42 protein-coding genes (2 of these 42 only partly in view) are annotated in these 57,671 nt (G+C 45.9%); 14 read left to right on the forward strand and 28 right to left on the reverse strand.

What is annotated here, in order from left to right:
• From NQ510_RS17795 to NQ510_RS17805, 3 genes are all read left to right on the forward strand, one after another.
• Positions 1-2,754 carry the 3' portion of a beta-glucosidase gene (locus NQ510_RS17795; RefSeq protein WP_008665263.1) on the forward strand. 75 nt of this gene lie to the left of the window's left edge, so 2,754 of the gene's 2,829 nt are visible here — the last part of the coding sequence; its start codon lies off the left edge, out of view; the stop codon is at positions 2,752-2,754.
• A gap of 101 nt (positions 2,755-2,855) precedes the next feature.
• Positions 2,856-3,983 (forward strand): lactonase family protein, encoded by a 1,128-nt coding sequence (locus NQ510_RS17800; protein ID WP_005831925.1) that lies wholly within the window; start codon positions 2,856-2,858, stop codon positions 3,981-3,983.
• Positions 3,984-4,053: 70 nt separating this feature from the next.
• The gene (locus tag NQ510_RS17805; protein WP_016272886.1) at positions 4,054-5,103 is read left to right on the forward strand and encodes a DUF4831 family protein; all 1,050 of its coding nucleotides are present in this window, start codon (positions 4,054-4,056) and stop codon (positions 5,101-5,103) included.
• A gap of 7 nt (positions 5,104-5,110) precedes the next feature.
• On the opposite strand, the gene NQ510_RS17810 is transcribed toward NQ510_RS17805, so the two are convergent.
• The 15 genes from NQ510_RS17810 to NQ510_RS17880 all read right to left on the reverse strand — a co-directional run bounded on the left by NQ510_RS17810 (position 5,111) and on the right by NQ510_RS17880 (position 20,890).
• Positions 5,111-5,464: a PqqD family protein gene (locus NQ510_RS17810; RefSeq protein ID WP_005831929.1), complete on the reverse strand. Its 354-nt coding sequence runs from the start codon at positions 5,462-5,464 to the stop codon at positions 5,111-5,113.
• A 19-nt stretch (positions 5,465-5,483) separates the two neighbouring features.
• Positions 5,484-6,875 carry an MFS transporter gene (locus NQ510_RS17815; protein WP_005831932.1) on the reverse strand — a complete coding sequence of 464 codons (1,392 nt, stop codon included), beginning with the start codon at positions 6,873-6,875 and terminating at the stop codon, positions 5,484-5,486.
• A gap of 153 nt (positions 6,876-7,028) precedes the next feature.
• Positions 7,029-7,418 (reverse strand): preprotein translocase subunit SecG, encoded by a 390-nt coding sequence (gene secG, locus NQ510_RS17820; RefSeq protein WP_005831936.1) that lies wholly within the window; start codon positions 7,416-7,418, stop codon positions 7,029-7,031.
• A 4-nt stretch (positions 7,419-7,422) separates the two neighbouring features.
• Complete coding sequence (locus NQ510_RS17825; protein ID WP_005831938.1) at positions 7,423-8,196, reverse strand: hypothetical protein; 774 nt, start codon at positions 8,194-8,196, stop codon at positions 7,423-7,425.
• A 4-nt stretch (positions 8,197-8,200) separates the two neighbouring features.
• On the reverse strand, positions 8,201-8,725 hold the full coding sequence (locus NQ510_RS17830; protein ID WP_005831940.1) for an LptE family protein: 525 nt from the start codon (positions 8,723-8,725) through the stop codon (positions 8,201-8,203).
• Positions 8,712-9,962: a sigma-54 interaction domain-containing protein gene (locus tag NQ510_RS17835; protein WP_005831941.1), complete on the reverse strand. Its 1,251-nt coding sequence runs from the start codon at positions 9,960-9,962 to the stop codon at positions 8,712-8,714. The genes NQ510_RS17830 and NQ510_RS17835 overlap by 14 nt, the downstream gene beginning before the upstream one ends.
• A gap of 1 nt (position 9,963) precedes the next feature.
• Positions 9,964-11,061 (reverse strand): 4-hydroxythreonine-4-phosphate dehydrogenase PdxA, encoded by a 1,098-nt coding sequence (gene pdxA / locus NQ510_RS17840; RefSeq protein ID WP_005831943.1) that lies wholly within the window; start codon positions 11,059-11,061, stop codon positions 9,964-9,966.
• A 5-nt stretch (positions 11,062-11,066) separates the two neighbouring features.
• A complete protein-coding gene (locus NQ510_RS17845; protein WP_005831945.1) occupies positions 11,067-12,122 on the reverse strand; it encodes a DUF4837 family protein in 1,056 nt (351 codons plus the stop codon).
• 70 nt (positions 12,123-12,192) lie between these two features.
• Positions 12,193-13,233 carry a 23S rRNA (adenine(2503)-C(2))-methyltransferase RlmN gene (gene rlmN, locus NQ510_RS17850; protein WP_008665254.1) on the reverse strand — a complete coding sequence of 347 codons (1,041 nt, stop codon included), beginning with the start codon at positions 13,231-13,233 and terminating at the stop codon, positions 12,193-12,195.
• 152 nt (positions 13,234-13,385) lie between these two features.
• Complete coding sequence (locus NQ510_RS17855; protein ID WP_005831949.1) at positions 13,386-15,524, reverse strand: SurA N-terminal domain-containing protein; 2,139 nt, start codon at positions 15,522-15,524, stop codon at positions 13,386-13,388.
• Positions 15,525-15,646: 122 nt separating this feature from the next.
• A complete protein-coding gene (locus tag NQ510_RS17860; RefSeq protein WP_005831951.1) occupies positions 15,647-16,903 on the reverse strand; it encodes a hemolysin family protein in 1,257 nt (418 codons plus the stop codon).
• A gap of 4 nt (positions 16,904-16,907) precedes the next feature.
• Positions 16,908-17,534: an LPS export ABC transporter periplasmic protein LptC gene (gene lptC / locus NQ510_RS17865; protein ID WP_005831952.1), complete on the reverse strand. Its 627-nt coding sequence runs from the start codon at positions 17,532-17,534 to the stop codon at positions 16,908-16,910.
• A 4-nt stretch (positions 17,535-17,538) separates the two neighbouring features.
• Positions 17,539-18,864, reverse strand: coding sequence for a tetratricopeptide repeat protein (locus NQ510_RS17870; RefSeq protein ID WP_005831953.1), 1,326 nt, complete (start codon positions 18,862-18,864; stop codon positions 17,539-17,541).
• A gap of 45 nt (positions 18,865-18,909) precedes the next feature.
• Positions 18,910-20,172: a PorV/PorQ family protein gene (locus NQ510_RS17875; protein ID WP_005831954.1), complete on the reverse strand. Its 1,263-nt coding sequence runs from the start codon at positions 20,170-20,172 to the stop codon at positions 18,910-18,912.
• Positions 20,159-20,890, reverse strand: coding sequence for a type III pantothenate kinase (locus tag NQ510_RS17880; RefSeq protein WP_005831955.1), 732 nt, complete (start codon positions 20,888-20,890; stop codon positions 20,159-20,161). The genes NQ510_RS17875 and NQ510_RS17880 overlap by 14 nt, the downstream gene beginning before the upstream one ends.
• Before the next feature lie 505 nt (positions 20,891-21,395).
• Here NQ510_RS17880 and lnb point away from each other — a divergent pair.
• The 5 genes from lnb to NQ510_RS17905 all read left to right on the forward strand — a co-directional run bounded on the left by lnb (position 21,396) and on the right by NQ510_RS17905 (position 29,401).
• Positions 21,396-22,616: a lipoprotein N-acyltransferase Lnb gene (gene lnb, locus NQ510_RS17885; protein WP_005831959.1), complete on the forward strand. Its 1,221-nt coding sequence runs from the start codon at positions 21,396-21,398 to the stop codon at positions 22,614-22,616.
• Positions 22,616-24,184, forward strand: a complete 1,569-nt coding sequence (locus NQ510_RS17890) for an alkaline phosphatase family protein (protein ID WP_005831961.1) — start codon at positions 22,616-22,618, stop codon at positions 24,182-24,184. Before lnb ends, NQ510_RS17890 begins: the two co-directional genes overlap by 1 nt.
• 97 nt (positions 24,185-24,281) lie before the next feature.
• On the forward strand, positions 24,282-27,617 hold the full coding sequence (secA, locus tag NQ510_RS17895) for a preprotein translocase subunit SecA (RefSeq protein ID WP_005831963.1): 3,336 nt from the start codon (positions 24,282-24,284) through the stop codon (positions 27,615-27,617).
• 170 nt (positions 27,618-27,787) lie between these two features.
• A complete protein-coding gene (locus NQ510_RS17900) occupies positions 27,788-28,888 on the forward strand; it encodes a DUF6340 family protein (RefSeq protein WP_008665247.1) in 1,101 nt (366 codons plus the stop codon).
• Positions 28,889-28,954: 66 nt separating this feature from the next.
• On the forward strand, positions 28,955-29,401 hold the full coding sequence (locus NQ510_RS17905) for a hypothetical protein (RefSeq protein ID WP_005831967.1): 447 nt from the start codon (positions 28,955-28,957) through the stop codon (positions 29,399-29,401).
• A gap of 106 nt (positions 29,402-29,507) precedes the next feature.
• Here NQ510_RS17905 and NQ510_RS17910 read toward each other — a convergent pair whose 3' ends face one another.
• From NQ510_RS17910 to NQ510_RS17935, 6 genes are all read right to left on the reverse strand, one after another.
• Entirely contained in the window at positions 29,508-32,510 is a 3,003-nt protein-coding gene (locus NQ510_RS17910) for a glycoside hydrolase family 55 protein (RefSeq protein ID WP_005831968.1), read from the reverse strand.
• Positions 32,511-32,539: 29 nt separating this feature from the next.
• Complete coding sequence (locus NQ510_RS17915) at positions 32,540-35,554, reverse strand: glycosyl hydrolase family 28-related protein (protein WP_005831969.1); 3,015 nt, start codon at positions 35,552-35,554, stop codon at positions 32,540-32,542.
• A 71-nt stretch (positions 35,555-35,625) separates the two neighbouring features.
• Positions 35,626-36,342 (reverse strand): DUF3823 domain-containing protein, encoded by a 717-nt coding sequence (locus NQ510_RS17920; protein ID WP_005831972.1) that lies wholly within the window; start codon positions 36,340-36,342, stop codon positions 35,626-35,628.
• A 25-nt stretch (positions 36,343-36,367) separates the two neighbouring features.
• On the reverse strand, positions 36,368-38,359 hold the full coding sequence (locus NQ510_RS17925) for a RagB/SusD family nutrient uptake outer membrane protein (protein ID WP_005831973.1): 1,992 nt from the start codon (positions 38,357-38,359) through the stop codon (positions 36,368-36,370).
• Positions 38,360-38,371: 12 nt separating this feature from the next.
• Entirely contained in the window at positions 38,372-41,773 is a 3,402-nt protein-coding gene (locus NQ510_RS17930; protein WP_034526153.1) for a TonB-dependent receptor, read from the reverse strand.
• Between the two features lie 235 nt (positions 41,774-42,008).
• On the reverse strand, positions 42,009-43,022 hold the full coding sequence (locus NQ510_RS17935; RefSeq protein ID WP_005831976.1) for a FecR family protein: 1,014 nt from the start codon (positions 43,020-43,022) through the stop codon (positions 42,009-42,011).
• A 137-nt stretch (positions 43,023-43,159) separates the two neighbouring features.
• Here NQ510_RS17935 and NQ510_RS17940 point away from each other — a divergent pair, with 137 nt between their 5' ends.
• The 4 genes from NQ510_RS17940 to NQ510_RS17955 all read left to right on the forward strand — a co-directional run bounded on the left by NQ510_RS17940 (position 43,160) and on the right by NQ510_RS17955 (position 47,933).
• On the forward strand, positions 43,160-43,738 hold the full coding sequence (locus NQ510_RS17940; RefSeq protein WP_005831977.1) for an RNA polymerase sigma-70 factor: 579 nt from the start codon (positions 43,160-43,162) through the stop codon (positions 43,736-43,738).
• A gap of 354 nt (positions 43,739-44,092) precedes the next feature.
• Positions 44,093-44,587: a hypothetical protein gene (locus NQ510_RS17945; protein WP_005831978.1), complete on the forward strand. Its 495-nt coding sequence runs from the start codon at positions 44,093-44,095 to the stop codon at positions 44,585-44,587.
• Positions 44,584-45,513: a ThuA domain-containing protein gene (locus tag NQ510_RS17950; RefSeq protein ID WP_005831979.1), complete on the forward strand. Its 930-nt coding sequence runs from the start codon at positions 44,584-44,586 to the stop codon at positions 45,511-45,513. The genes NQ510_RS17945 and NQ510_RS17950 overlap by 4 nt, the downstream gene beginning before the upstream one ends.
• Before the next feature lie 5 nt (positions 45,514-45,518).
• On the forward strand, positions 45,519-47,933 hold the full coding sequence (locus NQ510_RS17955) for a glycoside hydrolase family 9 protein (RefSeq protein WP_034526115.1): 2,415 nt from the start codon (positions 45,519-45,521) through the stop codon (positions 47,931-47,933).
• A gap of 77 nt (positions 47,934-48,010) precedes the next feature.
• Here NQ510_RS17955 and NQ510_RS17960 read toward each other — a convergent pair whose 3' ends face one another.
• Positions 48,011-50,644 (reverse strand): valine--tRNA ligase, encoded by a 2,634-nt coding sequence (locus NQ510_RS17960; protein WP_005831983.1) that lies wholly within the window; start codon positions 50,642-50,644, stop codon positions 48,011-48,013.
• Between the two features lie 186 nt (positions 50,645-50,830).
• Between NQ510_RS17960 and NQ510_RS17965 the strand changes: the two genes are divergently transcribed.
• Together NQ510_RS17965 and mazG are read left to right on the forward strand one after the other, a co-directional pair.
• Positions 50,831-51,877, forward strand: a complete 1,047-nt coding sequence (locus NQ510_RS17965; RefSeq protein WP_005831985.1) for a DUF3810 domain-containing protein — start codon at positions 50,831-50,833, stop codon at positions 51,875-51,877.
• Positions 51,878-51,885: 8 nt separating this feature from the next.
• Positions 51,886-52,713, forward strand: coding sequence for a nucleoside triphosphate pyrophosphohydrolase (gene mazG, locus NQ510_RS17970; RefSeq protein WP_034526155.1), 828 nt, complete (start codon positions 51,886-51,888; stop codon positions 52,711-52,713).
• A gap of 58 nt (positions 52,714-52,771) precedes the next feature.
• On the opposite strand, the gene NQ510_RS17975 is transcribed toward mazG, so the two are convergent.
• From NQ510_RS17975 to rpsA, 6 genes are all read right to left on the reverse strand, one after another.
• Positions 52,772-53,245 (reverse strand): hypothetical protein, encoded by a 474-nt coding sequence (locus NQ510_RS17975; RefSeq protein WP_034526159.1) that lies wholly within the window; start codon positions 53,243-53,245, stop codon positions 52,772-52,774.
• A gap of 25 nt (positions 53,246-53,270) precedes the next feature.
• On the reverse strand, positions 53,271-53,636 hold the full coding sequence (locus NQ510_RS17980; protein WP_005831990.1) for a hypothetical protein: 366 nt from the start codon (positions 53,634-53,636) through the stop codon (positions 53,271-53,273).
• A 47-nt stretch (positions 53,637-53,683) separates the two neighbouring features.
• On the reverse strand, positions 53,684-54,238 hold the full coding sequence (locus NQ510_RS17985) for an RNA polymerase sigma factor (RefSeq protein ID WP_005831992.1): 555 nt from the start codon (positions 54,236-54,238) through the stop codon (positions 53,684-53,686).
• Between the two features lie 54 nt (positions 54,239-54,292).
• A complete protein-coding gene (locus NQ510_RS17990) occupies positions 54,293-55,207 on the reverse strand; it encodes a ribonuclease Z (protein WP_005831993.1) in 915 nt (304 codons plus the stop codon).
• 34 nt (positions 55,208-55,241) lie between these two features.
• Positions 55,242-56,033 (reverse strand): hypothetical protein, encoded by a 792-nt coding sequence (locus NQ510_RS17995; protein ID WP_005831995.1) that lies wholly within the window; start codon positions 56,031-56,033, stop codon positions 55,242-55,244.
• 175 nt (positions 56,034-56,208) lie between these two features.
• A protein-coding gene (gene rpsA, locus NQ510_RS18000) for a 30S ribosomal protein S1 (protein WP_005831997.1) crosses the window boundary here: on the reverse strand, positions 56,209-57,671 show its 3' portion. The gene runs 334 nt beyond the window's last position; 1,463 of the gene's 1,797 nt are visible here — the last part of the coding sequence; the start codon falls outside the window, past its right edge — the gene reads right to left on this strand; it ends in the stop codon at positions 56,209-56,211.

Below are 57,671 nucleotides of genomic sequence, written 5' to 3' on the forward strand. Positions count from 1 at the left end.
CCGGCAACCTACAAGCCGGTGAAAAGTGAAATGTACCGCAAAGGTTGGATAGACTTCAACAAAAACGGAGTGAAAGACGTGTACGAAGACCCCTCCGCCCCGCTCGAAGCACGCATCGAAAACCTGCTGCAACAGATGACGCTGGACGAAAAGACCTGCCAAATGGTCACCCTCTACGGCTACAAACGCGTACTGAAAGACGACCTCCCCACCCCCGAATGGAAAGAGCTGCTCTGGAAAGACGGTATCGGCGCCATCGACGAACACCTGAACGGCTTCCAGCAATGGGGGCTGCCTCCCTCGGACAATGCCTACGTCTGGCCCGCCTCGCGCCACGCCTGGGCACTGAACGAGGTGCAACGGTTCTTTGTGGAAGATACCCGTCTCGGCATCCCCGTAGACTTTACCAACGAAGGCATACGCGGCGTGGAAAGCTACCGCGCCACCAACTTCCCCACCCAACTGGGACTGGGACATACCTGGAACCGTGAACTGATTCGCCAAGTAGGACTCATCACCGGACGCGAAGCCCGCATGCTGGGCTACACCAACGTCTACGCCCCCATCCTCGACGTAGGACGCGACCAGCGCTGGGGACGCTACGAAGAAGTTTACGGCGAATCTCCCTACCTCGTAGCCGAACTGGGCATCGAAATGGTGCGCGGCTTGCAGCACAACCACCAAGTGGCCGCCACCGGCAAGCACTTTGCCGCTTACAGTAACAACAAAGGCGCCCGCGAAGGCATGGCACGCGTGGACCCGCAAATGTCGCCGCGCGAAGTGGAAAACATACACATCTACCCCTTCAAACGCGTCATCCGGGAAGCTGGCATGCTGGGCGTAATGAGTTCGTACAACGATTACGACGGCATCCCCGTGCAGGGCAGCTACTACTGGCTCACCACCCGCCTGCGTGGCGAAATGGGATTCCGTGGCTACGTCGTATCCGACAGTGACGCCGTAGAATACCTCTACACCAAGCACGGCACCGCCAAAGACATGAAAGAAGCCGTCCGCCAAAGCGTGGAAGCCGGACTGAACGTACGCTGCACCTTCCGCTCGCCCGACTCCTTCGTCCTTCCCCTCCGCGAACTGGTGAAGGAAGGCGGACTGAGCGAAGAAGTCATCAACGACCGCGTGCGCGACATCCTTCGGGTAAAGTTCCTCATCGGTCTGTTCGATGCCCCCTATCAGACAGACCTTGCCGATGCCGACCGTGAAGTGGAAAAAGAAGAGAACGAAGCCATTGCCTTGCAGGCATCCCGCGAGTCCATCGTTCTGCTGAAGAATGCCGGTGAACTATTGCCCTTAGACATCAACTCCACCAAGAAGATTGCCGTCTGTGGTCCCAATGCCAATGAAGAAGGCTACGCGCTGACCCATTACGGCCCACTTGCCGTAGAAGTGACCACTGTGCTGGAAGGCATTCAAGAAAAGACAAAAGGCAAGGCAGAGGTGCTCTACACCAAAGGCTGCGACCTGGTGGACGCCCACTGGCCCGAAAGTGAAATCATAGACTATCCGCTGACCGACGACGAACAAGCCGAGATAGACAAAGCCGTAGAAAATGCCCGTCAAGCTGATGTTGCCATCGTAGTATTGGGCGGCGGACAACGCACCTGCGGCGAAAACAAATCGCGCACCAGCCTCGACCTGCCCGGTCGGCAGTTGCAACTGCTTCAAGCCATACAAGCCACGGGCAAGCCCGTCGTACTGATACTCATCAACGGACGCCCGCTCTCCATCAACTGGGCAGACAAGTTCGTCCCCGCTATCCTCGAAGCCTGGTATCCCGGCTCCAAAGGCGGAACAGCCCTGGCCGACATCCTCTTCGGCGACTACAACCCCGGTGGAAAGCTGACGGTGACCTTCCCCAAGACCGTAGGGCAAATCCCCTTCAACTTCCCCTGCAAACCTTCTTCACAGATAGACGGCGGTAAGAATCCGGGACCTACGGGCAACATGTCACGCATCAACGGAGCACTCTACCCCTTCGGTTACGGCTTGAGCTACACCACCTTCGAGTACTCCGACCTCGACATCACCCCCCGAGTCATCACCCCGAACGAGTCTGCCACCGTCCGCCTGAAGGTGACCAACACCGGCAAACGTGCCGGAGATGAAGTAGTGCAGCTCTATATCCGCGACGTACTGAGCAGCATCACCACCTACGAAAAGAATCTTGCAGGCTTCCAGCGCATCCACCTCGAACCGGGCGAAGCCCAGGAGCTGTCCTTCACCATCGACCGCAAGCACCTGGAGCTTCTGGACGCTGACATGAAATGGGTGGTGGAACCCGGCGACTTCGTGCTCATGGCCGGCGCCTCTTCCGAAGACATCCGCCTGAACGGAACGCTGACCGTAGAAGACTACCAGACCCGTGCCAAAGCCATTGAAGCCCAAAAACCAGCAAAGCGTGTGAGTGCCAGCACCAACCCAGAGGATGCCGAAAACGTGCTCGACGAAAAAATCAATACCGCATGGCAAGGAAATAAGGGAGATTATATTACCTTTGCCTTAAAGAACGGAGCCAAGGTAGATAAAGTTGCCATTGCCTTTACACGTGACAACAACCTGCCGGCAACCTTCGAAATCCAGCTCTCGGGCGGTGGCGGACAGTTCCTCACCGTATATTCGGGCACCGTCAGCGAATACGGCAAACTGATTTCCTATCCGTTCAAAGGCACTACCGCCAGCGACCTCCGCATCGTGCTGAACGATGACCGCGTCAGTATTGCCGAAGTTAAATTTTAATGTGCTAATGTGCCAATATGCTAATGTACCAATGACCATGCAGCATATACAGCGCAGCCAATTAGCACATTAGCATATTGGCACATTAACACATTAAATTAATGAAAACACTTCTTTTCTGTATGCTCGGATTAGGTTTGACAGCATGTGGCTCTTCTCCAAAGGGCACTAACGGTGACCAGGACGAACTCGCCATGCTAATAGGTACTTACACGAATGGCTCAAGCAAGGGTATCTATACCTTCCGCTTTAATCAGGAGACGGGAACAGCCGTTCCGCTCAGTTCAGCGGCATTGCCCAATCCCTCCTACCTCGTCCCCTCGGAAGATGGCGAATTTGTCTATGCCGTCAGTGAAATGAACGACAGCACAGCAGCCCTCAGCTCCCTTGCCTTCGACCGGGAAACGGGAGAACTGCGCCTGCTGAACACCGTTCCCACCTTCGGCGCCGACCCCTGCTACGTGGCCACCAATGGCCGGGAAGTGTTGACTGCCAACTACAGCGGTGGAACCATGTCCGTCTTTCCTTTACAGAAAGACGGCACTTTGGCTCCTGCAGACACGCTCTTTCAAGGCTCTGCCACCGGTCCCGACGCCATACGGCAAGCCACTCCCCACATCCATTGCACGGTCTTTTCACCGGACGGAAAGTATATCTTCGCCACCGACTTCAGTGCCGACCGCATCCTGCGCTTTGTGATGCACCCCGACAACCCTATTCCTCATGCTTCTCTGGAAGCCGTTGGCATTGAGGCAGATTCCGGCCCGCGCCATCTGACATTCAGCCCTAACGGGAAGTTTGCCTATCTCATCACCGAACTGTCCGGTAAGGTCATTGCCTTCAGTTACGACGACGGCTGCCTGGAACAGATACAGACTATCACAGCCGACACCGTAGCCGCCCGTGGAAGTGCAGACATCCACCTCAGTCCGGATGGGAAATACCTCTACGCCAGCAACCGTCTGAAAGAAGACGGCATCGCCATCTTTGCCGTGAATCCCGAAAATGGGACCTTGGCAAAGGTAGGTTATCAGCCCACCGGCATCCATCCCCGCAACTTCAACATCACGCCCAACGGTAAATACTTGCTTGCCGCCTGCCGCGACAGCAATGTCATTCAGGTATACAAACGAAACGAAGTTACCGGACTCTTGGAAGATACTCATCAGGACATTGTAGTCGACATGCCGGTTTGCGTACAGTTCGTCAGCTCTGTTAATAATTTATAAAGCAATATTTAGCAAAGATAACTTCATTAACTTTGTCCCTTAGCTAAATCAGTCTAAACGAATGTACATTATGAAGAAGAATATATTGATGCTCTCAGCTCTGTTCTTGTCTATCACTGCCATGGCGCAAACAGACGTAACCACCGGTGTGATGCGTGGCAAAGACTACGGAGTGACTTATATGTTACCCAAAACAGAAATAGAAATCGTATTGCAAGCCACCAAGCATACCTACACTCCCGGAGAATTTTGCAGATATGCCGACCGCTATCTGCGTCTCAACAACGTGTCTGCCGAACCCGAGGAGTTCTGGACACTGGATAAGATAGAAACCCGCATAGCCGGTGTACCGGATAAGGACAACGTCTATTTCGTGAAGATGAAAGACAAGACCGTAGCACCCCTTATGGAGCTTACCGAAGACGGAATTGTCCGCTCCATCAACATTCCGTTCAGCGGTAAGCCTGCTGCCAAGACGCCCGAAGCCAAAGCCACCGAAAGCAGCATTGACCCACGCAGTTTTCTGACGGAAGAAATACTGATGTCCAACTCCAGTGCCAAGATGGCCGAGCTGGTGGCTAAGGAAATATACAGCATCCGCGAAAGCAAGAATGCCCTCCTGCGCGGCGAAGCAGACAATATGCCCAAGGACGGCGCCCAACTCAAGCTGATGCTTGACAATCTGAACCAGCAGGAAACGGCTATGACGGAAATGTTCTCGGGCAAAATAAAGAAAGAACCCAAGACATTCACCATCCGGCTGACGCCTAAAGAGATGAAAGATGAGGTGGCTTTCCGTTTTTCCCGAAAGCTGGGAGTGGTGGCCAATAATGACCTTGCCGGTGAACCGTATTATATCAGCGTCACCGACCTCAAAAGTCCCGATGTATCTGCCACCGAGGAAGGCAAAAAGAAAGTGGACGGTGTAGCCTATAACCTTCCGGGCAAGGCACAAGTGACATTGATGTATAACAATAAGAAATTGTTTGACGACCAACTTCCCATTACCCAATTCGGCACCGTAGAATACCTCGCACCGGTACTGTTCAACAAGAATTCTACCATCAAAGTGCTGTTTGATACGGCAACGGGAGGATTGATAAAAGTGGATAGGGAATAAAGGAATTCTAATTCCGGATTGTCAACTGGATAAATCCATCCTTACGCAACTGCATTACGTAGGCGGTGACCCGGGGAATATAATTCTCTTCCTCCCCAAAGTGCCTGGCAAGTAGAGAGATGATTTCGCGCACGGTACGATGTCCATCTATCAGATTCCAGACAGCTGTACCGTGTTCTTCCAGCCTCACATGGATGTCAGGAGACATCCCCTTCGGCAATAAAAAACGACGCATCCATTCGTATTTAAACCGTGGGTAGGCGAGTACGGCGCACTCACCTTCCCATTCGGTTGTTATATGTCCACAGCGGACCGGAACAGCGTCCAACAGACTTACTTTTCCTTCGGGTATTTCCATCATACGGTATCCGCTTTTCCTATTATTTCTGAATATTAGGCTCTTCCAGCTTATAACCATACTTCTTGTCTGCCTTCTTCAGCAGTAGAGCCACTATAAGGGACAAGCAGGCAATACCGGTAAAAATGCACATAGGCACCGTATAGTCATACATATTCGTTCCATCTGGTTTCTTGCCGGATATACAATAGGCATCAAGCACCCACCCTATCAATGTAGGAATACCCCAAAGACCGATATTCTGGATAAAGAAAATCAATGCGTATGCCGTACCCAACTGGCTTACCGGGAATATCTTGGCCACAGCCGGCCACATGGCAGAAGGTACCAGCGAGAAAGCGATACCCAAAATTATCATCAGCACAATAGCTACCAGCCAATAGTTTATATCGGGAATAGCATAAATGAAATGCACACATATCAGCATGGCCGAGCCCAGCAGCATGATAGATGCGGACTTGCCCCGCTTGTCAATGAAACCACCAAAGACCGGAGTCAGAATCAGCGCTCCCAATGCCGGAAGTCCGGCAAATGTACCGGCCACATTCTCATTGATACCGTATTTGATAATCATCAACTCGGAAGCAAACTTCTGGAATGGGAATACACAAGAGTAGAACAATACACACAGCAATGCTATCAGCCAGAAACCGGGATTGACCAGAATATTCTTCACATCCTTAAAAGAGAACTTCTCTTCCTCATCTTCCGTACCGGCAGCAATGGCAGCAGCTTCCATCTGTTTGTCCAGCTTCTTGTCCATCACTGCAAAGACGAAGAAAGCAATCATACCGCCCAACAACAGAACCAAACCCAACAACACCGGTGTGGAAATACCGAAAGCGCGGGCCAAAGGAATGGCTACGGCATAACCGGCTTGCGAACCGATACGTGCTAAAGCGACTTGTACCCCCATAGCCGTGGCAAGCTCTTTCCCCTTAAACCACTTGGCTATGATTTTGGAAACTGTAATACCGGCGACCTCCGCTCCTACTCCAAAAATGGAATAACCGGCAAAAGCAACAAACACACCCGTTTTATAGCCAAATATTTCATTGATTCCGAATAAAGTCGCGTCGGCACCGGCAAGTCCCGTCATTGCATAGTATTCAAGTGCTGTACCACCTACCATCAGGATAGTTGCCAGCTTTCCGGTGAAACGGATACCAAAGCGGTCGAGGATTAATCCTCCCCAAATCAACATCAGGAAAAAAACATTCAGAAAACTATAACCACCGGTAAAGAATCCGAAATCGGTACTCGACCAAGCCAAGTCCGTTTCCAACATTGTCTTCAACGGTGCTACCACGTCGTTTACATAATAAGCTGCCATCATCGTGAAGGCAACAATCACCAATGCCCCCCAACGGGTAGCCTTGGAATCATTCAATTTAAGTTTGAGTTGTTCTGTCATTGTACTATTTGGATTTCAATTTATTAATCAGATTGCATAAATTGCTGACAAAGGTAAATAAATACTTCATCAAAACGAAAAAAGGCTGACACCTTTTCAGTATCAACCTTTCTCTTATTTTTCCAAGCGGGAGTCATCCGCAATATCCTTATCTTATTCTGCTGCAGGGGCTTCTGCTGCAGGAGCAGGAGTTTCAGCCGGAGTTGTAGCTGCAGGGGCCTCCGATTGCGGAGCTTCTGTACCTACGGGCATGTTATAAGGATTAGTTTTTTCTTCTTGTTGCGCCTGTTCCAGAATCACATCACCGCCCTTGCCTGTGGAAGAAGGAATAGTGTAAGCAGAAACAATACTGAAGACTACCATGACAGCTGCCAGAGTCCAGGTTGCTTTTTCCAAAAAGTCCGTAGTCTTGCGCACACCCATAATTTGGTTGGATGATGAAAAGCCTGATGCCAGACCACCTCCTTTAGAATTTTGAATCAATACAATGAAGCACATCAGCACAGATGCAATCAGCATTAAGATAACTAATAATAAATACATTTTGTTATTTTGATTTAGCGTTAATAATCAATTTCTCCAAAAATCTGATTTGGTCTGCAAAGTAAGCATTTTTTTTTGGATAATTCAAACTTAATTTTTTAATAATTTCAAGCGCCTTGTCATATCGGTGCTGTTTTATATAGATTTTGGCTAAAGTTTCCGTAAAACAGCTATCGTCCAACTCTTCCGTTACCGGCGATACTGAGGGTTCTTCCTCTTCTTCAGTCTCTTCCTCCTTCTCTACAAGAAACTCCCTTCTCGTATCCGAGGCATCCGAAGACTCACTCTTTTGGATAAAGTCATCTATCAATTCATGCCCGCGCAGTTTAGGCACTTCCGACTCATCTTCTGCATCCACACCGGGTTCTTCCTGCATTAAATAGGCCGTATAATCCACCGCATAATCCAGCTCCGTATGCTGTGAATGCTCTTCGGGAACAGTAGCCAGAAATGCGTCAATCAAGGAAAGGGTACGGTCCACACTCGGCTCTTTCTCCAAATCGCCGGAAAACAGCGACGAGACCTTCCGGGATTTCAAAGTATAGCGGTCACCCTCTATAAAGTAAAACAGCACACGACGGTCTGCCACATACAACACAGCCTTGCGCAACTCCGCGCCAAAGTTGATGTCGTGCAGCAGATAGAGGTTTTTCAGATAGAGCAAACGGAGCGACTGGAAATAAGGATAGCGTGCCACCAATGTGCGAAGCTCGTACAAAGTATCCCTATTCAGCGTCTCGGGATGCTGAATCCATTGTTGCAAATGGGTAGGCGTCATGAGTTTACCAGTTAGCTACAGTTGCATTGAAAATCTGTTCGGCAATGTCTTTCACCATCAAGGTTATCAGCTGGTCCTGCACTTCGGTCAGCAATTTTGAGGAATCATAGGTCTGGAAAGCCGAGAACTGCTGTTCAAAGTCCTCCTCATGGTTCGTGTTATTGGTGTAGCGCACGTTGACAGTCAGCGTCACCTTCACCTTCGAAGAGTAGCCGCTGGCATCCACCGATTCATTATATTGATTGTAGCCGGTTATTTCTCCGTCTATTTCCAGGTCTCCTCCGGAATTCACCAGTTGCAGGCGAGTCTGCTGAATGAACATATCCTTCATTTTCTGGTTAAATTCTGTTGCCAGCGGTGCATATACATACTCTGCCCGGTTCTGGAAATCGGCAATGGAAATCGTTTTTACCTTTGTATAGTCGATAGAGCTTATCGGAGCAAGTCCCAACTTCATACTACATGAATTCACCAGAAATAACAAGCTTACCAACAAGGAAGCAAATGCCGCTTTTTTAATCCAATCCATATTCTTTTATCTTTCTGTATAACGTACGCTCAGAGATATTCAAATCCTGAGCCGCACTCTTACGCTTGCCGTGATGTTTTTCAAGCGCCTTACGTATCATTTCTTTCTCCACTTCATCCAGGGAGAGTGACTCCTCCACATATTCTTCCGTATCCTGGAAATCATCGTCCACCGGAGTAACCGGCTTTACCGAAGGATGTATAATGGTGGGGACACTGGATGTTACCGGAGGTACCACCGCCGGAGTAGCCGGCGTATAGTAGGCCGATGTGGCAACCGCCGGATTGGCTACCGTTCCCCTTTCAGCCATAATCTCATGCACCAGCTTTTTCAAGTCCGTTACATCCTGGCGCATATCAAACAGAACCTGGTAGAGAATTTCCCGTTCACTCCCGAAGCTCTTGTCCTCCTTCACTCCAAACAAGGCAGGCAGGCGCTGCATATTGTTCTGCTCAGGCAGATAGCCCTTCAGTATGGATGCATTGATTTCACGATTGGTCTCAATGATGGATATCTGCTCGGTGATATTCTTCAACTGGCGCACATTACCCGGCCATGAGTAGCCCAGCAACACTTGCTTGCCGTCTTCCGTCAGCTGAATGGCAGGCATACGGTACTTTTCTGCAAAGTCCGAAGCAAACTTTCGGAACAGCAGCACCACGTCTTCACCGCGTTCGCGCAATGGAGGGACCTGAATAGGAACTGTGTTCAAACGGTAATACAAGTCTTCACGAAAACGTCCGTCAGCAATGGCTTGTGTCAAGTTTACATTGGTAGCGGCAACAATACGCACATCGGTCTTTTCCACCTTAGAAGAACCTACTTTGATGAATTCACCGCTCTCGAGCACACGCAACAAGCGTGCCTGGGTAGGCAAAGGCAATTCGCCGACTTCATCAAGGAAGATTGTTCCGCCGTTGGCCTCACCGAAATACCCCTTCCGTTCGCCGATAGCCCCGGTAAATGCGCCCTTCTCATGACCGAACAGTTCCGAGTCAATCGTCCCTTCGGGAATGGCTCCACAGTTCACGGCAATGTACTGTCCATGCTTGCGCCGGCTGTACTGGTGTATTATCTGCGGAAAGCTCTCCTTTCCCACACCACTCTCTCCGGTAATCAGTACAGACAAGTCGGTGGGCGCTACCTGGATAGCGATATCAATGGCACGCATCAGCGCTTCATTGTTGCCGATAATGCCGAAACGTAATTTTACTTGTTGTATTTCCGCTTTTGTCATTCTACAAATCTTCTTCTACACTATCGAGTTTCAGTTTGTCGCTATCGTCACGTTTCTCGTAATATTGCTTGCGCAGCGGATTTGCATGTGCCTCTTTCTCACGCTGGCGGTTACGGAACACATCTATTGCCACATAGATAGCCTGCCGGAATGAATCTTCAGAGGCGATTCCTTTCCCGGCAATATCGTAGGCCGTGCCATGAGCAGGCGAAGTGCGTATCACCGGCAAGCCGGCAGTATAGTTCACGCCCTCGTCCATAGCCAATGCCTTGAACGGTGCCAGCCCCTGGTCGTGATACATGGCCAGGATACCATCAAAATGGGTAAAGTTATCTGAGCCCATAAACCCGTCTGCCGGATAAGGACCATAGCAAAGCATACCCTTAGCAGCCATTTCGTTGATGGCCGGAATGATAATCTCCTGCTCTTCAGTTCCCAGCAATCCGCCGTCTCCTGCATGCGGATTCAGCGAAAGCACTGCAATACGCGGTGCGCTGATAGCAAAATCCTGCTTCAAGGAGCGGTTGAATATCTTCAGTTTTTCTTGTATCAGTTCTTTGGTGATGCTTCCGGCTATCTCTTTAACGGGAATATGTCCGGTCACCAATGCTACCCGGAAGTCATCTTTCATCAGAATCATAAGGGCCTTCTCGCCATCTCCCAATTTTTGCTCTATATACTCCGTATGTCCGGGGAAGGCAAACTCCTCCGACTGGATGGTATGCTTGTTGATGGGAGCTGTGACAATCACGTCTATCATTCCCTCCTTATATTCCTCAATGGCTTTTTCCAGTGCACCAAGTGCAGCTTTACCAGCTTCAACGTCAGGTTTAGAGAACTCAACCTTTACTTCATCATCCGTACAGTTCACTACACTCAAGCGATTGGGAACCGCTTCGGAGGCGGAGTTGACGATACTGAAGTTGGTAGGCAAGTCCAATGATTTACGATGATAAGCTGCCACTTTAGGCGAACCGTAGATAATCGGCGTGCACAATTCCAGCATCACCGGGTCTGCAAACGTCTTTAAAATCACTTCATACCCTACACCATTAATGTCGCCTTGTGTAATGCCGACTCTTATTTTGTTGTCTTCCATTTTTATTACTTATTATTAGTAGTATCTTTTGAGGTTACGCCTACCGGAATTTCCGCACCTTCCTGCTTGCTGCCGGGCAGTTTCAAGGTATAGAGCGAAGCCTCCATCTGACGTACCAGATTACGTTTCATTTTATCAGGTGAATAAATAAATATTTCAGATACGATAATACGCTGATTGGCCTTGTCCAAACGTACATGCGATACGAACGGACCGCCCATGAAGTCACCCTTTATGCGCCACAAGCCGCGGGCCTCCAGTGCATAGTCTCCCTGCACACTGATGGGGCGTACATCGGTCATCAGAGAATCCGTCGACATATACATGCCTTCACGGGCACCAGGGATATTAATCTTCATCACGGAATCGCGTTTATGAACAAAATATTCTTTAGTAAACGTATCCTTATCCGTATAAGGATAAGAGTAGATTACAAAGTTCTGGTCGCCGGTAGCTGCATTCGTACCTGCCCAGAAGAAGTTCTCACCCTCCTTGGTAGATGTCAGTTCGCCCGGCACCCATACATCGCAATCGAACTGGCTTTTCACCTTCGTTGCTATATAGTCGCTATGCTTGTCCTTCAATACTGAAATCTGACGATTCATTTCCGCATGGGTAAAGAAATCGATGATTACCTGCCTATTCTCCTCCACAAATTTCTCGAACGAAGCCTCGTCCGGTGCCTGAATAGTGAGAATAGACTGAGGAGCAGCATATACATTCCTTGCATACTTGAATTTAGGCTGGGTATAGAGGTCCTTGTTCACATCGACAATAATGATATTGCGAATCAGTTTTAAAGTGGCATCATAATTGGAAGGGGCAGTATACATGATTCGGAATGAACGTTCTGACTGGGGAAGCCCCGGAACATCAGAATCAAGCACATCGAAAAGCGCCCTACCGGCAGGACGTTCCCACAAGCCGGGCTCCACCACTACCAGAACTTCATACGCACGACCGCTGGAGGTCGGAGTAAACACACCCTTTTTACCACCACCGCAAGCGGAAAAAAGCGTCAGTACGAGAACCATACTCAAATAAAACAAGTGCTTTCTCATATCTCTATCATTTTAGTTTTTCACAAAGCTACGAAGAATGCGTAATATCCTCCCTACCTAAGTTAATAATTTATATTAATTCTTCTTTATTCTCCTCCTGCTTGGCAGTGGACAACATGCCACAAGCAGCAAATATATCCTCTCCACGCGATGACCGTATAGTGGTAAACAGACCGTGCGAAGTCAGATAATCACGGAACGCAGTCATGGTTTCCATATCAGCCCCTTCAAGATTCACTCCAGGTATGGCATGAAAACGAATCAGGTTAATCCGGCAGTCCAGCCCACGTAGCAACTTCAGAAGTTCCTTTGCATACGGTAACGAGTCATTCACTCCTTTGAAAACAATATATTCAAAAGATAGTCTGCGCTGTTTGCTAAAATCATAGTTTCTTAACAATTCAACAATCTCCGTGATGGAGAAGGCCTTCTCTGCCGGCATCAGCTCGCGACGTTGCAAAGGTATCGGCGAATGAAGGCTGATAGCCAGATGGCAGTCCGATTCCCCAATAAAACGCTGCAAGCCCTTCTTCAATCCCACTGAAGAAAGGGTGACACGCTTGGGACTCCACGCATATCCATAAGAGGCGGTCATTATTTCCAGCGCTTTCAATACCTCGTCCAGATTATCAAGTGGTTCGCCCATGCCCATCATTACCACATTGGTCAGCTTGTCCCTTTCGGGCAACGAACTGATTTGGTTGATAATCTGGTTGGATGTCAGATTGGCGGTAAAGCCCTGCTTGCCGGTCATACAGAATTTGCAGTTCATCTTACAGCCCACCTGAGAGGAGACACAAAGCGTAGCCCGGTCTTCGTCGGGTATATAGACAGCTTCCACGAAATGTCCCTCGCCTGCCCGGTATAAGTATTTCACCGTACCGTCTACAGAGCGCATGGCATCTACCGGCGCTTCGGCACCTACCTCATAGATTTCTTTCAGCAATTCCCGATGCTTCAACGAAAGATTGCTCATTTCGTCTATAGAAGCCACCTTCTTGTCATACAGCCAGGAAGCTATCTGCTTGGCAGAGAAACCGGGCATTCCCAAATTCTTCACCACATTCTGCAATTCAGCGAGCGTCAAGCCCAATAGAGGTCGTTTCTGCATATCGTTTTTCATTAAAACAAAACTCTTTCAAAAATGCAAAGGTAGGAATAAAGTTGCACAAAGACAACGGAGAGTGTAGAAAATGAAATGTACAGACAATGAAAAAGCCGCCCGGAAGTACCGGACGGCTTTTCAATATGGGTTTTCTATTCTTAGAAGAATAAATAACGTTGGTCTTTTACGTTGGCTTTCATATACAAGTCACTGATGAACTGGCTTGCCATACGTGCATGCATGTTAGCCAAGTTAGCCTCTTCAGTTTCCTTGTTGAATGTTTCGTTCAGCTTCTCTTTTGCATATGGTTGCAGAACGAATACACCACCGTTACCCTTGATAGGAGCACTCAGCTTGTTCACTTCAGCAATAGAAGCGTACGCGCCTACCAGAGGTTCGCTACTACGCAATGCCGGGATATAGGCAGGAGCAGAGAAAGTAACGTGCTTTACAGAATCACTGACAGCATTTGCCATATTCTTGTACTGCTCGAACGAAGTTGCATTGGCAGCCTTCATATCAGCCATAATCTTCTCTGCTTTCTTGTCACGGAGAATTTCAGCTCTCAACTGGTCCTTTACCAAAGCCAGTGGGCGATAACCTTCAGGAACAATACTTGCAACACCTACTACCAGCATACGGTCGCTCTCGCCACATTCGTACAAACCAGAAACTTCACCGGCTTTTGCCTCAAACGCCCATTTCAAAGCATCTTTGGTTCCTCTGATACCACCGATACCATGTTCAGAGCTGTACAAATCGGCTCTATCCAGCAACTTGTAACCAGCATCTTCCGCATTGGCAATCATTTTCTCTAAAGTATTGTTTGCAGCGATGAACTGGCTGAACTCATTGTATGCCTTGCTGTAAGTTTCCTTGCTGAATTCTACCGGACGCTTGATAACGGCTACCTTATATTTATCCTTGACAGCCTTCTTGTTGGTTACTTGCAAAATGACATTTGCTTGTCCCAACGCCAGATTGGTCAGTTCGTTCTGTCCCAAAGTTGTGACAGCGGTAATGTATTTCAAGTTGTCACCGTCAATCTGTGCGCCTTCGTAGTTAGCAGAAGAAATCCAGGTAGGCTCACCGGTCTGACCGTACTTCTTCGCAACTTCAGCAAAGCTGGCACCACCCTTAATAGCATTGTAGATGCTGTCGGCCAAAGTCTTCGTCTTTTCAGCATCTTCGGCAACTACCTGAATCTGACGGAACTCGATAGAGTCCGGCATGGCAGCAGTAGCCAATTTCTTGAAAGAGTTGAGGGTATTGTCAGATACGTTATAATAAGGCCCGAACACACCACCCACCGCAACAGAGTCCAAACGGGCTGTCACATCAGCAGGCAGAGACTTAGTAGTGTAGAACAAGTCTGTATAAGGAGCTTCGGAACCGGTAGAACGGATGAAGGTAGTATAGTCAGAAGGATTGGCAGTAAGTTGTTCGGTGTATTCTTCCATTTCCTTCTGGAGAGCAGCTCTGTCTTCTGCACTTGCAGTAACTTGCACATCAATGAACTTGATATTGCGAGTTTCCACATATTGCTTGAACTGTTCTTTCTTCTTGTCGTATGCAGCTTTCAAATCGGAATCCTTGATAACGATGGTAGAGTCAACGATAGAAGAATAGGGAACTGCAGCAAGCAGCAGGTCTGACTGCTCTACTCTTGCATCAAAAGCGTCCTGAGCTTCTACCGGGTTGGAGAAAAGAGATTTTGTAATCAAAGCCTGATACTTCTCCTGAAGACGTGCCTGGATAAGGGACTTTTCGAGGAAAGACCAGAACTTGTACATGGATTCATAGTATTCTGCATATTGTGAAGGCATCTGTGCCTTATTCATTTTTGAATAGTCCACCAAGAACTTCTTCAACATATCCTTATCAAACGCACCGGTCTGAGGATTACGGAACGGAGTCTGTTGCAGCATCGGATGCACACCGGCATTAATGATAGCCTGAATCTCAGCCTTCGATACAACCAGACCGAGTTTCTTTGCTTCCTTTTCAATCAGCTTATTATTGACGTATGTTCTCCATACTTCATCTTTGATTTGGTTTGTCTGCTCATCGCTCAATGCACTGTTGCCACTGGAGAACTTGATGACTTCTGTATATTCTTCTACCAATGCTTGAAAATCCTGAGCGGAAATTGATTCCCCGTTCACTTCACCTACGTCTTGTGACTGGTGTGGCTGAAGCACTTTCCACGCGTCACCTGCGATGAAAGCAAACAGCGCCAAACCAATAACAATCACCAATAAAGGTCCTTTAGACCGAATGTTTTGTAATGTTGCCATTTTAGTTAATATGATTTATTTGTTTATTATTATTTTCCTAACATGTTCATTTTAGCGCACGAAGATACAAAAAATGCTAATACGCATCCATTTATTCTTTAAAAAATTACGCCTAAATGAAATTATTCAATGACTTTCAGTCTTACCAACTCAATTTTAGTGGCTGTTACCTTGATTATTTTAAACTGATAATTATCCACTTCAATCACTTCATGCAGTTTCGGGAAACTTTGATAACGGTTCAAAATCAGACCGCCCACTGTCAGATAATCATCCGATTCCGGCAGGTCGAGCCCGAAAGTCTCATTTACCTTTTCTATTTCCAGACGGGCCGAAAGCACATATTCACGTTCACCCAACTGCTTACACACATAGGATGTGTTATCATGCTCATCCTCAATATCGCCAAAAATTTCTTCCACCAAATCCTCTAAAGAGACGATACCCGCCGTACCACCGAATTCGTCCACCACTACAGCAATCGTTTTTTTCTGTTGCATGAACAGTTTCATCAGTTTGTGGGCCGACATCGTTTCGGGTACAATAGGCACTTCCTTCACGTTATTCCTCCAGTCCACCGGATTCCTGAACATCTCCGACGAGTGAATATATCCCACCACATTATCTATATTTCCATCATATACTATGATTTTGGAAATACCCGACTCCACAAAAAGACATTTCAATTCTTCCAATGTAGTGGTCAGATCTACAGCTACCACCTCTGTACGCGGTACAATACAGTCGCGTATCTTTATATTCGAAAAGTCAAGCGCATTTTGGAATATCTTTACCTCTGCATCCAGTTCTTCTTCACTTTCCGCATTCTCTATGCTCGACTGGATGAAGTAATCCAAATCCACTTTGCCAAAAGCCTTGGCCGACGCCTCCTTGTTTACTTTCATCCCAAATATCCGAAGGAACAGATACGACAATCCCGATGCAAACTTTGAAACAGGAAACAGAATGACATAACATATGAATAAAGGAATGGCACATACCCTCAGCATCAGATTGGGATTGATTTTAAACAAAGTCTTCGGCAAGAACTCACCGGTTACCAAAATAATAAGAGTGGAAATTACAGTCTGCACCAACACCATTACAAAATGATTGGAAATAATTCCGGCAAGAAGATTCACCTCTATGATTTGTGCCATCAAGATACCATAAATGACAAGCGCGATGTTATTACCCACCAGCATGGTCGAGATGAAGTTATTCGGGTTGCGAAGGAAATAGGAAATGATACCGGAAGTGACGCCTGACTTCCTTTCCATCTCAAAGCGCAGTTTATCTACGGAAACAAAGGCAATCTCCATTCCTGAAAAGAAAGCAGAGAAAGCCATGGTTATCAATAAAAAAATAACGGTATCCATTTTATCAATTTATGGTATCAGTCTGCAAGCTGTCTGCTGCGGCAGTCTCCTCGTCAACATAGAAGATACCCTCCGGCTTGCGAATCGTGTAAACAGTCATCTGCTGATTGGATTCAAAGCCATGTCCCGTAATGATACGGTCAGGCTGCTCGATACGGATAAACTCATCCGAATAAATTCTTTGTGCCCGCTGGTCCCAATACAGCAGCTCTGTATCAAACTGCTCACCTTTCAAATTCTGTATATGCACATTCCCCATCAGTTTCCACAACTCCTCCTTATTAAAGAAGTAGGCTGTATCAGCCTTGATACTTGCCTCCACTTGGAAGATAGAGTCGAACTTCTCCAAATAGACCCCCTTTTCAAAAGCCCAGTAAGGAGGATTCTTCCGGTCAAAGACCAGCCACTCTTCCGTATTGATGCGGTAACGCGTTACACCGGAATCAGAAACCAGTGTAGTCACCCCGCGGGTATCCATCACTGCCATAGAGTCACGCTCGGTAATGGCATCTCCCAGCTCCTTCTTCTTCCCGGAACACGAAGAAAATAAAAGAAGCATAACCATTGCCCCAAGGACAATGGTTATGCTCGCATTTTTATGATAAACAATGTTGATGGGTTGTAGCAACATGATTTTATCTGATAGTTGTAGATTCACCTATCCATCCACCGATAGTGATACGGTCACCAGCTTTGTAACCCAACATAAAGAGGTCTTTAGCCTGGGGAGTGTGGCGGGAATAAGTACTAATCAATTCGTTAGCACGTTCTGTAACTGAAGGATCTACAGCTTTAGCTCTCTGCAGCTTGTCAATTACTACAAAGTAAGTACACTTATTCAGAGCAGGCTCATCGGTCCAGTTAGGATTGGAGCCGTAAAGCTGTGCCAGTAAAATATAAGGCTCTCCATAGTTCTCCTTAAAGCTCATAGCCTTTTGGCAGTAGCTTCTTGCCTGAGAGAGTTTCTTGGCCTGCATCAAGGCTGCGGCAGTAGCGTATGCCATTTCAGCCTTCTTGTCATTATCAGTTTCTTTAGCCAATGCTTCATCAAAATACTTCACGGCATTGTCATAGTCACCTTTCTTATAGTACATGTATGCTACACCTACAGCTGCATCGGCAGTCGGGTCAATCTGATACATGTACTCAGATGCCTTGAAGTAAACTTCGCTTTCGTTGCACTTCATCAATTTCAGGATGTTCAATGCCTTCTTCAAGAAAGCGGAGTCAGTCTTGCTTGCTTCCACCTTAGGACCATAGATATTCTGCAAAGATTCACAATCAGCTACACCACTCTGAATGAACATGGCCACGAGGTTATCCTTGATAGCTTGCAAGTTAGCCTTCTTAGCTTCCTTGGTTTCAGCAGCAAGTGCGTCATCTGCATACTTGGAAGCATCAATATAATCCTGGAAAAACTGGTCGGTATGATTATCATCAGCCTTTACCTTCTGCATGGAAGTATCCAGGAAATAGTGCAACACCGCACCTTTGGAACCACCCTTTTCAGCATGAACAGATTCTTTCAGCCAATTATAAGCCGTATTAAGGTCCGGAGCAGGAGCGAACTGAAGATAATCCACAGCTTTGGCACCCAAGGCATCAGCCACACTCGGCACACCCTTCATTCCCTTACCAATGAATTCAGGAATGTACTTCATTCTCAAATCATATACATCCATCAACTCATCAAAATACTTCTTGTAATCAGCAGAATTTCTATCCTTAATCTGACTCAAGAAACCCACTAAAATCTTCTGAGCATCTGTAAATGTGTAATACCGCAGTGTAGGACAATCCTTCAATACAGCCATACAAGGAGCGTATGCATCCTTAAAGTTACCAGCTCTCACTGCTTCATGAGAGATACTACTGTTCGAATTACAATTTTCAGTCTGTGCGAAAGTGCTGGTCACTCCACCCGAAAGGAGCAAGACAGCCACAAGCGTCTTAATTTTCATTGTATTTAAATTTTAGTTGTTATATTTTTGTCTATTCAATTTCCATTAATCCACTTTACGCTTGAAGAACCAACGTTCGTTAAAGGTTACTCCGATACAAATGCGCAATGTATTTTCGTTCAAGAACGCTGCTTGGGTTCCTTTGGTTCGCACGTATTGTGCAGAAAGACTCAATACGGAACGGGTTCTCGGTATGGGCAATCCAAAACCGGCAGTAACGCCATATTCATCAGCGGCACGTACACCGTCTATCTTATAATAAGGTTTGGAATAATAAGCTCCCAAACGATACTTCACATGAGACAAATAACTTCGTCCCATAGGATTCGGCAGATACTCTGCACCAACGGATATTCTTCCACGGTCGCAAAACGCCTCGTCATTGTTCATATAACTCACTTTACTCCAATTCTGGAACATTACATCCGCGCCTACAGTCAGTCGGTTGTCGTACACGTAGGTCACACCTGCGCCAAATGTTGTCGGAATGCCACAAGTAACGACAGTATCCCTTGTTACCGAAGTAGCTCCCGTATTGCTATTACCAGTCTGCGTAACTTCGTACGCATCGTTACTCAGATCATGCCCCGGAGAAAAGACAACTCCCAACGTTGCAACATGTTTTTTCCCAAACTGGTGAGTGTACTGCGCTCCAAAATCCAACTTATAACTCTTTACAGCCACATTAGACTGTATTGTAATAGGAAATACACTTGAACTGGACGGAAAGGTCTCCGCAGCGGTTCTTGTTATATCTCCCCAAAGATACGAAAAATTCGCACCGACAGAAAGATTTTTAATTATTTTAAAACCGGCACCTAAATAAAGCTGGTGCAAGCCTCCTTCTCCCGAATAGCTTACCGTAGTAGATTTGTCTGGAAATTCCGTATCTTCCCGATATTCTCCCATACTGTATCCAACGTTTGAATAAGGCAGCAACCCCAAGCTTATGGCAGCCCATTTACTTGCACGAAACTGCATCGTGATATAGTCAAAACTGGAATTCTTGGCATTTCGTTTCAGAGTACCGTTACTGAGATTTGTATTCTGTAGAGAGACTGCTCCATCGAAGATAAAAGTCAGCGAATCTACCGCCGTATAGGATGCAGGATTAGCAAAGTTAGTCTGATACTTGTCCCGTAAACCATAGGCAATACCACCCATCGCCCTACTGTTGCTCGAGCCTTGTTCAGATAACTGTCCATATCCATATCGTGTATAGGGAGAATTTGTATTATTTTGAGCGACTGCCGCTCCTGATAATATCGTGAGCAAGAGCACTAACAGTGTTTGTCTATAGCCTGTCATTATTATAGTTTAAAATTCTATTTAATCCTTTCAACACTAAAAATCTGTCTGCAAAGATGATACTTTTTAAGTTTGTATCAAAAGAAAAATCATCCCCGCCCGTTAAAAAAACCAAAAGTTCAGGATATTTATGCTTCATAACCGTAATGTAACCTGAAATTTCATATTCAATACCCTTCAGTACTCCGGCACGGATAGCCGTATCGGTATCCTTCCCCATGGGCACCATCCGCCCCTCAAGAGCCACCATTGGAAGCCGTCCGGTAAACTGATGAAGCGCCTTGAAACGCATCTGCAGGCCGGGAGAGATATTCCCGCCATGATAGCGGGCAGCAGCATCGACAAACTCATAAGTGATACAGGTACCGGCATCAATCACCAGTATATCCCTGCCAGGAAATTGCTCATTGGCTCCTACCACCGCCGCCATACGATCATACCCCAGCGTCCGGGGAGTTTCATAGAGGTTTTCTACCGGAAGAGAAGTCTTTTCATTGAGCCACAGAATGGGGACAGCCATATCTTCCAGTTGCGACAACACCTCTCTACTCAAATCAATGACAGTAGCCACTATCGCTTTTTCAATCGTATATGTACGGCATACTTCAGGCAACCGTTCCAACGTCAGATTGGAGTCATACACCACCTCCACGATACGTCCACCATCAAACACCGCCATCTTGGCGATTGTATTTCCTATATCAATAATGAGATTCACCGTATTGCATAAATTTAGCGGCGCAAAGATATAACATTAATATTGAAATTCAGCAGAAACCATCTCTTTATTAGAAGAACAACTGCACAAGAATTCTTATTCACATCCACACCAAACAACCACAATGCCACTTCTACATTCTGTTGAGATTTATTAAAGCCGCAACATCATACCACAACCACCTGATTATCAATACAGCTAAATGCGCTACATTCAGTATACGACTGAGCCCTATTCAGTATACGATTGAATGGCATTCAGTATACGACTGAATCAGGTTCAATATACCACTATTTCTTGCACCCGTATCGTTTGTAAATAGAAAATACCTACCACTCGTACTCGACAGTTGATTCAAAACAACCAATAATGCGAATTAAGAATTGTATCAAGTTCATAATTAAAAAAGATTCTTCGGACACAGATGACCGGGATAACGCGAATAACCGCTTTAGTTCCTAATCACAAATTGGGATAATATTAGTTTTTTCCGTAAGTTTGCAGCATGAAACGAAGCCTACTTATACATATATATATAGCAATCTTTTTCTTCTGTTTGCCTTCAGCAAATGCCCAGGTGACACAACAGCAAAAGACTGCTGCAACAGACTCCGTACGCGTCAGCCTACTGACTTGCGCTGCAGGAGGAGAGATTTATTCCCTATTCGGACACACTGCCATACGGTACGAGAACTATACACGTGGCATTGACGCCGTCTTCAATTACGGCATGTTCAACTTCAACGCCCCTAACTTCATCTTCCGTTTTGCCTTGGGAGAAACGGATTATCAACTTGGAGTAACCGATTATGAGCATTTCGCCGCCGAATACAACTATCTGGGACGCGATGTCTGGCAACAAACGTTAAACCTAACAGAAGAGGAAAAAGAACGCCTGATAGCACTATTGACAGAGAACTACCGCCCTGAAAACCGAGTATACCGCTACAATTTTTTCTACGACAATTGTGCCACCCGCCCGCGGGACCAGATAGAGCGTGCCATCAACGGCACTCTGCAATACGCTGACAATATGACTGCTAACAGTACGGGAATCTCTTTCAGGGATTTGCTGCATAAATACAGTGAAGGCCATTTGTGGTCACGTTTCGGCATGGACCTATGCATGGGCAGCAAAGCAGACGAACCCATCAACCGGCGGCTGGTAATGTTCGTCCCCTTCTACATGCAGGAGTATTTCAATAAAGCGCAGATTGTGGACAAAGAAGGACAAACACGGCCACTGGTTGCTAAAGAAGAAAAAATCGTAATAACGGGTAAAACACCAGCCGACTTCGTCAGCAGAGGCATCACACCGATGCAGTCGGCTTCGCTATTACTGATACTTGTAGCAGGCATCAGCATTTACGGCATACGAAGAGGGAAGACTCTTTGGGGCATAGACCTCATACTCTTCTTGGTTGCCGGAATGGCTGGATGTATACTGGCATTTTTAGCACTATTCTCACAGCATCCGGCAGTAAGTCCCAATTATATATTATTTGTATTCCATCCATTTCACCTTTTCTGCCTTCCATTCATGCTATCCAGGGTACGAAAAAGGGAAATAAGCCGCTATATGCTGGTTAATTTTGCAGTTTTAACACTTTTTATAGGGCTTTGGACAATAATTCCGCAGAGAATTCCGCCAGCAGTATTACCTTTGGCACTGTGTTTGCTGATACGTTCTGCAAGCAACCTCATTCTAACATACAAACGAAAGTAATGAAAAAAGGACTGATAACTTCCATACTCGCACTTACATTCAGTGGTCTGCAAGCCCAACCGCTGCCTGCCTCCCCAAAGCTGGTGGTAACATTGACCATTGACCAGTTGCGTACAGACTATATGGAAGCATTTTCGTCCTTATACGGAGAAAAGGGGTTTAAGCGCTTACTGCGTGAAGGTAAAGTATTCCGTCAAGCAGAATTTCCTTTTTGCGGAACGGACCGAGCCTCGGCCATTGCCGCCATCTATACCGGGACAACACCGTCCATGAACGGCATCATTGCAGAGCAGTGGCTGGATGCAGGTACACTACGCCCCATAAACTGTGTAGAAGACCCCAACTTCATGGGCAACTATACCGACGAAAGCACTTCCCCCTCCCAATTACTGACCTCTACTATTGCCGACGAGCTGAAAATAGCTACCCGCAACAAAGGTCTGGTCTATGCCATCGCGCCTTTCCGCGATGCCGCCATATTGGGTGCCGGGCACGCGGGGAACGGTGCTTTCTGGCTTAATAACAATACCGGAAAATGGTGCAGTACGACTTATTATAATGAATTTCCGTGGTGGCTGAGCCAATACAACGACCGGAAATCTCCTGACTACCGTATCAAGGATATGGTATGGACACCTGCACTTCCTTTTACCAACTATACATTTCTGCCCGAATGGCGCAACGAGCCATTCAAATACAAGCTGGATGGTGAACGGACAAACAAGTTCCGCCGCTTGATAACCAGCCCTTTCATCAATGAGGAAGTCAACCTGCTGACCGAAGAGCTGCTAAATAAGAGCACTATCGGACAAGATGACGTGCCCGACCTATTATCGCTGACTTACTACGCAGGAAATTATAACCACCGAAGTACGCAGGAATGTGCCATGGAAATGCAAGACACCTACGTGCGACTGGACCGTAGTATAGCTTCCTTATTAGAGCTCATAGAACGTAAAGTTGGGCTCCACAACGTACTTTTCTGCATCACCTCCACCGGCTATGCCGACCCGGAAGCAGCCGACCCGGGCGTATACCGGATACCGGGTGGTGAATTCTACCTGAACCGCTGTGCCGCCCTGCTAAACATGTACCTCATGGCATCCTATGGCGAGGGACAATATGTGGAAGCTTATTATGACCAACAAATCTATCTCAACCATAAACTTATTGAGAACAAGCAGTTGAGCCTGACTGAAATTCAAGAAAAATCTGCCGAATTTCTGGTTCAGTTTAGTGGCGTGAGCGAAGTATATTCAGCTCATCGCCTGCTTTTGGGCCCCTGGTCACCGCAAATAGAACGTATACGCAATAGTTTTCATCGCAAGCGCTCTGGCGATTTGCTCATTGAAATACTCCCGGGCTGGACTATCATGCAGGAAAATAGTACTGATAACCGTGTAGTACGTACGGCCGATATTCCTGCTCCCCTCATTTTATTGGGAGGAGGAATGAAGGCTGAAACCATCCGTACCCCCATCAGTATTGACCGCATTGCCCCTACCTTGGCAAGTGTAATGCGCATCCGCGCCCCTAATGCAAGTACAGCATCTCCCCTTGACTTTTGATTCTAAAATAATCTGTGCAAATCTGGATAATCTGTATAGAAATCAGTAACTTTGCACGCTCAACTAACTCAGCAATAATAATAAAAACAAATATATAATGGGATTTAATGAATTTTTAAGCTCGATTTTCGGCAACAAATCCACACGCGACATGAAAGAAATACAACCGTGGGTGGAGAAAATCAAAGCCGCTTACCCGGAAGTAGCCAAACTCGACAACGACGCCCTACGCGCCAAGACAGAAGAACTGAAAGCCTACATCCACGATTCGGCAGCCGAACAACGCGCCAAAGTGGAAGAACTGAAAGCCAGCGTTGAAGATACCGAACTGGAAAAACGCGAAGACCTCTTCAACCAAATCGACAAAATCGAGAAAGAGATATTGGAGATTTATGAAAAAGCGCTGGACGAAGTATTACCCACCGCTTTCTCTATTGTAAAGGAAACAGCCAAACGATTCTCTGAAAATGAAGAAATAGTGGTTACAGCTACCGATTTTGACCGCCAACTGGCTGCCACTAAAGACTTTGTACGCATCGAAGGCGATAAAGCCATCTACCAGAACCATTGGATAGCAGGTGGTAACGATACTGTATGGAACATGGTACATTATGATGTACAGCTATTCGGTGGTGTGGTTCTACATAAAGGTAAGATTGCCGAAATGGCAACCGGTGAAGGTAAGACATTGGTAGCTACCCTACCGGTATTCCTCAATGCCCTGACTGGTAACGGCGTGCACGTGGTAACAGTGAACGACTATCTGGCAAAACGTGACTCCGAATGGATGGGTCCTCTTTACATGTTCCACGGTTTGAGTGTAGATTGCATCGACAAGCACCAGCCCAACTCTGATGCCCGTCGCAAAGCTTATCTGGCAGATATCACGTTCGGTACAAACAATGAATTCGGTTTCGACTACCTGCGTGACAACATGGCTATCAGCCCCAAAGACCTGGTACAACGCCAACATAATTATGCCATTGTCGATGAGGTGGACTCAGTATTGATTGATGATGCCCGTACTCCGCTGATTATCTCCGGACCGGTTCCCAAAGGCGATGACCAACTCTTCGAACAGCTCCGCCCGCAAGTGGAACGTCTGGTAGAAGCTCAGAAAAAACTGGCTACCCAATACCTGGCCGATGCCAAGCGCCTGATTGCATCAAACGATAAGAAAGACCAGGAAGAAGGCTTCCTCGCTTTGTACCGCAGTCACAAGTGCCTGCCCAAGAACAAGGCACTCATCAAGTTCCTCAGCGAACAAGGCATCAAGGCCGGTATGCTGAAGACCGAAGAAATCTACATGGAGCAGAACAACAAGCGCATGCACGAGGTGACTGACCCGCTGTACTTCGTTATCGAAGAGAAAATGAACAGCGTGGATTTGACGGACAAGGGCGTAGACTTGATTAGTAGCAATGTAGAGGACCCCACTTTCTTCGTACTCCCCGATATCACAGCGCAACTCTCTGCCTTGGAAAACGAAACAGAGCTGACAGACGAACAGCGCCTTGAAAAGAAGGATGCCCTGATGACCAACTATGCCATCAAAAGCGAACGTGTGCATACCATCAACCAACTGTTGAAGGCATACACCATGTTCGAGAAAGATGACGAATATGTGGTAATTGACGGCCAAGTGAAGATTGTGGATGAGCAGACGGGACGTATCATGGAAGGACGTCGTTATTCTGACGGTTTGCACCAAGCCATCGAAGCCAAAGAAGGCGTGAAAGTAGAAGCTGCCACCCAGACTTTTGCCACCATTACATTACAGAACTATTTCCGTATGTACCACAAACTATCCGGTATGACCGGTACGGCAGAAACAGAAGCCGGCGAGTTGTGGGACATCTACAAACTGGATGTAGTGGTTATTCCGACTAACCGCCCCATTGCCCGTAATGACATGAATGACCGCGTTTACAAGACAAAACGTGAAAAATATAAAGCAGTCATCGAAGAGATAGAAAAAATGGTGGCAGCAGGACGCCCCGTACTGGTGGGTACCACTTCTGTTGAAATCTCTGAAATGTTGAGCAAAATGCTTACCATGCGTAAGATTGAACATAGTGTATTGAATGCCAAACTGCATCAGAAGGAAGCGGATATTGTGGCTACTGCCGGTTTGAAATGTGCTGTAACCATCGCTACCAATATGGCCGGCCGTGGTACCGACATCAAGCTGAGTCCGGAAGTGAAAGCTGCAGGCGGTCTTGCCATCATCGGTACAGAACGCCACGAATCACGCCGTGTGGACCGTCAGTTACGTGGTCGTGCAGGACGTCAAGGCGACCCGGGTTCTTCTGTATTCTTCGTATCTTTGGAAGATGACCTGATGCGTTTGTTCTCCAGTGACCGCATTGCCAGTGTAATGGACAAACTGGGTTTCAAAGAAGGTGAAATGATTGAACACGGCATGATTTCCAAGTCCATTGAACGTGCACAAAAGAAAGTTGAGGAAAACAACTTCGGCATCCGTAAGCGTCTGTTGGAATATGACGACGTGATGAACAAGCAACGTACAGTAGTCTACACCAAACGCCGCCACGCTTTGATGGGCGAACGTATCGGCATGGATATCGTGAACATGATTTGGGACCGTTGTGCCAATGCCATTGAAGCGCCCGACTACGAAAACTGCAAGATGGATGTGCTCCAGACACTTGCCATGGAAGTACCTTTCACCGAAGAGGAATTCCGTAATGAGAAGAAAGAAAAACTGGCAGACAGAACTTTTGACGCTGCCATGGAACTCTTCAAACGCAAGACAGAACGTATGGCACAGATAGCCTATCCGGTCATCAAACAAGTATACGAAACGCAGGGACACATGTACGAAAACATACTTATCCCCATCACAGACGGAAAACGTATGTATAACATCTCCTGCAACCTGAAGAGAGCTTATGAGACAGAATGTAAGGAGGTGGTGAAGTCATTCGAGAAATCCATCTTGCTGCACGTCATCGACGAAGCATGGAAAGAAAACCTGCGCGAGCTGGACGAGCTGAAACACTCCGTGCAGAATGCAAGTTACGAGCAGAAAGACCCGCTGCTGATTTACAAGCTGGAATCTGTGAACTTGTTTGATGCCATGGTGAATAAGATTAATAATCAGACTATCTCTATCTTAATGCGTGGACAAATCCCGGTACAAGAGGCTCCGGCTGAAGCCCCTGAGGCTCCCCAGGCTCCCCGCCAAGTAGAGGTGCGCCAGGCTGCTCCGGAACAACGCCAGGATATGAGCAAGTATCGCGAACAGAAGGTTGATTTGAATGACCCGAACCAGCAGGCCGCTGCGGCACAAGATACACGTGAACAACCAAGACGCGAACCTATCCGTGCCGAGAAGACCGTAGGACGCAATGATCCTTGTCCTTGCGGAAGCGGTAAGAAATACAAAAACTGCCACGGACGGAATGCATAAAGCAAAGCTATAAAATGATAAGGCGATAGGGTGATAAGATGATACCGTCAGGTATCTTTTATCACCCTATCACTTTTTCTCCTACCACATTATCACATTTTTTATTCGTTCCAGCTTTTGAATATTCAGCTAAAAGAGTACTTTTGCTCCAAAGAACAAAACCAAAGACTATGACCAAATATCACTATTGTCTGTTATTGATGGGGTCTCTGCTGTTAGGCAGCTGCCAGAGTGTAGAACAACTGTCCATTGATTATATGCTTCCGGCAGAAGTCAGTTTCCCGGCAACACTGAAACGTGTGGCTGTTGTCAACAACATGCCAAACGTACCGGACAACAAACTCATCATCACTGAGGAAGAACAGAAAAAAAGCGAGAATGAGGTGGCACGCCTCACCAACTACTACAATGGAGACGCCGCAATAACAACCGAATCCCTTGCAGAGGCCCTTGCCAACGAAAACTACTTTGAAGAGGTTGTGATATGCGACTCTGCCCTCCGGAGTAAAGACATCAATCCCCGCGAAAGCACATTATCGAGAGATGAAGTACTGGAACTTACACAGAATTTGGACGTAGATTTCCTGATAGCCCTGGAAAACATACAAATGCGTTCCAATCGCAAGATAAGTTATATGCCCGACTGGGGTGTGTTCCTCGGCACAGTGGATGTAAAGGTATATACTACCGTCAGAATATATTTACCTAACCGCAAAGGTCCTATGGTGACCGTCAACAGCAATGACAGTATTTTCTGGGAAGAGGCAGGAAATGGTGAAGCGTCAGTACGTTCCCGCCTCATCAGCGAAGAAGACATGGTGAAGCAAGCATCTGAATTTGCAGGAACGGTTCCGGTAAGACATCTACTCCCCTATTGGAAAACCAGTAACCGCTATCTCTTCAGTGGTGGTTCTGTAAATATGCGTGACGCAGCCGTATATGCCAAAGAAGAAAATTGGAGTAAAGCAGTAGAGCTCTGGAAGCAGACCTACGAAACAAAAAAAGGAAAACAGAAAATGTATGCAGCCTATAACACCGCTTTGGGCTACGAAATGCAAGACAGCATAGATACTGCCTTGGAATGGGCATTAAAAGCGCAAACCCTTGCCCGTGAGAAAAGCAAGACAGACAAAAAAGAGACAGGCGAAATACATGATGGAACCATCTCCTATTATATCTTTATCAGCATGTATGTAGACGAATTGGAGAAACGAAAAGAGGGAATGGCACGCCTGAACATGCAAATGAACAGATTTGATGATGATTTTTAGTCAAATGATGCAGAGATAACCGTTTTTTTTATACCTTTGAACAACCATTAAGAAAAGAAAGTTATTATGAAGCTCAGTCAATCGTCATTAGCACTCTTGGAGGACACTCTTAAAAAAGCAATCGGCAAATACACCTGCGGTTGCGAACAGACTATCGTTACAGACATTCATCTGCAACCGAATCAGAATTCGGGCGAACTGTCTATCTTTGATGATGAAGATGAAGAGCTTGCCAATACTTCCATTGAAGAATGGATGACATACGAGGGGGATGATTTCTACGAAAATGTAGAGCGTATCTTGTCCTCACTGCTCTGCAACATGAAAAATGAAGGAAAGTTCGACAAGCTGACTATTCTGAAACCATTCTCTTTTGTACTGGTGGATGATGATAGAGAAACAATAGCAGAACTGTTGCTGATGGATGATGATACTCTATTGGTCAATGAAGAGCTACTGAAAGGATTGGATGAGGAACTGGATTCTTTTCTGAAAGAGCTGCTGGAAAAATAATATTCCAAACAATCAGCCTATAAGGAAAAGAGACCTTCTTATAATAAATTAGCCCCTGCGATATAAAACGACCGCAGGGGCTAATTCTTTTTTACCTATACAATACCTAACGTATCTTAATTCCATAGAAAGAACTTGAGGTGGTAACAAAAAGCATATCCTTCTGCCTTCCACCAATTGCCAAGGAAATCGGGCGTTCTTCTATCTGAATACGTCTCTGCTCTTTACCAGATTTGTCATAGACAAATATTTCACCATCAGCAACATAAACATTCCCGTCAGCATCAGTCACATTACTGTATTGGCCATAAGGACATATTATTCCTTGTTCTGTCAAACGGCCATCCACACCAACAGAAAGTTGTACTGTCGTTTTATTCATCTCATTTACAATATAAACCGGTTCTGACTGACCGGGCACTGTAACAGTCAAAGCACAAGAACGCCCCAAATCATAGGTATCCGGAATAATTGTCACGCCATCCGGAGCGACAAAACTATACTCAGGCATACTGGCAACCACCTTGTCAAAGTCACCTCTCCAACGACTGGAAGGGTGAATGACTTTCTGTATATTCTTCATACTGGCTGTAACGACACGTGGCATAGGCTTCATCGTAGCATCCACGTTATCCGGATTAAAAGAATACCCCCAAGCACTCCAGCCACTGTTACCCCAACCACTGTACATCGGATTATCATCCGGCAAGCGCACTACCGTTTCCTGCTTGCCGTTCACCAGATAACCCGGCTGAGGGTCATAGCGGAAAATAACCAGTAGATTGTCTTGCGTATCAGTAGCCAATGTAAAAGGCTTCCAGGGATAATCGGCTATCAAAGTAATCTGCTCCGTGTCTGCCGACCATTTATAGATTTTCTTCAGACGGTTTTCACAGAAGTAGATATTTCCTTTACTGTCGGTAGTAGCTCCGGAGGCTAGTTCAAAACCGGTAGCCAGCTTCACTGGCTTGTCCATGACCGTGCAGGAAGGGCGAAGGCTCTTCTCGCTACCCGAAACAGTGAGACGGGCAAAGTCCCACGAATAAACGGGCAACTTCTTATTCATATCATATATAGGAAACTCTATGACTGGTAATATCTGCGTATAATTGTGCATATTACGGAAAGTGATATTCTTGCAATCCCATATGCGGAAACCTATCCTCTTCGGCATAAAGGCACGGATAACGCGATACATCCACACATTTACCATTTCGATATTTTGACAATTGGACATTTCTGCCATATAACAATCAGGCCCTTCACGACCTTCTTCCTCAAACTGGAAAGCATAAATTTTCCAGTTGGCCACATTATGGAAACGGGCTTCAGTACGGACATGATGCTCCAAAGACATGGCATAAATACGTCCCGGAGTCTTCGTTTCGCTAATATAAAGCCCACTGGCAGCATACGTACTGGCTGTCCAAACATCCTTAATTGTCCCGCCGCCATTGTTTGTAATCCACAAACTCCAATACTGGTTGTCCCAAGCCATATCCTTACCGGTTTCCATGACCGGAGAAGACGGGGAACTAATCCGACGCTCGTCCCTGCGGTAAGACGACTGTCCGGAAGCATTCGGAGCAGGTTTGCGCAAGGTACCGTGCCCGCCTACAAACTTCACATCATTCAAGTACGAGCGCTCACCCGCCATCCATTTACAGCCGACAGCACGGTAATTATACGCACCGGTATTAATACCTATGCCATTCAGCATGTCGTCGCCACCTTCGGAAGATTCAACCAAAGGCACAGGCACGCCGAAACCACTGAATGCAGGCTCGCTTTCCTTCAACAGAAATTGAGTCCCAAAAGGATGCAGCCCAATCAGCTTAGTACCGGGAGACAGCTTCAACGTTCTCGTCAGGCGATACCAACCCTGGGGCACATAGATGTTTTTATGCAAAGAGACAGCTTTCTCAAAAACTTCCGTATCATCAGTCTCGCCATCACCTTTTGCCCCTAAGTCTCGGATATTGACCCATGTCTCCATTGCCGGAAGAACCGGAAGGTCCTTGCCAAGTGTAACCGGCAGTTTTGCCACCGGCTCTATTTCACATATTTCCCTGAAAGAAGAAGCATCATTCAAATCCTGATACACCAGACCGTAAGTAAACTCCTTGACTCTGTACATTTTTGCTTTTCCGGCAACTTTCTTTCCACTTTGAGCATAGCCCACCAGTACGGGAACATTCCTGCAATCCACATTCACCAGATTCAATTGCGAAAAAGTATTTCCCTCTACGCTCACCCTGACACCGGCTTCCGAAATATTCTCCCACAACGAATTCTCCACATGAAGACGGTCTGCCAGATTCTCTGCCATTTCAAAGGCAACGGGCGTATTCTTCACATGCATATTGACGATGGCAAACCCCACCTCTTTTGAATAGACAGCCGCCTTTCTCTGCCCCTCAAAGTAAGTATCGACCATCATCATAGGCCATCCCGGAGAAGTCCTGGAGGAAATTATCCCATATTCACCGCCATAAAACCTGACGTCTTCCAGTTCATTGCCAACATCATACATGCCGGCTTTCCCCGAACCAATCCGAATGTCGCAATGATTGATAAATCCATGCTGGGCAAAATGCGCACGAATGGCGACGGCTTGAGGATTACCTTTGTCTATACGGAAATCCACATTGGACACCGCACTATAGAAAGTACCTGCACCGGCATCCGAAGGCTTCCTGCCCTCTTGTGCCAGCCCTCCCGTAAACCATATCATATAATTTTGAGTAGTCTGGAAACCGGGTGTATCGGCTCCCAAATAAATCACCGGCCGTTTCTTCCCATAACCAATCAGCCGAATGGATGAGGGAATTTGAATCGTCTTGCTAATACGATAATTTCCTTCCGGCAGAAACAGTATCCCAAAGTTCTTTTCGCGCTTCACCTGATTGATTGCCTCTTGAAGTGCATCGGTCACGTCGGACTTTCCATCAGCCTTGAAGCCGTAATTCTCCGGGGTAAAGTAGAATGCTTCCGGATCGTCCGGTCTTTGCGTATAGGTGGAACCACCCTCTGCCGCCCACCCGGACGGCATATTACCGATAATCCAACAGACTATCAGCAGGTATCTCATTATTTGATAATTTCTCATTACACAGATTGTTTTAATATGGATTTTCCTTATTTAATACGTACACCAAAGAACTTGGAACGGCCTGTGACAAACAATGTATTGCCATCCTTACCGCCAAACTGTAATGTGGACGGACGTTCGGGAACACGAATCATCCCTTTCTTCTTGCCATCCTTATCAAATACATATATTTCTCCGTCAGCCACATACAAGTTCCCTTCCTTATCTACAGCAGAACCAAATTCGCCCTGCTCCACAAAATAGCTCAAGTTGGAGAGCGTGCCGTCATTGGCCACATCCATCTTCACCATTCTGCGGTCATATTCATCAGATGTATAGAAAGGCTTTCCCGGATAGGCTTCCAGCAGGGAAGAACTACGTGACAAGTCGAAATAATGAGGAATGATAGTTTTTCCATCCGGTGCCAGGAAGCACATTTCAGGAACATAGACCGACACCGCATTGAAATCGTGGAAGTCTCTCCAACGGTTAGAAGGATAAAGAGCCTTATACACGTTCTTCACTTGACCCATCGGAACACGCGGCAACAGTTTGATGGTCTCTTCCGGATTTTCCGGGTCAATGGAGTAGACTCTCATTGTATATGCGGAATTACCATATCCGCTGAAAGAAGTACCTTTTGTATCAGGCATTACCGGCATTTCCTCCGGCTTACCATTAATCAGATATCCCGGCTGCGCATCATATCTGAACAATACCAATAGATTATCTTCTGAATCAAAAGCCAGGTTGGAGGGTTTCCACGGGAAATCTGCCAGCAGCGACAAGCTGTTTGTCTCTACCGACCACTTAAAGATACGACGCATCCGATGGTCGCAGAAGTAAATGTTACCTTTACTGTCGCGCGCAATGCCTTCGGCAAATTCCAAATCGGAAGCCAATTGGTTCACCTTACCTATTTCATTGCCTAACGATTGCTGATGAGGTTCTTTTCCGGTTACAATCAAGCGAGAAAGTTCCCACGGGCGGATGTCAATGTCTTTGTTGACATCGAACACTGCAATGTTATTCGTATATTTAATCTGAGAATAGTTATGCAGGTTCAGAAATGCGATGTTCTCGCAATTGCGGATACGTACAGAACTGTGATACGGTTCATTGACACGGATAACGCGGAACATATACAAGTTTGCAAAGGTCACATCTTTGCAGTCGTCCATCTCTATCGGTTGGCAATCGGTACTTTCGCGGCTCTCTTCCTCGGTTTGCATGCAATACACCTTCCAGTTGGACACCTTGCTGAAACGTACTTCATTTCTTACATGATGCTCGATGGACATGGCATAGATACGCCCCGGAGTAGAAGTATTGTTGGCATAGAAACCATTGGTGGCATATGTGCTTGCTGTCCAGATATCTTTAAAGGTGCCACCACCGTTGTTGGTCACCCACAGACTCCAATACTGGTTGTCCCAAGCAAGATCCATGCCCGAAGCCGCTACCGGATTATCGGGAGAACTGATACGAGCCGGTCTGTTCCACCGGCCACGTGGTTCCTCAACACCCGGTTTAGGTTTCCATAAACCGCCATGCCCGCCTACAAACTTCACGTCATTCATATAAGAATCTGCATTTGCCATCCACTTCACACCTACAGCACGATAGTTATAACCGCCGGTATTGATACCAATGCCCATCAGCATATTTGCACCGCCTTCCGAAGATTCCACCATCGCTTTCGGACCGCCAAAACCACTGAATGCAGCAGTACTTTCGTCCAGCCGGAACTGAGTGCCAAAAGGATGCAGGCCTATCAACTTGGTATCGGGCTTCATCTTCAAAGTTTCGGTAATGCGATACCAGCCCTGGGGCACATAGATATTATCGTACTTGTCAATAGCCTCCTGGATGGCCTTCGTATCATCCGTTTCCCCATCTCCCTTTGCACCGAATTCGCGCAGATTTACCCATGTTGCCATTGCAGGCAGTGCAGGGATGTCCATCAGTTGGGCAACCGGCATCTTCTGTATCGGTTCAATATCAACCAACGTTTCATATTCCGGCATATCCACCATGTCATCCATCTGCAAGCCGTGGTCGTATGACTTTACCTTATAGATTTTATGAGAAACATGGGTGGCCGTATTGCTACGGGTATATTTCGCCAAGGTCGGTACATTCTTACAATATACATTGCGAAAGGTTATCTGATTGTTGCTGTTGTTCTCGTTGGTAATCACCACTGCCGGACCACTTACATTTTCAAAATAGCTGTTTTCCAAAAATAACTTGTCGCAATAATTAGGGTCAATATCAAATACAGCCGGAACATTCTTGGCATACAGATTCACCATTGCCAAACCGGACTCCTGACAACGAAGAGCAGCTACACGTTGTCCCTCAAAATAAGAGTCGACCATCATTACCGGCCATCCGGGAGAAGCTTTTGTCGTATAAATGCCATAATCTCCCCCGTAAAAAGCAACGTTTTCCAACTCATTGCCCACATCGAACAGACCAGCCTTGCCTTTACCTATGTATACGGCCACATAACTGATAAAACTGTGTTGGGCAAAGTGTGTGCGTAGCGCCACTGCATGCGGATTACCATCTTCTATGCGCAAGTTGATATTCGACATGGCACTGTAGAACGTACTGGCACCGGCATCACGGGGTTTCTCACCTTCCTTGACAACGGCTCCCGTAAACCAGAACATGTATTTAGCTTTTCCTTTATCATCAGCTACTTCCTCCTGAAAACCCGGAGAATTCTTAGCCAGAATAAATTCCGGGCGATTCTTTCCATAGCCAATCAAACGAATAGCCGTAGGAATATAAATGGTCTTGCTGATTTTATATTTACCTTCAGGGATAAAAAGGATTCCGAAATTCTTTTCTTTCTTCACTTGATTAATCGCTGCCTGCAAAGCATCCGATACATCCATCTTTCCATCCGCCTTTATAGGATAGTTCTCGGGAGTGAAATAAAAAGCTTCGGAGTCATTGGGTTTTAGAGGATAAATCGAATTCAATTGTACAGCATACAACTGAGTACATATCATCCCCAGCAAAATTAAAATAATCGTGTTCAATTTCTTCATGGTCTTATTTTTAATGTATGGATAAAAAAAGACGTTCTGCCGTCAAGCAGAACGTCTCCCTCTGCTATAAATTACAATTTTATAACTACTACCGGCGCATAATTATGCCGTACAGTGCCCACACCCGAAACATCAGCCAGAGCGCCAATACGGAAATAATAATTCTTGCTGTATTTCAAGACATCAGCATTTTGTCCCAGATCGATGGACAATGTATAAATATCAGCGCTATTTATAGCAGTACTCGGACTAAACACTTGCTTATCAGTCCCTCCATTCAACGTCAATTTCACATTGTTACCTACCCACATATCTGAAAAAGCAAACAACTGAATCTCTTTCAATTTCACTTCTTGTTTACCAGCTTCCAACGAGAATGTAGCAGTAATTACATTGCCATTCTTTTCTACTTTTGGACTTTTGACGCGAATATAAGGAATAACCTTGAAATCATACACATTATCCCCTGACTTAACAACAAAATCCTTCACTTCAAATGGATAAAAATTCCCATTTTCAAAACGAACATCATAAGTGGCAGCAAAAACCATATTGTTACGATATTCTCCGGTATTTGTGATATACCAGGTTTGATCCGTAGCATTAGTAAATCCATGCTCCCTCACTTTAATTGCATTACCGTTTTCCATATCGGAACCTACAAGTTCACCTGTCTGTTCGTCAAGGATAGAACCATGTATGGAAGCATCCGGTCCCTCATAATTATCAATTTCACAAGATGTCAATGCAAATAAGAAGCATGACACAAATAACAATATCTTTTTCATAACTTTCTACTTAATATTATTCAAATTAATGACCTGGATTCTGAACTAAACCATTCGTGGCAATATTAGGTATGCCCCTATAGTAGTTGATGTTCTGGAAAGTACGCCCTCCTCTTGTTTCGTCACCAAAGTAGTTCACCCTTGCAAAGACATATTTAGGCTCTGCACCACGCAAGTCAAGCATCGGCACCAAAGCTTTACGAATTCTATTATTGCTGAACTCAGTATGGAATTCCCTACGACGATTCATATCCCAAAAACGCTTTCCTTCAAACGCCATCTCCACACGACGTTCCTTCAAAACACTCTCTAATGTCAAAGATATCCGGTCGGTATGTCCGGCTCTACGTCGCAAAGCATTCAAATAGTTCTCAGCCAATTCCTTATCGCCAAATCCACTACCATTTTCCACAACAGCCTCAGCATAATTCAGGTAGACTTCTGCCAAACGCATATCAATATAAGAGGTAGTGGACGAAAGACGGTCGGGAGACATGCTCTCGCCCTCGGGCATATACTTACGAACTCCAAAACCTGTAGCAGTCCAATTAGCATCCTCACCACTGTTCACATTATTAAATCCAGAGAACATGGTTTCACCTTCGGCTCCTAAAGCATAATATGTTGTTCCATTTTTCTGAGTAGACTCGTTTGAATAAGCCACATAGCTATTATTGTCCTTAATAAATCCGCCCTGGATAATAATCTCAGTGCCGGCATAAGATGAACCCGGCACAACCACACTTGCCAACAGACGTGCATCCTTGTTGGCAAACGGTTCATACAAATCGTTATATTTAACAAAAGGTACCGACATCAAGGTGTTCACTACAGAAGCATTATTCATATTATGGAAATTAGGGATATAAGCATCTTCATTCCCATCCGTACGAGTTACAATCTTTGCACTTTTTCCCGTGCCGTCATCCGTATAATCTTCAAACAAATCAACGATTTCCAACATCGGATTGAAACGTCCATATTTCAGAGCGCCCGGATTGACTTGAGGAAGGATATTAAACTGAGCATAGCTATGTCCCTGATTAGTATTGGTTGTTCCATTAAGATACGCTTTACTGAAAATGACCTCTTCATTCTGGTCATTCAGGAACAAGGCCTGGAAGTTTGATGCAGCCTCCTTAACAGTAGCCGGAGCAGGCTTATAAAGAGATTTACCGGAATTCTCTATAAGGGACTTAGATGCTTCAATACATTCTTTATAGAATGCATCGGCATCGGCAGAAGTCATTCCACCCACCAGTTTCTGAGTGACAGCTTCACCAGCCAAAGGTGCCAGATTCCAATACTTGGCTACAGAAGCTGCATGAAGTGCAACTCTTGACTTCAACGCATAAGCTGCCCACTTGGTTACGCGATACAAATCCGAACCAGAAGTCGCATCGGGCAAAGTAGCAGCAGCAAGGGTGCACTCATTCAATACAAATTTCCAAGTATCCAACTCTGTACTGCGGGGAACTGCCACAGCGCCCGGTCCACCATCGGCATAATCATCGTCCTGCACTTTGTCAATCAGAGGAACGCCTCCATATCTTTTTACAAGCCCATAATACATATAAGCACGTGCAAAATGGGCTTCACCAGTCATACGATCCGCATCTGCAACAGAAATTGTTCCTGCTTCTTTGGCTTTTTCTACATTTTGCATAAAAATATTCACTTGACGAATATCTCCATAGGGCCAATAATTGAATCCTTCATAACCTATATCCACTCCTCCGTCACTACGGGTAGCTTCGTCGGTAAGAAATGCTAAATTAGTAGTTTCATTCACACCATCATAACCGCGTTGATTAAAACCAGCATTCGGACGATAATTAAAATCTTCCATAGGAATCATGGTATATATGTTTGCCAATAGTGCCTTTACACCACCTTCTGTCTCCAATAACTGATCGGGAGACACTTTATCCAGCGGTTCAAGTTCCAAGAAGGCATTACAACCGGACAATCCCATCAATGCACATAACGAGAATATCGATAAAATATTTTTTTTCATGGTATTTCAGAATTAAAAGTTTATGTTTAACCCAAAGTTATAAGTTCTCATCAACGGATATGCCAGGTTGGCTCCCCAATCCCTTTCCTCACGTTCGGGGTCAGCATCCTTCAAAGCCTTGTTACAGAACGTAAGCAGATTTGAACCATTGACAAAGATACGGGCACTGTTCAACCCGATTCTTTTCATAAATGATTTTGGCAGATTGTAACCGATCTCCATACTCTTCAAACGGAGATAAGTAGCTTGCGGAAGCCAAACGGAAATACCATAATTCCATCTACTACCATTATCCGAAGTATTAGAGAAATTGTGGCGTAATGCCGGATAATAGCCGGCTACCCATTGTGTGGCAGGATTATACGGATCATCTGTTATATTTGCAGGATGCCAACGATCTACATATTTCGCAATTAAATAAGATTTATTTGTCTTGCCACCATATCCCCAAACATCATCATTGGCATATCCGATGGAATAACCGGAAGCTCCTTGAAACAGCATATTGAGATCAAAATTCTTATAAGAAGCCGCCAAAGTCAACCCATACTGGATAGGAGGATTTGCACCGGTTGCCCAAAACTCCGGAACACGGTCACTGCTGTTAATTCTACCATCACCATTCAGGTCAAGCAATCTGTAACTACCCGGAAGCATCTTAGAGTTACCCAAGTTCCCACCAATCAAAGGAGCCGTTTCATACTGTTCCAAAGAAGTATATTGGCCATCGTATTTATACAACCACATCACATTACTGTTACGGTTTTCCTTTCCATTCAGCCATCTATCCATAGAACTGGTATATTCTGCATGTTCCACATGCAGACTTCTTTCACGGGCATACGTAAAATTAGCACTTACTGAATATGAGAAGTCCTTACCGATTTGTCCTCTGTGTCCCAATTCAATCTCAAAACCCCGGTTCCGGTTAGAATTCAGATTTTCCTTCGGGAAACTTGCACCAAATGTATCAGGAGCAGATTGTGCACGGTCGGCCAAAATGCCTTCATTCTTACGATTGAACCACTCGATAGTACCACTCAACTTACCGTTCCATAAGTCAAAATCCAGACCTACATTGGAAATAGAAGATGTAACCCAAGAAAGCCGGTCAGTCACTACACCAGGAGCTACCATACCCATAATCTGGCTGGCACCATCAAAAACATAACCATTAGAAGCCGAATTATAAGCAGATACATATTGGAAAGGATCACCGGCATCATATCCACTTTGTCCAAAAGAACCCCTGATTTTCAAATTAGTAATAAACGGCAAATTGTCCTTGATGAAACTTTCTTCCGAAAGTCGCCATCCGGCACTTACCGACGGGAAGAACGTCCAACGCTTAGAAGGAGCATAACGATAAGAACCATCATAACGCCCTACTACTTCCAACAAGTATTTACCGGCATAATCATAGTTCGCACGCATCAGATAGGCTGCCAAACGGCCAAAACTACGATACCCTGAATTGGTAGCTGTACCCGGACTTGCCTGATTCAAAATATCATTAGTAAACAACTCTGAATATTGCCGGGAACCGGATAATTCATCGCGTCGTGTACTGTTCAACTCTGCCACAGCTGTCACATTCAAATTGTGCTGATTGAAAGAACGCATATAATTAGCCTGCAACCTGCCATAAATCTTCTGATATATTCTCATCGTATTGGAATAAGCATCAGTACTACCTCCCGTACCGGCAGGCGCATCTGTATAATAATCATACAACGGATAAGAACGATTTAAAGAAGAGTTGTTACGATTGTTACCGTCAAATGACCCCAAAAGACTCAATGCCAACCCTTTTACAAAAGGAACTTGCCAATTCAATTCCACATCGGCAGAATACGTCAGGCCTCTGTTCTTGCGATAACCGTCTATATCCGGATCAACCAACGCAAAAGGATTCTTGTTTTCAGGACCGATTGCAGACAAATGATTGGGATTATTAATCGTATGAGTACCGATACCACGGTCATTAACCATCAAAGTCTTAAAAGTCCACATAAAATCCTCTCTCGGCCTTTGGGTTTCATCCCAACGCCCGGACAGATTCACATTCAGTTTCAGCCCTTTCGTAAGCTCTGCAGTCAGGTTACTTCTCAGATTATATCTATGATAGTATTGGATACCACTCTTCAGCAAACCATTATCGCCATTATAGCCGAAGCTCACATAATATTTCACCTTATCCGTTCCACCTCTCACAGAAACAGTATGCGATTGCTGGAACGCCAGTTTATTCATAAACATGTCAATCCAGTTATTGTCTGTATAACCCTTAGCCCCGGTTCTATACAGTTCCAGAATATCGTCAGTGTATTCAGGGGCAGCCTGGTCATTACGTGCCCTTTCATTGGCCAACATGCGATAAGTATAAGCATCTACCGTTTCTTCCATACCCGTGGCATTCTTCATACCGAACAATGCCGAGTAAGATACTCTGGTCTTTTCGGCCACACCTTTTTTGGTAGTAACAATGATTACGCCATTAGCCGCATTCATACCATAAATAGCGGCAGAAGCATCTTTCAAAATAGAGATACTTTCTATATCCTCAGAATTCAGCTGTGCAAGTTCTTCAGTACCTTCACGCGTGATACCATCAATTACCACCAACGGGTCACCATAACCGCGAATGCTCACCATATTGTCGAAAGTTCCCGGCTCTCCGGTTTTCTGGCGAATCAATAGTCCCGGCATCTTACCTTGAATATTGCTAATCAGATTCTCGGTCTTGGTCGTAGCTATTTCATCAGCACCAATGGCTGCAATGGCACCGGTCAGTGATTCTTTCTTCTGTACACCATATCCTACAACAACCACTTCATCCAATATCTCAGCATCTTCTACCAAAACTATCTTGAACGAATTTCGGCCTGCAACCTTTATGTTTTGTGTCTTATAACCTACATAGCTTATTATAAGAGTAGCATCAGAGCCCACATTGGTCAGAATGAAATTACCGTCAATGTCTGTTATGACACCGTTGGTAGTTCCCTGCACCAAGATACTGGCACCAATCACCGGTTCACCGGTTGCATCGACCACAGAACCTTTCACCGTCGCAGCCTGCAAAGCCATCTGTACCCCATCAGCTCCTACAGCTTTATCATAAAGGATTATATTACGGTCCAATACCTTATAGCCTATATTGGTTCCTTTGAATACATCGTTCAGAACCTTGAATATGGTTTTGTTATTTGCCCGGACCGATACACGGCGCTTAACGTCAATCTGCTTGTTGTTGTAGAAGAAAACAAATTCGGTACCTTGTTCCAGCTCCGTCAGTACTTCATCAACAGTCTTGTTCTCAAGAGCAATGTTTACCATTGTCTTTTGAGCATAACCTTCATTGGCAAAAGTCATACCAACCAAACAAAACAACATAAATAATGTGCATCTCATAGCAAGAGGAATTTTTTTCATGCATCTCATCAGGACACTTTTTTCCCTAAATGATTGGATACAATAGTGTTTTTTCATAATTTTGTATTGATTTCTAGTGAAAAAATAAAGTTACTTTATCTGTCGCCAAACAGATATTTAAAAGTTACTGTGTTTCATGCAGGAAAATGCGCCAACATTTTCCTGCATGTTTTTCTAAACGGACTTGTGTTTCATCATACTACTTTTTAAAGGGTTAATAAACTTCTATTACCTGTCTCTCGGCATCCACATCACCATCTTCAACAAACTTGAAATGAATATTCGAGGATATTCGGAAGTGCTCCAATATTCGCTCCAAACGTTGTTTGGTAAATGTAGCCGTAAAGGAATTCTGCTTCAATGAAGCCTTTTTCAGAATGAATTCCACATTATATCTTTTGCTCAAACTCTTCAATATATCTTCAAACGGAGTGTTCCTGAAAATCAAACGTCCGTCCTTCCAACATGTTTCCACGTCTACATTGACTTCTTTCACAACGACCTTTTCCCGCACTATATCATAAATAACCTTTTGCCCCGGTATCATCATTACATTATTTCTCCTGCCGTTATTCACATAGGAGAAACTGACTTTACCCGAAACCAAAGTGGTCTGTACCGTCCTGCTCCCTTTGTAAGCCTCTACGTTGAACTCCGTTCCATGTACTACTATCTTGGAATTGTTCAGCGTGCCGACAATGAACATCTTTTCATCTTTTGCGACAGAAAAGAATGCTTCACCCACCAACTTCACTTCCCTTTTATCATCGGCAAATCGGGAAGGATAGCGCAACGACGACGACGAGTTCAGAACGACTTCCGTTCCATCCGGCAATTCGACAGAAGTAGTCATTCCCGGATTTGTCCTGACTTCCATCATATGTATCTCTTCTTTATCCTTGTCCCAATAAAGGATAGACCACGATACCATCAAAGGGATGAATAAAATGGCGGCCGCCCGTTGCATCCCTCTAAATAATACCTGATACCTATTGACCTTTTTCTGTTTCATCTTACGATGTACATCCTCCAAGGCCTTCTTTACATCCAGCCTGGATGAAATCTGCGCCATGTCCGCCGCCAGACCGAGTGTCTGAACCTGGCGGGCTGTCCTGCGGTTCTCTTCCGATGCTTCCAGCCACTCCTCTACCAGAGCAGTTTCATCCTCCGTTGTCTCTCCTTCATAATAGCTGAGAAGCAGGTTCTCCATTCCCTCTCTTTTTACCATAATTTTTATTGCTAGCTTTAATCTAAAGACAAACGGGTGAAAAGAACTCCTAAACAAAAAGCTAAAAATATTTTATATACTTAGATTATAATGGGAAAAAAAGCTATTTTTGCCCAACAATAATGAACCCCCACCCTATGAGAAACATACCATTAGAAGATACATCTTTATTATCCGCCATACAAAAAGGAGATAGAAGTGCTTTTGATGTGTTATTTCAAAAGTACTATTCTGTGCTCTGCACCTACTGCTATCGTTTTGTCCGGCTGGAAGATGCAGAAGAGATTGTTCAGGACGTCATGCTATGGCTTTGGGAAAACCGCGAAAGACCCGTTATCGAATATTCGCTCAAGCAATATCTGTTCAAGGCTGTCTACCATCGTTGCATGACCCGGATTGCCCAAAATGAAGTGAAGCAACGGGCAGACACCGCTTACTATGAACGAATGTTCACCATGCTGCAGGAGGTGGATATCTATCAAATCAACGAATTAAGCAAGCATATACAAAGGGCCATCAACGAACTGCCGCCTACTTATAGGGAAGCTTTCATCATGCATCGTTTCCAGAATCTGAGTTACAAGGAAGCTGCCGAACTACTCAACGTTTCCCCAAAAACGGTAGACTACCGCATTCAGCAGGCTTTGAAGATTTTAAGGGTCAAGCTGAAAGATTATCTGCCACTGATATTGATGCACCTGCTCACCTCGCATTAAGACCATACAAAAGCAGAACGTCCCCTATACCTTGCCGGCTACACACCGGGACTTAGCCCTAAAGAGTATAGAACTGAGAGGTCAAAACATCCGGATGTTTTACCCCAATACATGGGGATGTTTTCACCCAAAACACCCGGATGTATTACCCCAAAACATCCGGGTGTATTAATGGAAAGGATGCGGATGTTATGACCTCTCAGTATACGGGTCAGACTGGTTCAGTCCTGATGGGAGAGGCACTAAGTCCCTATACATCCCGTATTCATTAATTATTCTAAAAAAAGTTAGGGAAAACTCCGGGCCACCGGTCATATAAGCAAGAAGCAACCCTATTATTATCATAACCTCAAAATGCACGCAATGAGAAAACTGATTATCCTATTGTCGGCGCTGGTGTACGTCATCCATGCACAAGCGCAATTTTCAGTGACAGCCCATCAGGAAGGATGGGACAATATTCCTCCACAAGTACAAAAACCGGGATTTTCCTTTCAGCAATCCGTATTTGCCAATATGGACGGGGACGATGCCCTTGAAGAAGTAATGCTTTTCGGACGTGACAACGGACACTACCCCACTTTCGACCTTTTCAAGGCCTACTATGCAATCGTAGACAACTATACCAAAGAAGTACAATACATTTCCGACGAGATTTATGTCACCGACAAGTACAATCTCCTTGTAGAAGACCGCAACAAGGACGGCATCTCCGAGCTCTACATATCCTACTTCAAAGACGGAAAGTTCAGCGTAGACGAACAAGGTTACAATCTGCGCACCACACGCTGCTACGACCGTATAGAATGGAACCCTACTGGCAAAAACTTTAAATCTTCCGGAAAATGAAAACAAGACTGACACTTATCCTGGTACTCCTTATTTATATAGGAGCTGCCTCGCACACACACGCACAGCAAAAGAAAGTAATCAAAACCATGATGATAGCCGGGCAGGACGGCAGCCATTACTGGCAAGGCGCCTGCGAAGCCATGAAGCAGATATTGGAAAACAGCGGAATGTTCAAAGTGGACTTCGCCTTTACACCCGACTTTGGTGGAGACATCGCTACCTTCAAACCCGATTTCCACCAATATGATTTAATCGTCATCAACTACGGCGGAGCTACATGGACAGAGCCCGTACGCAAGAATTTCGAGAAATACGTTGCCGATGGAGGCGGTGTGGTAGTGATACATTCTTCCGTCGTCCCGATGGCCGACTGGAAAGAATACAACGAGATAATAGGCATGGGGGCATGGGACGGACGAAACGAAAAGGACGGTCCGTATCTGTACTGGAAAGACGGACAATACGTCTACGACTACTCTCCGGGGTATGCCGGCTACCACGGCTTGCAGCACGAAACCGTCATAGAACACCGCGCCCCCCATCATCCTATCCTGCAAGGATTGCCTCCTCAATGGAAACACTTCAAGGACGAGATATATACCCGCCTACGCGGTCCGGTAAGAAACATGGAAATATTGGCAACCGCCTACGAACGCGGACGGCATGAACCGTTGATGTGGACAGTAAGCTACGGGAAAGGGCGCATATTCGTCGACCTCCTGGGGCACTGCGGCAACGACCCGAACATGACTTACTCCATGCGCTGCACCGGTTTCCAGGTGACTTTACTCCGGGGATGCGAATGGGCTGCCACCGGCGCCGTCACCCAAGAAGTTCCCGCAGATTTCCCACTGAAGGATACTTATACATTACGTCCGGAGTTCAAGGCTCCTTTTCATGCTTACCCTAAAACCAAACACTGAATACCATGAAATACATCATCCGAACACTACTGCTGGCATGCTGCTGCATGCAGGCACAAGCACAAGCTCCGTGGAAACCCGATACGGAACTGGAGAAACAATTACAGCAAAGCAATCATGTGCACCGCATAATGAAAGCTAATCCCGCACACGCCGGACTGACGCGGTGGGAAAAGAAAGAGGTATTGAAAAGCAGGGTACTCCCTCTGGCCGAAGATTTCGGTGCTCTGCGCCATACCGGACCCGGAACCATACATGTAGACCGTAAAGTCACTGTCTCAGGCAAAGGAAGTGTCCGTCTGGACACTCCTGCCTCCTTGGGCAAGAAGAATCCAACAAACCGGAATTACGCCACCCCGGAGATTATCCGTCCCCTCGACCGGGAAGACTTGCGGGAATACAACCGCTTTTCCGTTTGGGTATATGTGGATGCACCGGGCGTTTATCTGACCTTTGCCGGATTCACCCTATACAATGAAGGAGAGAAAATCATGCCGACTCCCGGACGCTTTGAAGGACAACACTTCGAGACTGTCTATCCCAACAAATGGCAGCACATCATATGGGAGATACCGGACCTATACCGTGACTGTGTCACCGGCTTTTCGGTAAACATCATGCTGGCAGGTGCTCCTGCAGGAGCCAGCGAACGCATGAGCCTATACATAGACGACATGCGCATCGAAAAGGTAGAAGCGGAAAACAGCCGGGGATTCGACCTGCGAAAAGATGCAATGGCCTACTGCCACAGCGGATACAAGCCTGGAGCACGCAAGCAGGCTTTGGTGCAGCACATGCCGGAAAGGACTTTCAGCCTGCACGATGCCGCCACGGGACAAACCGTTTATCAAGGTACGGCCAGTCCTCTGAATCAGGACAAGAAGCTGGACAAAGGATTTCTTGTACTGGACTTCAGCAGTTTCAATACGCCCGGACAATACTTCCTCTCCATCGGTGATGTACAATCAAAGCCTTTCCCCATCGGAAATGATGCCTACCTGTCTACCGCCTGGCACACGCTGAACTTCTTCTTTTCCGAACGTTGCGGTTTCGACCAGCCCGGCATTCATCAGGAATGCCATCAGGATGTATTCGCCTATCATCCCGACGGACGGAGCATGAGCATTGCCGGAGGATGGCACGATGCAGCCGACCTGACTCAAGGAACGGGAAATACAGCCGAATCGTGCATCGCCCTCCTCGAAATGGCCGGTGCCGTACAAAGCAAAGACAGTATCTTCTACGAACGCCTGCTGGAAGAGGCACGCTGGGGAGTGAACTGGATTCTGCGTACCCGCTTCGGTGACGGCTACCGACTGGGTGGACTGATTATCGGCATTTGGACAAAGAATATCCGTGGTGACAAAGACGACATGCAGACAGAAGCACGAAATACGCCTACGGACAATCTGAAAGCCGCTTCCAGTTGCGCACTCGCCGCCCCTCATTTTGAAAAGAAAGACCCAGTGTTTGCACGGTGGTGCCGGAACAGTGCCATTGAGGACTTCCAATTCGCCATCGACCTGCTGGATACACAAAGGACGGAACAGAACGAAACAGAACTTTATGCCCTTGCCACCGTCACAGCCATGCGTTTGTACCGCCTTACACAAGATGTTTACTATCTGGACTGGGCAACCCGGCTGGCACGTACCGTCATGGCGGGCCAACAGTTGGAAAAGCGTACCGACTGGAAAATCCCCCTACGAGGTTTCTTCTATGAATCTTCCCGGAAAAAACGTATTCTGGCCTATTATCACCAAAGCCAAGAGCACTTGATGGCTGAAGGACTCTCGATGCTACTGACAGATGCCCCTACCCATCCGGACGCCCCGTTGTGGAAGGCATCCTGTGAAGCCTATGCAGACTATCTACGCGGGATTTCACAACTGATTGAGCCGTACGGCATACTGCCAAGCGCCGTATACGAGGTGGATAATACCGATTATAAGAATCTGTACCACGAAGGAGAGCAGGTAGGACTTCCCAGCCTGGAAGAATACAATGCGCAAGTACGCAACGGCATCCCTCTCTCGAAGGATTTCTATCTGCGCCGTTTCCCCGTCGCCTATCAGTTCAGGGGATTCCACGCCATTGTCATGGGCAAAGCCAAGGCTGCCTTTATCCTTGCACGCCTATTCAATGATAAAGCGTTAAGGGATATTGCAACCCGCCAGGTAGAATACATATTAGGCTACAACCCGTTTGCCATGAGTACCGTTTATGGAGACGGATATGACTATCCGCCGCTTTACGGGGCATACGCCGGAAATGTTGTGGGAGCCGTGCCCGTAGGAATCGAAACATTCGAAAATGAGGACGAACCCTACTTCCCGATGCAAAATAACTGCACTTACAAGGAAATCTGGACACACACCACCGCACGCCTGATGTGGTGCGTAGCAGAACTGTTCAAATAAACAGTTCATTATACCGCTAAAAAAAGCTCCGGAGTTGAAGGTTCCGGAGCTTTTTCTCTGTTTTATGTGATGGACAGTTATGCCTTTTTCAATGCTGCAATACTTTCCTTGAGAGATTTGATGATACTTTCAGCATCTGCCTGCTTCTTGCGTTCCATCTCAAGAACGGCGGCAGGAGCATTATTCACAAACTTCTCGTTACCCAGTTTCTTCAGCACACCCTGCAAGAATCCTTCCTTATGCTTCAGTTCGGCCTCCATACGGGCTATCTCGGCTTCCACGTCAATCATATTACCCAAAGGTACGGCATATTCCGTAGTACCTACCATGAAGGAAGCAGCACCGTCGGCCTTGTTCTCCACTATATTGATGGAGGAAAGGTTACACATTTTCATGATAACCGCGTTGAATGCCACAACCGGATTCTCACCGATAACCTGCAACTCAAGTGTCTCTTTTTGGGCGATGTTCTTCTGCAAACGGATGGAACGGATATTGCTGATAACCTCTTTCACCACTTCAAACTCCCGGATGATATCCTCATCTACCAATGCCGACATTGACAACGGGCTTACCATCAAGCTCTCACCGTCTGTACGGTCGCAAAGATGCTGCCACAACTCCTCTGTAATAAATGGCATGAACGGATGGAGCAGATGCAACAAGTTATCAAAGAAACCGATAGTTGCTTCATACACTTTCCGGTTGATGGGCTGGCCGTATGCCGGTTTAATCATTTCCAGATACCAGGAAGAGAATTCGTCCCAGAACAGTTTGTAAACAGCCATCAGCGCTTCACTCAAACGGTACTTGCTGAACAAATCAGCCACTTCGGCAGCCACTTCATTCTGCTTGGCCTCAAACCAGCGTATTGCCAGTTCTGAAGCTTCCGGTACCGGAACTTCCGCACTGACTTCCCAACCTTTAATCAGACGGAAAGCGTTCCATATCTTATTATTGAAGTTACGTCCTTGCTCACACAGTGCATCGTCAAAGAGGATGTCATTGCCAGCAGGAGCTGAAAGCATCATGCCCATACGTACACCATCGGCACCGTATTTCTCAATCAAATCCAGCGGGTCGGGAGAATTACCCAACGACTTGGACATCTTACGTCCCAGCTTGTCACGGACAATACCCGTAAAATAAACATTCTGGAACGGCATCTTACCTTCATATTCATAGCCTGCCATAATCATACGGGCTACCCAGAAGAAGATAATGTCCGGACCGGTCACCAAGTCGCTGGTAGGATAATAGTAGTTTATCTCCTCGTTACCCGGATTGTTGATACCGTCAAACAAAGAGATGGGCCACAACCAGGAGGAGAACCAAGTATCCAGGCAGTCCTCATCCTGACGAAGGTCTTCCAGTTTAAGGTCTGCATTACCCGTTTTCTCTTTTGCCAATGCCAAGGCTTCTTCGGGAGTGGCAGCCACTACATAACCACCTTCCGGCAAAAAATAAGCAGGAATGCGATGCCCCCACCATAACTGGCGGCTGATACACCAGTCCTTGATATTTTCCAACCAGTTCTTGTACGTATTCTTATATTTGGCAGGATAGAACTTCAACTCATCATTCATCACCGGCGGCAAAGCCATGTCGGCAAAGTGCTGCATCTTCAAGAACCACTGCATGGAAAGTTTCGGTTCGATGGGCACGTTGGTACGTTCGGAGAAACCTACCTTGTTGGTATAGGCTTCCACTTTCTCCAACAGACCGGCAGCAGCCAGGTCCTTCTCAATCTGCTCGCGCACATCGAAACGGTCCATACCGATATACAAGCCGGCAGCTTCACTAAGCGTTCCGTTATCATTGAAGATGTCAATGCTCGGCAGATTGTACTTCTCACCCAGCATGTAGTCGTTCACATCGTGGGCAGGAGTTACCTTCAGACAACCGGTACCGAACTCTATATCTACGTAATCGTCCTCGATAACCGGAATAACACGTCCTACCAACGGAACAATCACCTTCTTACCCTTCAACCAGGTATTCTTGGGGTCATTCGGATTGATGCACATGGCTGTATCTCCCATGATGGTTTCAGGGCGGGTGGTAGCAACCACTGCATAACGTCCTTCGGGGTCACCTTCTACCATATACTTCAGATAGTACAGCTTGCTGTGCTCTTCTTTGTAGATTACTTCCTCGTCACTAAGTGCGGTCAGTGCCTTAGGGTCCCAGTTCACCATGCGGACACCACGATAAATCAGACCTTTGTTATACAAGTCAACAAAAACCTTGAGCACGCTTTCACTGCGTTTCTCATCCATAGTAAAAGCTGTACGATCCCAATCGCAAGAAGCACCCAGCTTGCGGAGCTGCTTCAAGATGATGCCGCCATGTTCGTCAGTCCATTCCCAGGCATGCTTCAAGAACTCGTCGCGGGTAAGGTCTGTCTTCTTGATGCCTTGTGCGGCAAGTTTGTTCACCACCTTGGCCTCGGTAGCAATGGATGCATGGTCGGTTCCCGGCACCCAGCAGGCATTCTTGCCTTCCATGCGGGCACGGCGTACCAGAATATCTTGTATGGTATTATTAAGCATGTGTCCCATGTGCAACACACCGGTGACGTTGGGGGGCGGGATGACGACGGTGTAAGGCTCACGACCATCGGGTTTCGAACTGAATAATTTGTGGTCCAACCAATACTGGTACCACTTTCCCTCCACGTCAGCGGGATTGTACTTACTTGCTAATTCCATGTTTTTAAATCTCTATAATTAATTTATTGCGAATAACGGGCGCAAAATTAATGAATTAAAATTTAAATATATATTTTTGTCCCTACAAAATGAGTCAGGAGTTAGTAGGAGTTAAAGGGAGTTATCGCCCTCCGGGCTTAGGAGTTAGAGGTCGATAGTCCTCTTAATGGTAGGTTGAAAATAAAAATGAGAGACAAATTGAAAATCCGGTATGTCGTATTAATCGTATTACTGTCTGTTGTATGGGCAACGCAGCTCATTCCAATATTGGGAGAAGTATATGCACAGTCTGTATATCCGGTGATTTCCCATTTCTTGTCCTCCTTTTCAAAACTCATGCCTTTTGCCATAGGCGACTTGTTTATTTTCCTCAGTGTACTCGGACTTCTTTTCAATCCAATCAGGGCACGCTATATCCAAAAGAAAAAGTGGAAACAGATTCTGCTGAACGAAATGGAATACTTGCTGTGGATATATGCATGGTTCTATCTGGCATGGGGACTGAACTACTCACAGAAAGATTTCTATGGCAGGACAAACATTCCTTATACTGCCTATACTCCCGAAATCTTTCAGTCATTTGTAGACAACTATATAGACAAGCTGAATGCTTCCTATACAGATGTCACCTCCATTGACGAACCATTGGTCTGCCGGGAAAGCGTACACGGATACAACCAAATCAGCGATACGCTGGGGATACATCGCCCTCCCCACTCCTCTCCGCGCGTGAAGACCATGCTTTTCACTCCGTTCATTTCCATGGTCGGTGTTACGGGAAGCATGGGACCTTTCTTCTGCGAATTCACGCTGAACGGCGATTTGCTTCCACCACAATATCCTGCTACTTATGCCCACGAGCTGGCACACTTTTTAGGCATCACCAGCGAGGCAGAAGCCAACTTCTACGCTTACCAGGTCTGCACCCGTTCGCAGGTGAAAGAGATTCGTTTCAGTGGGTATTTCTCCGTACTCCCACATGTGCTGGGCAATGCCCGCCGACTGATGAGCGAAGAAGAATACGCAGAACTTTTCAACCGGATACGTCCTGAAATCATAGAACTGGCCCAAAAGAACCAGCAATACTGGATGGAGAAATACAGTCCGCTCATCGGAGACATCCAGAACTTTATCTACGACTTGTACCTTAAAGGAAACAAGATTCAAAGCGGACGCAAGAACTATTCGGAAGTAATAGGCTTGCTTATCTCATACGAAGAATGGAAAAACTAAATTTCAAAATCATGCATACAAGAAAAGAACAGATGGAAGCCTTCGGCCGCTTCCTCGACATACTCGACGAGCTGCGCGAGAAATGTCCCTGGGACCGCAAGCAGACCAACGAAAGCCTGCGCCCCAATACCATCGAAGAGACTTATGAACTTTGTGACGCCCTGATACGCGATGACAAGAGTGACATCTGCAAAGAGCTGGGCGATGTGCTGCTGCATGTGGCTTTTTATGCAAAGATAGGCTCCGAAACCGGTGATTTCGATATGAAAGACGTGTGCGACCGTCTTTGTGAGAAACTTATTTTCCGCCATCCCCATGTCTTCGGCGATGTAAAGGCAGAAACCGCAGGTCAGGTCTCAGAAAACTGGGAACAGTTGAAGCTGAAGGAAAAAGATGGGAATAAAACCGTACTGAGCGGTGTGCCCGCCGCCCTACCCTCGCTCATCAAGGCCTACCGCATCCAGGACAAGGCACGCAATGTAGGATTCGACTGGGAAGAACGCGAACAGGTGTGGGATAAGGTAAAAGAAGAAATCCGGGAGTTCCAGACAGAAGTCGCCCACATGGATAAGGAAAAAGCTGAAGCTGAATTCGGCGATGTCATGTTCAGCCTCATCAACGCTGCCCGCCTCTACAAAATCAATCCGGACAATGCGCTGGAACGGACCAACCAGAAGTTCATCAACCGCTTCAACTATGTAGAAGCGCACAGCATCAAGGAGGGCAAAAACCTCCATGACATGACGCTGGAGGAGATGGATAAGCTATGGAACGAAGCGAAAGTACTGGAAAAAGAAGGGAAACAAGATGATTCTTCTAAAGGTATCTCTCATTAACAAAAGAAGGTTGCTCACATCATTGTGGCAACCTTCCTTATTTGTATTCATTCACTACTCATCTTTTCCCTTGCGGTCTTCGCTGGGGACTATCTCCATTCTTGTGCATACCTTTCAGCAGCTCACGGTGGAAACGCATTTCAGCCCTTTGCACCAGATAAATCTTTTTACAAGGCAATATTTTCTTGAACTTATCAAAGTAGGTCTTGTCCAACCGGTCAGAAGCGATACGGGCATCATATACACCTTCCATAATTTCCTCATACTGGGCTTCGGTTGTTTTTTCATCTTTCCCTTGTCGAAGCAACTTCCAAGCCTCGTCATTTAGCTGCTTTTTCCGGTCCTGCAATTCAAAATACAATGGGAAGAACTTGGCTGCCTCCTCACTCGTCAGTCCGGCTTTCTCCGTTATAAACGCTTTTTGTTTGGCACGAAACTCTTCAGGTGACAGATGCTGGTCACATCCATCGCTAGCCCAAAGCAGAGGCATAATGCCACATATCATAACCAATAAAACAATTAGTTTCTTCATTTTTAAATAGTTGAGTGTTGTTACCTTATTCTGCATCAGAGTCTGCCAAATAAACATACAATGAATAATCATCCAGCATGGAATTCTCTACAGCCATATTAATATATTCCATTTCTGTTTCCGTATCATCAGCAGCCATACGCTCTACAGATGGAGTATGCTCCGAAGAAGCTACACGGATAATCAATGCCGCACCTATAAACATGGCGGTCATATACAACCAAGGCCTTACCTTCTGCCACATTGTAGGCTCTGTCTGCACAGCAATGAGTTTCTCTTTTTCGGGAAGCCGGTTCATTACCTCTGAAGTAAGATTCTCAAAGTAGCCTTCAGGAACGCGGAAAGGATTTTCCGTCCCTATCTTTTTCTGTATTTTATCTTCTTCTTTCATAAGCTTTCTCCTTTCTGTTTAATTAGACATTGTTTTGTGGCAAAGGTTTAATACTCCTCACCCAAAAACTTTTCTATTTTCTTCACGGCATGGTGATAGGAAGCCTTCAAGGCACCTACGGAAGTACCAAATATATCGGACATCTCTTCGTATTTCATTTCCTGGTAATACTTCAGATTAAACACCATACGTTGTTTTTCCGGCAAGGCAAGCAAGGCTTTTTGCAAAGCCATCTCTGCTTTATCACCGGAGAAGTAAGGATCACTTTCAAGCTTTTGAAGTGCATCTGCCTCGGGGTCATCCAAAGAGACTGTGGAAGCAGCCCGTTGTTTGTTCAGAAAAGTGAGGCATTCATTCAAGGCTATGCGATAGAGCCAGGTAGAGAGTTTAGCCTCTGCCCTGAAATAATCTATATTAATCCATGCTTTAATGAAAGTATTCTGAAGTAAATCATTGGCATCTTCATGAGAGAGGACCATACGACGAATCTGCCAATACAACTGCTCGCTATATTGGGTAACAATCATCTCAAATCCCCGCTTTTGTGTGCTTTCTTCTTGTAGAAGAGCCAACACTTCGCGTTCATTATAGGAAGGGGTCATAAATTTCTATTCGCATTTGTTGTTTTAGACTGCCAAAGATACGAAAAGTTTAATTCATACCGATACACAAAGTGTTTCTTTGGCAAGCTGAGTATCCGGAAAAATAGCGGATGCTTCTTGAAGCAAGATATTTTCATCTTCGTATCGTGCCGAAAAATGTCCTATCAACAACTTCTTCACTTCAGCCTTCCTGGCTATTTCAGCCGCTTGTGCAGCAGTTGTATGAAATGTTTCTTTGGCACGTGGCGCATCCTCATTCGCAAATGTCGCCTCATGAAAAAGTAAATCAACCCCTTTTATCTGCTCCACGATAGAAGGAAGATAGATGGTATCCGAGCAATAAGCATAACTGCGGGACGGAGCAGAAGGACGGGTCAACAAGTTGTTGGAAACCGTTTTTCCCTCCGGTGTCACGTAATCGGCCCCATTCTTTATACGATTCAATTCGTATACCGGCACTTGGTAGAAATCGACCATTTCACGGATAATATGGTTAGGACGCCGCTTTTCTGCAAACAAAAAGCCACAACACGGCATACGATGACGCAAAGGAATAGTAGTAACCGTCAACGAACGGTCTTCATAAATCTGCATCGGTTCTTTCGTATCAAACTCATGGAAAAGGACCTTGTACGTCATCTGCCTATTAAAAAAATCCAGCATAGGTGTCAGCAATGTTTCCAGCCCTTTTGGAGAATGGATATGCAACTCGGCTGTACGTCCTAAAAGGTTAAGTGTAGAAATCAGTCCCAATAAGCCAAAACAATGGTCCCCATGCAAGTGAGAGATAAAGATATGATTCAAACGCGAAAACTTCAGATGTGATTTACGGAACTGCAACTGCGCCCCTTCCCCACAATCAATCATAAACAGCTTGTCGCGCACGTTCACAATTTGAGACGTAGGGAAATGACGCGTTGTGGGTAAAGCGGAACCACAACCAAGAATATGTAACTCAAATTTTTCCATTCCAAACCTTCCGAACTGATTTCTACTCCTTGATTTATAGAAGAGCCTTTATCTCTGAAACTCCAAAGGATATTTCAAAAGTTTCTCCGGATTTATTCCCTTTATACAGATAGCCCACCCCTTTATCACACTTCACACATACTTCCAAGAACATGTGCAAGGCTGGATCGGAGGAGTTCAAAGAGTTCTTCACATTTGCCTTCATCTGTTCGGCATTTTCCTTCAAAGCAGACATCTGTACTACAGATTCGTCAATCGTATAATGATAAAGCACCTTATCCGACTCGATTGTCAGTTTATTGAGCATAGTGGCTTCATCCACCTGCATCGGGCACGATACGTTGGTCATCTTCACTTGCTCTTCCAGTTTCTTCTTATCACTGCTTTCAGCAGTTGAACCGCCATTCAATATATCTTTCAAGTCCTGAGTAGTCAGATAACATTCCACTTCGTTACCGGATGTCTTTCCTTTATATATGAACTTTATACCGGAATCAGTACCGACAACCAAATCCAGCATCTCTTTAATGGACCCTTGTGGATTACCGAACATAACAGTCACAGCAGACTTCATTGCATCAGGATTCTCTTTCAAAGCGTCTATATTGAGGAAACTTTCATTCATAAGCAGTACATATACCACATCCGCCCCATCAAAAGTAATACTGGATATTTCGCCGGAAGCTCCCATATCCATGGGACATTGTTTGTTGGCAGCTGCGATAGCCAGCTTGAGTTTAGACTTCTGGCCGCATGCGGTTAGTAACATCAGCGACAGGCAAGTGAACAACACCATCTTCCCTGCATTTTTGAACATGTTTTTCATAATAAATGAAAATTAAATTATTGAATATTTCTATGATTGCAAAAGTAACCACCCTGCAAAGATAAACATTTATGGAAAAACCATCCTTAATTCCATAAAATTCTATTGACAAATCATAAAAAAGAAGGGCACTTGTTTGCGCAAGTACCCTTCCTTCATTTATAGAACGGAGTAATTATTTCTTTCCAGCTTCCATCTGTTCCTTCAAGGCAGCCAAAGCATCAATGTCACCCAGAGTAGTAGATGCAGCCTGGTTTTGGATAGCAGGAGCAACGTCTTCTCTCTTACCGGTTGACTTCTTAGTAGCAGCCTTCTTTTCAGCTCTTTCTTCTGCCTTTGCAGCATCTTCGAAGATACGGCTGTGAGAAAGGATGATACGCTTAGCGTCCTTGTTGAACTCAATTACCTTGAATTCAAGCTTCTCGTCCAACTGAGCTTGTGATCCGTCTTCCTTAACGAGGTGCTTCGGAGTAGCGAAGCCTTCTACACCATAAGGCAGAGCAACTACAGCACCCTTATCCAGCATTTCGATGATAGTACCTTCGTGTACAGAACCTACTGTAAATACAGTTTCGAATACATCCCAGGGATTTTCTTCGAGTTGCTTGTGGCCAAGGCTCAAGCGACGGTTTTCCTTGTCGATTTCCAGAACTTGTACGTCGATGTCTGCACCAATCTGAGTGAATTCAGACGGATGTTTAACCTTCTTCGTCCAAGACAGGTCAGAGATGTGAATCAAGCCGTCAACACCTTCTTCGATTTCAACGAATACGCCGAAGTTAGTGAAGTTGCGAACTTTTGCAGTGTGCTTGCTGCCGATAGGATACTTCTCTTCGATAGTTTCCCAAGGATCAGACTTCAGCTGCTTGATACCCAAAGACATCTTACGCTCTTCGCGGTCCAAAGTCAGGACTACTGCCTCAACTTCGTCACCTACCTTCATGAAGTCTTGTGCAGAACGCAAGTGCTGTGACCAAGACATTTCAGATACGTGAATCAGACCTTCAACACCCGGAGCGATTTCGATGAATGCACCGTAGTCAGCCATAACTACAACTTTACCCTTCACGTGGTCGCCAACCTTCAGGTTAGCATCCAGTGCATCCCAAGGATGCGGAGTGAGTTGCTTCAAGCCGAGAGCGATACGCTTCTTCTCATCATCGAAGTCAAGGATAACGACGTTGAGTTTCTGGTCGAGTTCAACCACTTCTTTCGGATCGCTAACACGGCCCCAAGAAAGGTCTGTAATGTGAATCAAACCATCTACGCCACCCAAGTCGATAAATACACCATAGGAAGTGATATTCTTAACGGTACCTTCGAGAACTTGTCCTTTTTCGAGTTTACCGATGATTTCCTTCTTCTGTTGTTCCAGTTCGGCTTCGATAAGAGCCTTGTGGGAAACAACCACATTCTTGAATTCCTGGTTGATCTTAACAACCTTGAATTCCATAGTTTTGCCAACGAATACATCGTAGTCGCGGATAGGCTTCACGTCGATTTGAGAACCCGGCAAGAAAGCTTCGATGCCGAATACGTCTACAATCATACCACCCTTTGTGCGGCACTTGATGTAACCCTTGATAATTTCTTCGTTTTCCAAAGCTGCGTTTACGCGATCCCAAGAACGGGTAGCAC

This window comes from Bacteroides uniformis, from assembly GCF_025147485.1.
In the GTDB taxonomy this organism is placed as follows: domain Bacteria; phylum Bacteroidota; class Bacteroidia; order Bacteroidales; family Bacteroidaceae; genus Bacteroides; species Bacteroides uniformis.

Excerpts from the sequence above, each read along its gene's own strand:
- NQ510_RS17800 (WP_005831925.1), top strand. The coding sequence starts at position 2,856 with ATGAAAACACTTCTTTTCTGTATGCTCGGATTAGGTTTGACAGCATGT.
- NQ510_RS17805 (WP_016272886.1), top strand. The coding sequence starts at position 4,054 with ATGAAGAAGAATATATTGATGCTCTCAGCTCTGTTCTTGTCTATCACT.
- NQ510_RS17810 (WP_005831929.1), bottom strand. The coding sequence starts at position 5,464 with ATGATGGAAATACCCGAAGGAAAAGTAAGTCTGTTGGACGCTGTTCCG.
- NQ510_RS17815 (WP_005831932.1), bottom strand. The coding sequence starts at position 6,875 with ATGACAGAACAACTCAAACTTAAATTGAATGATTCCAAGGCTACCCGT.
- secG (WP_005831936.1), bottom strand. The coding sequence starts at position 7,418 with ATGTATTTATTATTAGTTATCTTAATGCTGATTGCATCTGTGCTGATG.
- NQ510_RS17825 (WP_005831938.1), bottom strand. The coding sequence starts at position 8,196 with ATGACGCCTACCCATTTGCAACAATGGATTCAGCATCCCGAGACGCTG.
- NQ510_RS17830 (WP_005831940.1), bottom strand. The coding sequence starts at position 8,725 with ATGGATTGGATTAAAAAAGCGGCATTTGCTTCCTTGTTGGTAAGCTTG.
- NQ510_RS17835 (WP_005831941.1), bottom strand. The coding sequence starts at position 9,962 with ATGACAAAAGCGGAAATACAACAAGTAAAATTACGTTTCGGCATTATC.
- pdxA (WP_005831943.1), bottom strand. The coding sequence starts at position 11,061 with ATGGAAGACAACAAAATAAGAGTCGGCATTACACAAGGCGACATTAAT.
- NQ510_RS17845 (WP_005831945.1), bottom strand. The coding sequence starts at position 12,122 with ATGAGAAAGCACTTGTTTTATTTGAGTATGGTTCTCGTACTGACGCTT.
- rlmN (WP_008665254.1), bottom strand. The coding sequence starts at position 13,233 with ATGCAGAAACGACCTCTATTGGGCTTGACGCTCGCTGAATTGCAGAAT.
- NQ510_RS17855 (WP_005831949.1), bottom strand. The coding sequence starts at position 15,524 with ATGGCAACATTACAAAACATTCGGTCTAAAGGACCTTTATTGGTGATT.
- NQ510_RS17860 (WP_005831951.1), bottom strand. The coding sequence starts at position 16,903 with ATGGATACCGTTATTTTTTTATTGATAACCATGGCTTTCTCTGCTTTC.
- lptC (WP_005831952.1), bottom strand. The coding sequence starts at position 17,534 with ATGTTGCTACAACCCATCAACATTGTTTATCATAAAAATGCGAGCATA.
- NQ510_RS17870 (WP_005831953.1), bottom strand. The coding sequence starts at position 18,864 with ATGAAAATTAAGACGCTTGTGGCTGTCTTGCTCCTTTCGGGTGGAGTG.
- NQ510_RS17875 (WP_005831954.1), bottom strand. The coding sequence starts at position 20,172 with ATGACAGGCTATAGACAAACACTGTTAGTGCTCTTGCTCACGATATTA.
- lnb (WP_005831959.1), top strand. The coding sequence starts at position 21,396 with ATGAAACGAAGCCTACTTATACATATATATATAGCAATCTTTTTCTTC.
- NQ510_RS17890 (WP_005831961.1), top strand. The coding sequence starts at position 22,616 with ATGAAAAAAGGACTGATAACTTCCATACTCGCACTTACATTCAGTGGT.
- secA (WP_005831963.1), top strand. The coding sequence starts at position 24,282 with ATGGGATTTAATGAATTTTTAAGCTCGATTTTCGGCAACAAATCCACA.
- NQ510_RS17900 (WP_008665247.1), top strand. The coding sequence starts at position 27,788 with ATGACCAAATATCACTATTGTCTGTTATTGATGGGGTCTCTGCTGTTA.
- NQ510_RS17905 (WP_005831967.1), top strand. The coding sequence starts at position 28,955 with ATGAAGCTCAGTCAATCGTCATTAGCACTCTTGGAGGACACTCTTAAA.
- NQ510_RS17910 (WP_005831968.1), bottom strand. The coding sequence starts at position 32,510 with ATGAGAAATTATCAAATAATGAGATACCTGCTGATAGTCTGTTGGATT.
- NQ510_RS17915 (WP_005831969.1), bottom strand. The coding sequence starts at position 35,554 with ATGAAGAAATTGAACACGATTATTTTAATTTTGCTGGGGATGATATGT.
- NQ510_RS17920 (WP_005831972.1), bottom strand. The coding sequence starts at position 36,342 with ATGAAAAAGATATTGTTATTTGTGTCATGCTTCTTATTTGCATTGACA.
- NQ510_RS17925 (WP_005831973.1), bottom strand. The coding sequence starts at position 38,359 with ATGAAAAAAAATATTTTATCGATATTCTCGTTATGTGCATTGATGGGA.
- NQ510_RS17930 (WP_034526153.1), bottom strand. The coding sequence starts at position 41,773 with ATGAGATGCACATTATTTATGTTGTTTTGTTTGGTTGGTATGACTTTT.
- NQ510_RS17935 (WP_005831976.1), bottom strand. The coding sequence starts at position 43,022 with ATGGTAAAAAGAGAGGGAATGGAGAACCTGCTTCTCAGCTATTATGAA.
- NQ510_RS17940 (WP_005831977.1), top strand. The coding sequence starts at position 43,160 with ATGAGAAACATACCATTAGAAGATACATCTTTATTATCCGCCATACAA.
- NQ510_RS17945 (WP_005831978.1), top strand. The coding sequence starts at position 44,093 with ATGCACGCAATGAGAAAACTGATTATCCTATTGTCGGCGCTGGTGTAC.
- NQ510_RS17950 (WP_005831979.1), top strand. The coding sequence starts at position 44,584 with ATGAAAACAAGACTGACACTTATCCTGGTACTCCTTATTTATATAGGA.
- NQ510_RS17955 (WP_034526115.1), top strand. The coding sequence starts at position 45,519 with ATGAAATACATCATCCGAACACTACTGCTGGCATGCTGCTGCATGCAG.
- NQ510_RS17960 (WP_005831983.1), bottom strand. The coding sequence starts at position 50,644 with ATGGAATTAGCAAGTAAGTACAATCCCGCTGACGTGGAGGGAAAGTGG.
- NQ510_RS17965 (WP_005831985.1), top strand. The coding sequence starts at position 50,831 with ATGAGAGACAAATTGAAAATCCGGTATGTCGTATTAATCGTATTACTG.
- NQ510_RS17975 (WP_034526159.1), bottom strand. The coding sequence starts at position 53,245 with ATGAAGAAACTAATTGTTTTATTGGTTATGATATGTGGCATTATGCCT.
- NQ510_RS17980 (WP_005831990.1), bottom strand. The coding sequence starts at position 53,636 with ATGAAAGAAGAAGATAAAATACAGAAAAAGATAGGGACGGAAAATCCT.
- NQ510_RS17985 (WP_005831992.1), bottom strand. The coding sequence starts at position 54,238 with ATGACCCCTTCCTATAATGAACGCGAAGTGTTGGCTCTTCTACAAGAA.
- NQ510_RS17990 (WP_005831993.1), bottom strand. The coding sequence starts at position 55,207 with ATGGAAAAATTTGAGTTACATATTCTTGGTTGTGGTTCCGCTTTACCC.
- NQ510_RS17995 (WP_005831995.1), bottom strand. The coding sequence starts at position 56,033 with ATGAAAAACATGTTCAAAAATGCAGGGAAGATGGTGTTGTTCACTTGC.